Raw genomic sequence first — 54,193 nt, 5'->3', positions numbered from 1 at the left:
CCCCGGTCCCGGATCCCTGTCGCGGAACCCCGATCCCCATCCCCGATCCAGATACTGAGACGGTCACGTCCGGTCCTCAGATGAACCCGGCACCCGCGTCGTCGGCACCCCGTCCCAGGCCATCGGTCATCGCTCCGACGTCTCGTATCGCGGACGATCCCGTCTCATAATTCGACACGACGGTGACATCTCCGCCCGTACCTCCCTACGATCGGACACATGAAGCGACAGGCGGATCTCACGAAGCGGCGGGCAGTAGACCTGTGCCGCGTCGCCGCCATGCTCTGTCGCACCTTCTGAGCGGGACGTCTTCAGCGTTCCGCTTCCCCGGCCCTCGGACCGACGTCAGGGCCGAGCCAGTGCCCCGTACGCGCCCCGCTCCGCGCATCTGCGCGTACACCCCGCGCCCGCACTCCGCACCACCCCGCCGCAGACTGCCCCGGAGGAGAACACATGAGCCGCAGTGACGTCCTGGTAGACGCCGACTGGGTCGAGGCCCACATCGACGACCCGAAGGTCGCCATCGTCGAGGTCGACGAGGACACCTCGGCCTACGAGAAGAACCACATCAGGAACGCGATCCGGATCGACTGGACCAAGGACCTCCAGGACCCGGTCCGCCGTGACTTCGTCGACCAGGCCGGCTTCGAGAAGCTCCTGTCCGAGAAGGGCATCGCGAACGACACGCTCGTCGTCCTGTACGGCGGCAACAACAACTGGTTCGCCTCGTACGCGTACTGGTACTTCAAGCTGTACGGCCACGAGAACGTCAAGCTCCTCGACGGCGGCCGCAAGAAGTGGGAGCTCGACTCCCGCGACCTGGTCGACGCCGTTCCGGCCCGCCCGGCCACCTCGTACAAGGCCAAGCCGCAGGACGAGTCGATCCGCGCCTACCGCGACGACGTCGTGGCGGCCATCGGCAGCCTGAACCTGGTCGACGTGCGGTCGCCCGACGAGTTCAGCGGCAAGCTGCTCGCCCCGGCCCACCTCCCGCAGGAGCAGTCGCAGCGCCCCGGCCACGTGCCGAGCGCCCGCAACATCCCGTGGTCGAAGAACGCCAACGACGACGGCACCTTCAAGTCGGACGACGAGCTCAAGGCCCTCTACGAGGCCGAGAAGGTCGACCTGGCGAAGGACACCATCGCGTACTGCCGCATCGGTGAGCGCTCCGCGCTCACCTGGTTCGTGCTGCACGAGCTGCTCGGCCAGGAGAACGTCAAGAACTACGACGGTTCGTGGACCGAGTACGGCTCCCTCGTCGGCGTGCCGATCGAGCTCGGCGCCGCCAAGTAGTACCGCAGCGCAGTTCCGCGACACGCGTTTGCGCGGGACCGCTCGACCGATCAGCAGGACTTCGACCAGAAGGACAGAACACCATGTGTGGAGCACAGGCCGGCGGCCCCGACGCTTCGACGATCAAGCCCGGTGAGACCACCATCCAGGGCAGCGTGACCCGTGACGGCGAGCCCGTCACCGGCTACGTCCGTCTGCTGGACTCGACCGGCGAGTTCACCGCCGAGGTCCCGACCTCGGCGACCGGGCAGTTCCGCTTCTACGCGGCCGAGGGCACCTGGACGCTTCGCGCCCTGGTCCCGGGCGGCAGCGCCGACCGTACGGTCGTGGCGCAGACCGGTGGCCTCTCCGAGGTCGCGATCGCCGTCTAGTTCCGGCGGACGCGCCGCGCACGCCGCGCGACGCACGCACGCGCGCCGTGCAACGCGCGACGCAGGACCGGCCGAAGGGCCGCACCCCAGGGGGTTGGACGCCACCTGAGCAGGGGTGCGGCCCTTCGCGCCGTCCGGTGGCCGTTACCCGGGCCACCGGCCCGTACCCGCTCCGCGTACGGCCGCGCACACGCTCTGGGCCGCGCACGGAACCGGACCTACGCTGGAGGTATGTACGCCCGGCGCCGTCGCGGCTATTTCCTGATGATGGGCGGATGCATCGTCCTCTTCGTCTCCGCCTGGGCCGTCGTACGCCTCTGGTCGATGCCGGTCGCCATCGGGATGTGCTTCGTCGCCATGGTCATCCCGCCGATCGCGGCGATGGTCGCGAACCGGCGCGGCCCGGAGGACCGTTGGTGGGACGATCCGTCCGGCGACCCGAAGTCCGACGAGTGGTGGGACGAGCTCGACGGCAAGAAGCGCCGCCGGTAGGAGCGCCTTGCGGCGGACGGGGGCCCCTCAGTAGACGAGGGCCTGGGTGTCGTCGGCCATGGCCTCCTGTACGAAGACCTGGGCGCCCGCGATCCGTACGCCCTCCAGCAGGTCCTTCTCGGTGAGGTCGCGCCGCGCCGCGCACTGGGTGCAGAGCGTGATGCGCCCGCCCGCCAGGATCGAGTCGAGCAGGTCGGGGAGCGGCGCGGCGTGCGGCAGCTCGAACTCTGCGGCGCGACCGGGCACGGCGAACCACGAGGACTCCCCGGTCAGCCACAGCGAGACCTCCACACCACTGGCGACGGCCACGGCCGCCACGGTGAAGGCCTGGGAGCAGCGCTCGGCGGATTCGGCCCCTGCGGTCACCTTGATCACAAGCTTCTTCGGCATACGCCGCACTGTAATCGGAGGGCGTGCGACCACCCCCCGGTGGCCGGGGGGTGGTTCATCCACATCCGGCGGGGCGGGAAGGAAGGGGACGGCGCACGTCCCGTTCCAGCGGACGCCGGCACTCCGGAACCAGCCGCCCGGCCGAGGACCTGAACGAGAGGGCCGGTCCCCTACCCATTAGGCTGGGGGACGGCCCTGTACTGCCGTATATCGCTCGTTCCGAGGAGCCCCCGTGCTTGAGGCATTCTTCTCCGCCCTGCTGGTCCTGGTCTGCGTCGGTGTGCTCGCCTTCGCCGGTGTGACCGTGAAGAAGCTGTACCAGGGCCAGCGCTGACCCTCGTCGAACTCCGCCGCTCCCTCACAGATCGTCTGAGACGCCCATGATCTCGATTCCGTCCGACCTCCACCCGGACCTCGTTCCGCTGGCCTTCCTCCTGGGCAACTGGGCGGGCGCGGGGGTTTCCGACTTCCCCGGCGCCGAGAAGTGCAACTTCGGCCAGGAGGTCACCTTCAGCCACGACGGCCGGGACTTCCTGGAGTACGTCTCGCACACCTGGGTGCTCGACGACGAGGGCAACCAGGTCCGGCCGCTGGAGACCGAGTCCGGCTACTGGCGCATCGACAAGGACCGCAAGGTCGAGGTCGTCATGGTCCGCGACCAGGGCATCGTCGAGATCTGGTACGGCGAGCTGGCCGACCAGAAGCCGCAGATCGACCTGGTCACCGACGCGGTGGCCCGGACGGCGGCCTCCGGCCCGTACAGCGGCGGGAAGCGGCTCTACGGGTATGTCAAGAGCGACCTGATGTGGGTCGGCGAGAAGGCGACCCCCGAGGTCGAGCTGCGCCCCTACATGTCGGCGCACCTGAAGAAGGTCGTCACGCCGGAAGAGGTCGCCGAGATGGCGCGGAACCTTGAGGACATGCCGGACGACGGCATCGCGTTCTTCAAGTAGTCCCGGGGGCCGTTCGTTCCGGGGCCGGCGGTACCGGGGCCGGCAGTTCCCGAGTTCGACGGTCCCGGGCCGGCAGTTCCCGAGGCCGTCGGTTCCCGGGGCTGCGGGCAGGTGCCCGTCCCGACCTACACTGGCCGTGTGGTGAGCACCGACTGGAAGACCGATCTTCGGCAGCGTGGCTACCGGCTGACGCCTCAGCGCCAGCTTGTCCTGGAGGCCGTCGACACGCTGGAGCACGCGACGCCCGACGACATCCTCTGCGAGGTGCGCCGGACCGCGTCGGGCGTGAACATCTCCACCGTGTACCGGACCCTTGAGCTCCTGGAGGAGCTCGGGCTGGTCAGCCACGCCCACCTCGGGCACGGCGCCCCGACGTACCACCTGGCCGACCGCCACCACCACATCCACCTGGTCTGCCGGGACTGCGCGGACGTCATCGAGGCGGATGTCGACGTCGTCGCCGAATTCACCGCGAAGCTCAGGGACACCTTCGGCTTCGAGACGGACATGAAGCACTTCGCGATCTTCGGCCGCTGCGACGGCTGCGCGGCGAAGGCGAAGCGGGCGGCGGAACAGAAGCCCGGGAACGCCGACGGGCCCGGCAGGGCCGAGAAGGCCTAGGGCTCAAGGCCGAAGGCGGCTTTGAGCCGCCGGGTCGTAGGCTGGGCGCATGAAGAGCCCCCTGCTGTCCCTGCCCGGCGCCGTCCCCGCCGAGGGCCGCGACGAAGGTGTCGCCGCGCACTACGGCGATCTGTTCCGCGAACAACGAGCCCTGGCCGACGGCAGCGGTCTCGTCGACCTGTCGCACCGGGGTGTCGTCACCGTCAGCGGCGACGACCGGCTGGCCTGGCTGCACCTGCTGCTCACCCAGCACGTCAGCGAGCTCGCCCCCGGCCAGGCCACCGAGGCGCTGATCCTGACCTCGAACGGGCACATCGAGCACGCGATGTACCTGGTCGACGACGGCGAGCGGGTCTGGATGCACGTCGAGCCGGAGACGCAGGGCGAGCTCATCGCCTATCTGGACTCGATGAAGTTCTTCTACCGGGTCGAGGTCGCCGACCGTACCGACGACATCGCCGTCGTCCATCTGCCGGCCGGCTCCATCGCCCCGGCGCCCGAGGGCATCGCCGTACGGGAGACCCCGCACGGCCGGGACCTGTTCCTGCCCCGTGCCGAGCTGGAGGAGTACGCCGCCGCCCACGGCCCGGTCGCGGGCATCCTGGCGTACGAGGCACTGCGCGTCGAGGCGCACCGTCCGCGCGTCGGCTTCGAGACCGACCACCGCACCATCCCGCACGAGCTGGGCTGGATCGGCTCCGCCGTCCACCTCCAGAAGGGCTGCTACCGGGGCCAGGAGACCGTCGCCCGCGTGCAGAACCTGGGCAAGCCCCCGCGCCGGCTGGTCTTCCTGCATCTGGACGGCAGCGAGGTGCACCTGCCCGGACACGGTACGCCGGTGCGGCTGGCGGCCGACGGGGCGGAGGGCCGGCAGCTCGGCTTCATCACCACCTCGGCCCGGCACCACGAGCTGGGGCCGATCGCCCTGGCACTGGTGAAGCGGAACGTGGCGGTGGACGCGGAGCTGATCGCGGGGGACACGGCGGCGGCCCAGGAGACGGTCGTCGAGCCGTAGTTCCCCGAGGCGGGCCGAGCCGTACTGATCCGTGCCGTGCCGTGCCGTGCCGTCCCGCGCGGTCACACCTCGATCAGTACGGTGAACGGCCCGTGGTTCGTGAGCGAGACGCGCATGTCCGCACCGAACCGGCCCGTCTCCACCTGTGCGCCGAGCGCCCGCAGCTGCGCCACGACCTCATCGACCAGCGGTTCGGCGATCTCGCCGGGCGCGGCGGCGTTCCAGGTGGGCCGGCGGCCCTTCCGGGCGTCCCCGTAGAGAGTGAACTGCGAAATCACCAGGAGGGGGGCATTCACATCCGAACAGGACTTCTCGCCCTCCAGGATGCGCACCGACCAGAGCTTGCGGGCGAGCTGCGCCGCCTTCTCGGGTGTGTCCCCGTGGGTGACCCCGACCAGCACACACAGTCCTTCGCCGACGATCTCGCCGACGATTCCGGTCTCCGACGAGCCGTCCGCGGCGCCTGCCACGGAGACGCTCGCGCCGTCCACTCTCTGTACCACTGCACGCATACAGACCAACCTATCTTGGGCTGAACGGGTACAGAGCACCTGCGTGGGCACCCCGCCAAGTGGCACGATGCACGATGTCGGTGTGCCGACGCACCGGTCGAGGGGACGGAACAGCATGAGTACATATGGAGCCGGACAATCTCCCGGGGCCGTACCGGTGCCACGTGCCAGCACCATGCGGCCACCCGTGCAACGGAGCCTGCCGGGGCAGCCCGGACAGTCAGGACAGAGCCCCGCGCCACTGTGCCTGCCCGGTCCGGGCGGCGCGACCGCCGCGTCCGTACCCGAACAGGGCCTGGTGCCACCGGTCGTGGCCGTTCCCGGGGCGGACGGGCCGGCCACCGGGCGGGTACCGGCCGGCTTCGGCGGGCTGCGGCTGCCGGAGCTGCGGACCCTGCGCCGTGACGCGCAGCGCGACGAGGCCGACCTCAGCTACGTACGCCGCCTGGTACAGGGCCGGATCGACATCCTGCGGGCCGAGCTGGCCCGCCGCCGGGACCCGGAGGCGCCGGTGGTGGACCGGCTCTCGGAGATCCTGGCCGACGCCCCCTCGCAGCACCGCACCTCCGCCCGGCACGTCACGCTGACCACGCCGCGCAGCGACGAGTACCGGCGACTGGCCGCGGAGACGCTCGCCGAGGTCGAACTGTCCGATCTGGACGCGCGGACCGACGAGGAACTGCACTCGGCGATGGGACGGCTGGTCCGCTATGAGCAGCAGGTTTCCCGTCGTCGTCACCAGCTCCAGCGCACCGCTGACGATTGCAGCGCGGAGATCGCCCGCAGGTACCGTGACGGGGAAGCACAAGTAGACGACCTGCTCGCCTGAAGCGATCCTTCCGGGCACGGGTCCCGCCCCCGTCCCCGGAAGGCCCACCATGACGTCCACCGGCGCCACCGCTGTCACCGCCACCACCGCTCCCGCCCCGCCCGTGCTGGCCGAGGTCGTCCGGTCCGGTTTCGTCGAGGGCCATCACCGGGGTTCGCTGGTCCTGCTGGCCGCCGACGGCAGTGTGGAGCGGACATGGGGCGATCCGGCCGCGCCGGTCTTCCCGCGCTCGTCCAACAAGCCGATGCAGGCCGCCGCGATCCTGCGGGCCGGGCTCGACCTGTCCGGGGAGCGCCTGGCCCTGGCCGCCGCGAGCCACTCCGGGGAGGACTTCCACCTCGCACTCGTACGCACGGTGCTGGCCGAGCACGGGCTGAGCGCCGACGACCTCCGGACCCCGCCCGACCTGCCGCTGGACCCGGTGGAGGCGGAGGCGTACCTCGCCGCCGGTCATGTCCGCGAGCGGATCACGATGAACTGCTCCGGCAAGCACGCGGCGATGCTGGCGGCCTGTGTGCTCAACGGCTGGGACACCGCGACGTATCTCGACCCCGCGCATCCGCTCCAGCGCCTGGTGCTCCAGGTGGTCGAGGAGGCCTCGGGCGAGAGCGTCCCGGCGGTCGGTACGGACGGCTGCGGGGCGCCGCTGATGGCGATCGGCCTGGTCGGGCTGGCGCGGGCGTTCCGGTCGTTCGTGCTGGCGGAGCCGGGGACGGCGGAGCGCCGGGTCGCGGACGCGATGCGCGCCCACCCGGAGTACGTCGCGGGCACCCGGCGCCCCGACACCTGGCTGATGCGCGAAGTGCCGGGCACGCTCTCGAAGATGGGCGCGGAGGCGGTGCAGGCGGTGGCGCTGGCGGACGGCCGGGCGCTGGCCTTCAAGATCGACGACGGTGCGACGCGGGCGCTCGGCCCGGTGCTGGCCCGCGCGCTCGAACTGCTCGGCGTCGACGCTCCGGTGGTGTCCCGGATCGGCCGGGCGCCGCTGCTGGGCGGGGCCGCGGAGGTCGGCGAAATCCGCGCGACATTCTGACGGGCGTGTGTTTAGCGTGGGCGTATGAGCCTTGAGGTCCGCACTGTCACCGAGTCCGAATACCCCGACTGGCTGCGCGCCGTGTCCACCGGTTTCCTCCGTACGGCGAAGGCGTCCGAGGAGGAGATCGCCGGCCGGCTGGCGCACACCGATCTGTCCCGCGTCCAGGGGGCGTTCGACGCCGGTCGCTGCGTGGCGACGTTCCGCTCGTTCGCCCAGGAACTGACCGTCGTCGGCGGCGCCACGGTGCCGGCCGACGCGGTCAGCGGGGTCACGGTGACGCCCACGCACCGCCGCCGCGGGCTGCTGAGCCGGATGATGGGCGCGGACCTGGCGGCGGCGAAGGAGCGCGGCGAGGTGGTCGCGACCCTGGTGGCGGCCGAGTATCCGATCTACGGGCGGTACGGGTTCGGCCCGGCGACCTGGGCCACCCAGTGGGAGATCGACGTCCCGCGGGCCGGGCTGGACCCCCGCTGGGCGGGTCCGTCCGAGGCGGACGGCGGGGGCGGGATCGAGCTGATCGACGGCGCGGAGGTGCGCAAGCTGGGCCCCGAACTGCATGCCCGCTTCGCCGCCGGCCGGCCCGGCGCCGTCAGCCGGAACGAGCGCTGGTGGGAGGTCAACACGGGCACGGTCACCTCCGCGCACACTGCCTGGACCGAGCCGTTCTACGCGCTCTACCGTTCCGCCGACGGCACCGTCGAGGGCCTTGCCGCCTACACCGCGGACGACAACTGGGGTGATGCGAAGCAGCCGTTGAACAAGGCGACAGTGACGGGAGTGATCGCGGTGACTCCGCGGGCGGAGCGGGCGCTGTGGCACTTCATCTGCTCGATCGACTGGATCACCACGGTCCGCTCGGACTTCCGCGCCCCCGATGACCCGCTGCCCCTGTTCCTCCCGGACCCCCGCGCCGCCCGCGTGGTCACCCACGTGGACTGGCTGTGGGTGCGCGTCCTGGACGTGGCCCGCGCCCTGGAGGCCCGTGGCTACGAGGACGAGGCGGGCCTGGTGCTGGACGTCCAGGACTCCGCGGGCCTGGCCGGGGGACGCTTCCTGCTGGGGGTCTCCACCTCCGGGGCGAGCTGCACCCCCACCACGCGGAGCCCTGATCTGACCCTGGACGTGCGGGAGTTGGGCGCGCTCTACCTGGGTGACGAGTCGGTCCTGCGGCTGGTCGCGCTCGGCCGGGCCGAGGAGAACCGCACCGGCGCCGCCCGGTCGGCGGACCGCGCGCTGCGGACGGCGCGGCGCCCGTGGTGCCCGGACAGCTTCTGAGACGGGACGGCCTCCGGCCCGTGGCTCATCGGGTCCGCAGCCTGAACAGCATCCCCGAGAGGCCGACCGCCACCAGCAGGATGCCCGCCGCCCAGGCCAGCGCGACCCAGGGCGCGTTGCCCACCGGCTGGTTCAGCAGGAGTCCGCGCAGGGACTCGATGGCCGGGGTGATCGGCTGGTGGTCGGCGAAGCCGCGCAGCCAGCCCGGCATCGAGTCGATCGGGACGAACGCGCTGCTCGGGTACGGGAGGAACGACATGAAGAACGTGAACCCGCCCGCCGCCTCCGGGGTCCGGGCGAGCAGGCCGATCGCCGCCGAGATCCAGGACAGCGCCAGGATGTACGCGAGGAGTACGGCGGCCACGGCGAGCCAGCCCGCCCCGGTGGCCGCCGGGCGGAAGCCGATCAGTACGGCGACGCCGAACACCAGGGTGGTGGAGACCAGATTGCGCACGGTGCTCGCCACGACATGTCCGGCCAGCACCGGCGTACCGCCCACGTCCAGTGAGCGGAACCGGTCGATGATGCCGCCCTTCATGTCCTCGCTGACGGCCACCGCCGTGGTGGCGGAGCCGAAGCCGGCGCACAGGAGCAGGACCCCGGGAACGACGTACATGACGTACGGGCCGTGGTCCGCGCCCGTGTCGATCGCGCCGCCGAAGAAGTAGACGAAGATCAGCATCAGCATGATCGGGAGCATCATCGAGGTGATGACGGCGTCGATGTTGCGACGGCTGACGCGCAGGCTGCGCCCGCTCAGGACCGCCGCGTGGGTGAGCGCTCCGGGTGCGTCAGACATGGGCGGGCACCTCCGTGGTGAGGGCCAGGAACACATCGTCGAGGGTGGCGCTGTGCACGCTGAAGCGCGCCACCTCGGTGCCGGCCGGGTCGATCTCGTCGAGCAGGGCGCGGACATGGGCCGCCGTGCCGTCGGTGGGCAGCCCGAGGGTGAGCGTCCCGGGGGAGTGGTGCACGGCGCGGCCGGCCAGCCGGAGGTAGCCCTCGTGGCTGGTGAGGACGAGGTCGAGGCGGTGCCCGGCGACGCGTGACTTGAGGGTGTCGGCGGTGCCGTCGGCGACGATCCGGCCCTTGTCCAGGACGGCGATCCGGTCCGCGAGCTGGTCGGCCTCCTCCAGATACTGCGTGGTGAGCAGGACCGTCGCGCCGCGGGCGGCGAGGTCGCGCACGACCTGCCAGAGCTGTTGACGGCTGCGCGGGTCGAGGCCGGTCGTGGGCTCGTCGAGGAAGAAGACGCCGGGCTCGGGCGATCCGACCAGCCCGGCCGCCAGGTCGAGGCGGCGGCGCATGCCCCCGGAGTACGTACGTGCCTGGCGGCGGGCCGCGTCGGTGAGGTCGAAGCGCGCGAGGAGTTCCTCGGCCCGGTGCCGTGCGGCGGTGCGCGGGAGGCCTGTCAGCCGGGCCATCATGCGCAGGTTCTCCTCGCCGGTCTGCGTCTCGTCGACGGCGGCGAACTGCCCGGTGAGGCTGATGGAGCGGCGTACCCGGGCGCGGTCGGCGACGACGTCGTACCCGGCCACGCGGGCGGTGCCGGAGTCCGCGGTGGTGAGCGTCGCGAGGATGCGCACGGTGGTGGTCTTGCCCGCGCCGTTGGGGCCGAGCAGGGCGAGGACGGTGGAGCGTTCGACACTCAGGTCGATGCCGTCCAGCACCCGTACCGCGGGGTTTCCGTAGGACTTGGTGAGGCCGTGGGCCTCGATGGCGGGCCGCGGGTCGGCGGGTGCGCGGTTTCCGCGGGCGCCGCCGCTTCCGGCGCTCCCGCTGTTCCGGCTGCCTCTGCCTCTGCCGCTGCTTCCGCTGCTTCCGCTGTTCTCGGCGATCATGGCCGATCCCCCTTCTGCGTATGACATACGCGTTACTGTGTAAGCATTACGCAAAACTAGAATGGTGGTCAAGCGGGGGGCAGGGGTTCCGGAAGCGGAAAAAGGGGATTCGGTGGCGGAGAAGAGTGGCGCGCCCGGAGGCAGTGACCTGCCGCCCAGCATCGAGGCCGCCTGGGGGCTGCGCGAGCGTCCGGTCAAGGGCCCCAAGCCCGGCCTGAGCCTGGAGCGGATCGTGGACGCGGCCGTGGCCGTGGCGGCGGACGAGGGGATCGCGGCGGTGTCGATGGGGCGCGTCGCCAAGGACCTGGGCGCATCCACGATGTCGCTCTACCGGTACGTCTCCGCCAAGGACGAGCTGTTCGTCCTCATGCAGGAGGCGGCCATGGGGCTGCCGTCGCCGCTGCCCGCCCTGGAGACCGGGGCGGGCTGGCGCGAGGCGATCGGCCAGTGGGCCTGGTCGCAGCGCGAGATGTTCCACCGGAACCTGTGGATGCTCCGCATCCCGATCGCGGGCCCGCCCGCGAGTCCGCACTCGATCGCCTGGTGGGAGCAGGGCCTCCAGGCGCTGGAGGGCAGCGGGCTGGCGGAGGGCGAGAAGATCTCCGTGATCCTCCTCGTCGGCGGTTTCGTGCGGAACGAGGCGTTGCTGATGAGTGATCTCGCCGCCGCCGTCGAGGCGCGCGGCATTCCCGCCGAGGAGGTCATGGCGGGGTGGGAGCGTACGGTGAAACGGCTCGCCGACCCCGTACGGCATCCGTCGCTGTCCCGGCTGCTGGACGCGGGCGTGATGAGCGAGCCGGACGAGCCCGACCACGAGTTCACCTTCGGCCTCGCGCGGCTGCTGGACGGGGTGGAGGTGCTCGCCCGGCGCGCCGAAGCGAACCGGACCGGGGAGGGACCTTCCGGCGCCGCGGACGACGGTGCGGACGTCAAGTCCGCTTGAGGTCAAGGGCGTAGGCTGCGTGGTCATGGGTGGAGAGAAGGCCGAGAGCGGAGAGCAGGCCGAGGGCGGAGAGGGGCCCGCGACCGGGGCGGTGGCGCGGGAGCCGGCCGGACTGCGGGAGCGCAAGAAGCAGCTGACCTACCAGGCGGTCTCCGACGCCGCGATCGCGTTGTTCCTGGAGCGGGGCTTCGACAAGGTCTCGGTGGCGGAGGTGGCGGCTGCCGCCGACATCTCCAAGCCGACGCTGTTCCGGTACTTCCCCGCCAAGGAGGACCTGGTCCTGCACCGGTTCGCCGACCACGAGGACGAGTCGGCCCGGGTGGTGACGGGCCGGCCGGCCGGGGAGACCCCGCTGGACGCCCTGCGCCGGAACTACCTGGACGGGCTGGAGCGGCGCGACCCGGTGACCGGGCTCTGCGACGTCCCGCAGGTGCTCGCCTACCAACGGCTGCTGTACGGGACGCCGTCCCTGGTGGCCCGGATGTACGCCTACCAGGGGCGCTCCGAGGCGGCGCTCGCCCGTGCGCTGGGCGACGGGACGGCCGAGCGGCTCGCCGCCGGACAGATCGCCGCCGTACTGCGCATCCTGGCCATGGAGAACTGGCGGCGGATCGACGCGGGGGAGAGCGCGGGGCAGGTGTACGGGTCGGCGGTACGGGCGGCCGAGCTGGCGTTCGCGCAGTTGAGGACGGGGCTGGAGTAGCGGCGGGGGCGGTGCCCGGCCTCCCGGGTGGGGTGCCGGGTTCCCGTGCGGGGCGCCCGGCCTCCCGGGTGGGGTGCCGGGTTTCCGTGCGGGGCGCCCGGCCTCCCGGGTGGGGTGCCGGGTTTCCGTGCGGCACGGCCGTGCGGGAGGCCCGTGCGGGAGGGGCCCGAGGGGTCAGCCCGCCAGCAGCGCGGCGGCCAGCTCGTCACGATGGCCGGCCAGCCAGGCCTGATGCCGGTCCCAGCGACCCCAGCCGCCGCCCGCCTCAAGTGCCCCCGCATACACGGGATCCCCGCCCGCCACGCGCCGCTCGACAAAGGCCCGGCACACTCCCGTCGCCTCTTCGATCACACCCGGCAGTGCGGCCCGGTCCGCCCGTCCCAGCCCGTAGCCGTCGGCCAGCAACCGGAGCCGGTGCGCCCGGTCGAGGCCGTCGCGACCCGACATCGGAACCCAGTAGCGGGCCGTCATCGCGACGTCCCACAGCGGCCGGCCGGGAGCGGCCTGGTCGAAGTCGATGAGGGCGGCGGCACGGCCGTCGCGGAACACCACGTTCTCCAGGCACACGTCGTTGTGGCACAGCAGCGCCCCGGCGGCGCCCGCGCCCTGTGGATCGGCCAGTTCGGCGGACCACCCGGCGGCGGCATCGAGGGGGATGCCCGCCGCGGCCGAGTGCATCCGCCGGAGCAGGGCACCCACCGAACGCAGCGCGCCGTCCGTCCACACCCACGGCGGGTGCGGCGGGACCGCGACATCCCCGGGTACGTAGGAGAGGCGTTCGCGGCGGCCGGAGGCGGTGACTCCCAGGGGTACGGGAACCCCGTCGAAGCCCTCGGCGGCCAGTGCCCGGAGGTGGGCGTGCAGGGCGGCGGCGTGCGGCGGGGCGGGCCGCTCCACGATGCCGCCGTGCCGGACGACGGCCCCGGCGTTGACCATCCCGCCCGGCATTACCTCGCCACCCATGTGTCCTCCTCCGCTGTGTCGCCATGCGCCGCCTCCCGCGGGGAGCCGTCCAGCACGGGGCCCAACGCGCGCTCCAGGTCGGCGGGTTCACGGAAGAGTACGCCGGTCATCCCCAGCGCGACGGCGGCAGCGATGTTCTCCTGCCGGTCGTCCACGAACAGACACCGCTCCATCGGTACGCCGGCCCGCGCCGCCGCGATCTCGTAGATGGCCCGGTCCGGTTTGGCCACACCCTCCGCGGCGCTGCTCACGATCGCGTCGGCCAGATCCGTGAGCCCCAACGAGGCCAGGTCGTAGTCCAGTTGGAGCGAGGCGTTGGTGACGAGCACCAGCGGGACACGGGCCCTGGCCCGCCGCAGCAGCGAGACCACCGCCGGGTCCGCCCGGAACGGCGCCCGCGCGAGCGCCCGGCCCAGTTCACGGGCCCACGCGTCGGGCCCGGGGCTCCCCGCCCCGGCGCCGCCCGCCCCCGCAGGCCCGTCGTCCGTCACCGGCCCGTCCGTCACCGGCCCGTCCGTCACCGGCCCGTCCGTCATCGGTTCGCCCGTCACCGGTTCGCCCGTGCCCCGGCCGTGCGCCCGCCGGCCGGCCGGGAGGTCCATCAGCCCCCGGGTGATGGCCTCCACCCACTCGTCCGGGGTGATCCGGCCGAGGAGCAGGGGCAGATCGACCTCGGGGGCGTACGCCACCTTTGTCGTGGTGCCCGCCGCCAGGCCCGCGGCCCGTTCCAGTTCGGTCACCCCCGCCATGTCGTAGAACCGGATCACGTTGTCCAGATCGCACAGCACCGCGTCGAAGGGGGCGTACGCGGGCCCCGCCCCGGGCGGCCGTGCGGGGGGCGATCCCGTTGAGCGGGGCCACATCCCGGGCTCCTTTCAGGTCGTTGGCTCAGGTGCCCGCATCGTAGGGGCTGCCCGTAATCCTTGGCGGGCGCGCGACGACAGGCCGTACTGCCCCCGTTCACCCGGCGCGGTGCCATCCGGCGGTGCGTTCCGGGAGCGGGAACATCGTGCTCAGGCGGGGCAGTCGACGGGCCGCTTCCTCCGTGTGCCGTACGTCCCACGCCGCACCGTCCGGCTCGGGGTTGCAGGGGTGCTCGATGCCCTCGGCGTCCAGCGCCGCCTCCAGCCCGTCCTCCTCGCCCGTCAGCTTCTCGTACGCCCCGGCCGCGACGTGGTCGAGGCCCTCCCACTCGGGCCACTCGTCGTCCGGCCAGGCGCCCAGGGGCCGGCCGGCCAGCCGGCGCAGTTCGGCGATGTCCGCCAGCGCGTCCGGGTCGGCCACCACCTTGTGGAAGTCCTCGCGGCCGAGGCCCACCACCCAGAACTGGAAGTACCAGAAGCTGTCGTCGGAACACGAGCCGCCGAATATCTGCTCGGCGGCCGCCCACATCTCCCAGGTGTCGACCCGCTGCCGGAGGCGGTACAGCTGGATCTGGAACCGCACGATCTCGCGCGACGGCCGTTTCGCGAGCCGCTCGCCGAGCAGTTCCTCGCGTTCGTCACGGCCGGTCGCCCGCCGTCGCGAGTCCTCGATCAGCGTCCAGAAGTCCTCGAAGCTCTCTTCTTCCATGGCCGCACTGTGGCAGCCGGGTATGACAGTGACGCTGGGCGCCGGACGCGGCGCACCGGACGCAGGGCGCCGGGTGGCGGCGCCGGGCGCGGGCGTAACGTGAACGGTATGAGCCTCGAACGCGCCGCCACCCGCACCTCCGTCGCGACGCTGGCCGCTCTGGCCGGGCTGCACGTCGCCTGGGGGCTGGGTTCGTCGTGGCCCCTGCCCGACCGGGAGTCCTTCGCCGACGCGCTGGCCGGCCAGGCGTCCCCGCCCGGCCCGGGGGCGTGTTTCGCGGTCGCGGGGGCGCTGGGTACCGCCGCCCTCCTGGTCGCGGGGCGGCCCCGGCGCACCCCGGCGCTGTCCCGCCTCGGCACGGCCGGTGTCGCGGGCGTACTGGCGCTGCGCGGCGCGGCCGGGCTCTCGGGCCGTACCGACCTGCTGTCCCCGGGTTCGACCTCGGCCCGCTTCCGCCGCCTCGACCGCGTCGCCTACTCGCCGCTGTGCCTGGCACTGGCCGCCGCCACGGCGACGGCCGTCGGGACGCGCGGGACAACGGCGCAGTAGTACCGGGGACATGGCGCGTCGGCTCAGCCGGTGGGGGCGCCGAACCACTCGGGCAGCCGGCCGAGCAGCTCCTGCTGGTCCTCGCCCGCCCACGCCACATGGCCGTCCGGCCGCAGCAGCACCGCGGGCACGTCCAGTTCCTCGCTGACGTCGACGATGTGGTCGACCCGGTCCGCCCAGCCCGCCACCGAGAGCAGTCCGGTCCGGTCGAGCAGCAGTCCCCGGCCGCCGTGCATCTGCCCGTAGAGGTGACCGCGCTTCAGCCGTACGTCCCGCAGCCGCCGGCCGAGCAGTTCGTGCCCCTCACCGAAGTCGTAGCGGACCGCGATGGCGGAGATCTTCTCGATCAGATACCGGTTCACCTCCTCGAACTCCATCAGCTCCGACATCAGCCGGCGCACCGCCCGGGGGCCCGGCCCGGTGGCCAGCAGCTCCGTCTGCGCCCGGGTGTTGTCCAGTACGTCGGCGGCCACCGGGTGCCGTTCGGTGTGGTAGCTGTCCAACAGCCCTTCCGGCGCCCAGCCGTTGACCTCGGCGGCCAGTTTCCAGCCGAGGTTGAACGCGTCCTGGATGCCGAGGTTGAGCCCCTGCCCGCCGGTCGGCGGGTGGATGTGGGCCGCGTCGCCGGCCAGCAGCACCCGGCCGGTCCGGTAGCGCTCGGCCAGCCGGGTGGCGTCGCCGAAGCGGGAGAGCCAGCGCGGTGAGTGCGCGCCGAAGTCGGTGCCCGCGAGCTTCCGCAGCTGCCTCTTGAGCTCCTCCAGGGTCGGCGGGACCGTGCGGTCCTCGGCCAGCCCGTCGGCGGGCACGATCAGGCGGTACGTCCCGTCCCCGAGGGGCATGGTGCCGAACCGCTTCTGTGTCCTGCGGACTTCGGCCACCGTGGCGGCCAGCGTCTCCGGCGACACGGTCAGCTCCACCTCGGCCAGCAGGGTCTCGACCCTGGCGGGCTCACCGGGAAAGCCGACCCCGAGCAGCTTGCGCACCGTGCTGCGACCGCCGTCGCAGCCCACCAGGTAGCGCGAGCGCAGCGCCGTGCCGTCGGCCAGCTCGGCGGTCACCCCGTGCTCGTCCTGGCTCAGGCCGACCAGTTCACAGCCGCGCCGGATCTCGGTGCCCAGCTCGACGGCATGCTCGGTCAGCAGCCGCTCGGTGGTGACCTGCGGGATGCCGAGGACGTACGAATGCGCGGTGTCCAGCCGGTCGGGCCACGAGGTGCCGAGCCCGGCGAAGAAGCCGCCGACCTCGTACTGCCGGCCGAGCGCGAGGAACTTCTCCAGCAGACCGCGCTGGTCCAGCACCTCCACGCTGCGCGCGTGCAGGCCGAGCGCGCGCGAGTGCCGGTTCGGCTCCGCCATCCTGTCCAGCACGAGCGCGTGCACACCGTGCAGCCGCAGCTCGCCGGCCAGCATCAGCCCGGTAGGCCCGCCGCCGACCACGATCACGTCAAACATGAAATCCCCACCCGTTCAATGAACCGCATCGCGCCGGGCGCTCCGCTCCGTGCGAGTCCCGTCGTTGGGACAAAGAACTCGTACTTCGCGAATACCTGATTTCCCCAGGTTCCGGCTTCGGTTGGGGATTCTGCATCATGACCGGGGTCTTGCCGCAAGGCCCCCGGTGCGCTATACGTTGAGAGTGGCAAGGAGTGGGCAACCTCCTTGCCTTTTGTTTTTCCCCCACTCCGCGAGGCGACGGGCGAGCCCGCTGCCCGGCCTCTGCGCGGACGCCGCCGACGGCGTGGACGGCTTCCCTGAGTCGAGCGTCACGCCGGTGGCCGGGTGAGTTTGGCGGCCATGCGTGACGGAGGGCGGCCTGCCCGGTGCGATGGGTGACCTGTCTCAGTAGACGTGGGCCATCGTGAAGCCGTGACCTGGGGTGGTTCAGGTTGAGTGAGACGGCGATGGCTGGTCAGTCTCGCTCAACCTGAGCAGTTGGCGCCTGTGGCTATGTGCCATCGTCCTGGCATTGAACGTGCCAGAGGCGTCTTAGGGCTTCGAGTTCGGTTCGAGGGAAGTGCTCGCCCCAGTTGCCTCGGTAGCCGCTCTCGCCGTAGGTCCGAGACACCTCGTCGAAGCAGCGGACCACAGCCCGGGCGAGTGCATCGATGGGGAGTTGGGACGACCAGATCTCAGTGCCCCTGTTGTCGTGATCGCTGCCGCGACGTAGTTCCAGCAAGCGGATCCAGACATCCGCAGCTTCGCGGTAGAAGATCCACCGGTAAGCGGTCGGCTCGGCTTCAAGCTGGGCGCGAGCTTCCGTCTCGCCCGCGACGAGCCGGGCCACCGCCACCAGGAACTCTTCGGGCGCGTTGCTGATGTAGGACGCGGTCAGGTCCGCTTTCGCCTGGTGGTCCTCAACGACGCAGTCAGCCCACCCATGTGTCCCCAGCGTCCAGGTGATTCGTATGCCGGCTGTCACCGCGGCTCCCCGGCGAGGAAATGCCGGACATCGGCCGCCAGGGAAGCCATCTGCTCACCGGCCTCCAGCCAGGTCGTCACCGAGGCGCTCCAGCCGCCGCCGGCCTGCGGCCATGGCCGCAAGGTCCAGGTCAGTCCGACGTGGCCGCCGGACCGGAAGACGGCTGACATCGCGAGGTCACGGTCGTTGGTCTGCCAGTTCCGTTCGCCGTCCCATCCCCGGTAGTCGGCGGCGAGCCCTTCCAGGAACGGGACCAGATCGCTGTCCCAGATCCAGGCGACGACCTCATTGACTCGAGCGGCCAAGCCTGGAGCCTGTAGCTCGACGGCGTAGTGCACGGAGTCTTCGTCGAAGCTGAACCGGTCGCAGAACCTCACACCGACAGACGAGTTGTCCTGGCAGCGGATCGTCACGCTGGCCTCATCGTCAGTGCCGACGTCTGGGGTGGTCATGGGCGGAACGCCAGGTCAGCAGCCCGTTCGACGTCACTTGGATTCGCCGTCGGTGGGGTGGAGAACGGCTTGGGCGATTTCACGGACGCGATCCATAGTGATGCCGGTCCGCTGTTCGACTGCGAGAGGGTGATCGGTCGGCTCCAGCTCGATGAAGGGACGCTGCCCGATGGGGCGGGTGTGAACGTGGGTCTTCAAGTCGATGGTGCTGGGCGAGTAGAGGAAGAGGTCGGTGGACAGCCAGCCGAAGTACGGCTCCTCGGATTCACGTCCTGGGGTGTCCCAGAGGTCCGCGGCTCGGGCGAAGTTGTCCCGGCTGAGGGAGACCCATGCGGCCCAGGAGAAGACCTCGTCGCTGCCGATGATCGGTATCTCGATCAGACCCTTGACGAAGTAGTGCTGTGCCTGGATGACGCACTGATCCGACGAGAGCAGGCAGTCCGCAGAGTCGGCGAAACGCGGATCCCAGACGTAGGGGGCCGTGGCCGAGTAGTTCATCGGCAGTTCGGCGTGATGGCTGCCGCAGCACGAGCAAGTGAATCCGAGGTCGCTGGTCATGAGCGGAGCCTAATGATCGGCTCCTATGCTGCTCACGTCAGCTCCCCTGCTCCGTTGGCCCCGTGTGCTGCCGGTAGGCCCGCGGCGGCCTCGATGGTGTCTGCGATCACGCGTAGTTGGTGGATGAACCACGGCTTGGCGGTGGTGCGGAGAGAGCTTTCATTGGGGAGCCGCCGGATGAATTCGGCGTGGAAGGCCCGAAAGTCCGCCTCAACGCCGGAGAGTGCCAGGCCGCGCCAGTGCGGCGCTGCGTAGAACACCATGGCTTTGACGATCTCGGGATAGATCGCCGCGTAGCGCTTGGGGTCCCACGGCCGGACAGTGCGAGCAGGGCGGGGCTGGAGCCGGGCGAGTCGCTGTGTGAGGTCGCTGATCCGGTAACCGTGCTGCAGGAGGGTGATCCAGAAGCGGGAGGTCTGTTAGTAGCAGACGTTGATCACGCCGGGACCATAGCGGCGAAGGAGCCGGTAGTGGCGCTTCTGGGCGGCGACGATCTCCGGTAGATCAGCAAGGTCGAACTGGTTGGCGGGGGCTTCGACGGCCCGGCCGATCCAGAGGCGATGCGGGATGCAGACCTGGTCGTGGTGTCTCGACATCCAGACCATGACGCCTTGGCCGGGGGTGCCGGTCCTGCGGGCGACACAGCGCCGGCACGCCCATCGGGTGGTTGCGGCGAAGGGACCTTGCGGGGTGTTCCACGCCTGTGGCTCCCAGCGGGGGATCGCGTACCGGATCGAGGTCTGAGGCTGTCCGCTGAGGACACTGATCCGGCCGACCGGATCCAGACGGGATTCCAGCCAGTGGGAAGGCCGCTGAAGGCGTTGGACGGGCATCGCGTTGGCCGTGGCGAGGCGGTCCAGGAACGAGGCTTCGGTCTCCTGCGGGAAGGGCTTGAGCGGACGCGGCAGCGGACGAAACACGACGGCCTCGAACGGCATGTTCACCCAGCCTTCCTGCCTGCGTCAGGCGGGGAATCCGACTCGCTGTTGTGGTCGATCCGGATGTTTCGCAGGGAGGCTTTGGTGATGCACTCGCTGCCGTCGAGGATGGCGGAAATCGCTGCGGCCCGGATCAGGTGGGAGAGGCTCCCGATCATGCCGCCGGTTCGCTGGTGCAGGTATTTCGAGAGCCCGGCCAGGGTGTCGGCAACGGTGGGCGGCTCAACGCGGTGCCGAGCACGGCGAACCCCTCGGACACCAGGAGATGCCCCAGCAGCACGACACCGGCGGCCTGGGGATCATCGACCAGCCGCACCGAAGTGCCGTGCAGGGCCGCAACCGTGTGCTCCCGCCCGTCAAAGCGAACCCGGTCACCCAGCGACAACAGCTTTGGACGCGTCGGCACCACCACTCACCTCCCGCGCGACTGGGGATGCCGGGCGAACCGTCGTCGCCGCCGACAACAGCCCGGCCTCCAAATCCACCGCCAGCTCCCGACACCACAGCAGGTGGAAGAGCACCGGCAGCACGGCAATCGGATCACCCACCGCACGAGCCCCGGCCAGAAGCCCCCGAGGATGGGCGAACACCGCCCGCAGCCCCGCCACCACAGGTTCGCGCCGTACTCGCGGATGCCGGTAACCCGACAACCAGCGCAGATTCGCCGCCAACACCGGATCGAGCACACCAACCCGCTCGAAATCCCAGCCCACCACGGCGCAGGCCGCGGCCGTGGCCGCGGACTTCACGGCATCCTTGGGCTCGATCCGGTCATCAGGACGCACATCCAGCACCACGGCAGTGCCGTCCCGCCGGCGTACGAAGTAGTCCGGTGTATGACTGATCCAGCCGCATCAGATGGCCAAGCTCCACCCATGACTCGAAGCCCACCAACCCGCCACTGGTAGCAGCCCAGTACCAGCCGGGAGAATTTCGCTGTCCCGGGTACGACGGGAACGCCCGCACCTGCCCGGCAGCCTCGAAACGCGTCGGCCACATCACCCCGAGCGGCCCCCTTGCGCAGCTCACCGCGAGCGTCGATGTACTCCAGCGAGAAGTCCTCAGGCTCCACCAGCCACCCCCACCCGGCGCTGACCACGTACGACGACCGTGGGGAGCGAGGCGCGGCGGTGGCTCGGAAAGAGCGAGACGGATCGGTAAATGGCCCAGGTCGACCGGGACGCAAGTCCAGATGACTCAGATAGACCGAGACTGGCCCGCTTTCAGCGAGACAGGTCACCGGTGCGATGGGCGAGGACGCCACTGCTCCGAGCGAGTGGCAGGCGACACTTTTGCAAGCGTCTGCTTGCAATAGTTAGCAGGCCTGTTGCAGTATCGAACCATGGCATCACTCAACGTCGGCAATCTCGGCGAGTACCTGCGCGACCAACGACGCGCGGCGCAGCTCTCACTGCGGCAGCTCGCCGATGCCGCCGGGGTGTCCAATCCCTACCTCAGCCAGATCGAGCGCGGCCTGCGCAAGCCCAGTGCGGAGGTTCTGCAGCAGGTCGCCAAGGCACTGAGGATCTCCGCCGAGACGTTGTACGTACGGGCCGGAATCCTCGACGAGCGGGAGCGGGAGGAGCTGGAGACGCGGGCGGTGATCCTGGCCGACCCGTCGATCAACGAGCGGCAGAAGAACGTGCTGCTCCAGATCTACGACTCCTTCCGCAAGGAGAACGGGTTCGAGCCCGGGTCCGGGCCCGAGTCCGAGTCCGATGCCGGTACCGACACAGCCACACACCCTCACAGCTAGTTCTGATGATCCGGGAGGACCACAGTCATGGCCATCACCGATGACCTGCGCAAGACCCTCACCGACCCCACCCCCCTCTACTTCGCCGCCGGCACGGCCGACCTGGCCGTGCAGCAGGCGCGCAAGGTCCCGGCGCTGATCGAGCAGCTGCGGGCCGAGGCGCCCGAGCGGATCGAGGCCGTACGCAACACCGACCCCAAGGCCGTGCAGGAGAAGGTGACCACGCAGGCCAGGGAGGCCCAGGCCACCGTGCAGGCGAAGGTCACCGAGGTGTTCGGATCGTTCGACACCGATCTGAAGAAGCTGGGTGAGAGCGCTCAGGACCTGGCGCTGCGCAGCCTGGGCGTGGCCGCCGAGTACGCGGTCAGGGCCCGTGAGACGTACGAGAAGGTCGCCGAGCGCGGCGAGCAGAGTGTGAAGACCTGGCGCGGCGAGACGGCCGACGAGATCATCGAGATCGCCGCCGTCGTGGATGCCGAGCCGAAGGCGAAGGCCGCGGCCGGGCGGGCGGCTGGTCCCGCGCCCGCCACGAAGAGCGAGCCGAAGGCCGCGCCGGCCAAGCCCGCCACCGTCGCCAAGCCCGCTGCCACCGCCAAACCCGCCGCCGTCGCCAAGCCCGCTGCCGCGGCGAAGCCGGTCACGGCCAAGCCCGCCGAGGCCAAGGCCGCGCCCGCCCGGAAGGCGCCCGCCCCGCGCAAGCCCGCGGCGAAGAAGCCCACCCCGCCCGCCGGGAAGTGACCCCGGGCGGTCCACGCGGGGCCGTCGGCCGAGTGGCCGGGGCACGGACCGGGCACCTATACCGGTGGCCGGTTCGTTCTCCGGGTAGCTTGGCCGCAGGGCGCCCATCCACTCACTAGGCGGTAGACACCATGTTGCTCACAGGTTTCGGCACACTGATCGGGCTGCTCTATCTGGCCATGCTGGTGCTGGCCGTGATCGCGCTGTTCTTCGCGGTGACGGCCCGCGAGGACGCCTACCGTGCGGCGGACAAGCAGAAGAAGTCGTTCTGGCTGATCATTCTCGGCATCACCGTGGCCGTGAACCTCTTCGTCCCGATGCTGTTCCTCCAGCTCGCGGGCACGGTCGCGTCGATCGTGTTCATGGTCGACGTACGGCCCGCGCTCAAGGCGGTCTCGGGCGGCGGCCGTCGCGGCGGATCCAGCAGTGACGGCCCGTACGGCCCCTACAACGGCGGGCGCTGAGCGCTCGCCGCGCGAGTGGACGCCGGTACGGGGCGGGAGCGCGGTGCGCTGCCGCCCCGTCGGCGTATCCGCTCCTGGTCGCGGTCGAGCAGCAGTACCGCCACGTCGTCGGTCAGCTCGCCGCCGTTCAGCTCCCGCACCTGCGTGACCGCCGCCTCCAGCAGCTCCTCGCCGGCCAGCCCGAGATCCAGCTGGCCGTTGATCATGGCGACCATGCCTTCCTGACCGAGCCGCTGGGTGCCGGTCGGCCCGACGCGGCCCTCGATCAGCCCGTCCGTGTACATCATCAGGCTCCAGGAGCCGCCCAGTTCGACCTGGCGTCGTGGCCAGCGGGCGCGCGGCAGCAGACCCAGGGCCGGGCCGCCGTCCTCGTACGGGAGCAGCTTCGCGGCCTGTCCGCGGCGGGCGATCAGCGGCGCGGGGTGGCCCGCCAGGCAGAGTCCGGCGCGGCGGCCGTCGGGGGAGATGTCGACGGTGCAGAGCGTCGCGAAGATCTCCTCGCTCTCCCGCTCGTGCTCCAGGACCTGCTGGAGCGTGGAGAGCAGTTCGTCCCCGCACAGTCCCGCCAGCGTCAGCGCCCGCCAGGCGATGCGCAGTTCGACGCCGAGCGCCGCCTCGTCCGGGCCGTGTCCGCAGACGTCGCCGATCATCGCGTGGACCGTGCCGTCGGGCGTGCGGACCGTGTCGTAGAAGTCGCCGCCGAGCAGGGCGCGGCTCCGGCCGGGCCGGTAGCGGGCGGCGAAGCTCAGGTCGGAGCCGTCCAGGAGTGGGGTGGGCAGCAGTCCGCGTTCCAGCCGGGCGTTCTCCTGGGCGCGGAGACGGGACTCGGTCAGCTGGTGCTGGGCGATGTCCGCCCGCTTGCGCTCCACGGCGTACCGGATGGCGCGGCTCAGCAGCCGGGCGTCGAGTTCGTCCCGGAAGAGGTAGTCCTGCGCGCCGACCCGTACCGCCTCGGCGGCCAGCTCCGCGTCGTCCTCGGCCGTGAGCGCGAGGACGGCGTGCCGGGGCGCGATCCGCAGTACGTGGGTGAGCGCCGCCAGCTCGTCCGCGCGCCCGGAGGGGGCTTCCGGCCCCGCCCCGGTGTCGCTGTGGCGTGTCTCGGCGCTCAGGGGCAGGGGCAGGGCCAGGTCCAGCAGGATGCAGTCGACGTCGTCGGTGAGGAGCCGTTCCGCCTCGGTGAGATTGCGGGCGGTACGGATACGGACCCGGGTCCCGGCCGACAGTTCGGGTACGGCGATGGTGCCCGCCGGGTCGTCCTCGATCACCAGAAGGGTGAGGTCGGCGCCATGGGTGGTCTCCGCAGCGGGAACGGCACGTTGCTGCGGTACGGGTACGGGCATCGGTTCGGGTTTCCTTCCCTCCCCCCGAGGGTGCGGCGGGACGACGATCGACGACCCGCCAGACGGGGACCATAGCGGTCCGCGGCAGGCGAGCGGAATGGCGCGCGGGGATCGGCCACTGTCATATGCGCAGCCATAAGCCGCGTCCCGGCACGGATCCGGCGAGATGTGCCGCCCCGGGGCGGGGGCGGAGGCCATGACAAACATCACGCGCCGTGGGGGCGAGGCGTGGCCCCGCTCACGTGGCCGCGCTCACGTGATCCGGTTGACGTGATCCGGTTGACGCGGCCGGCCGATTCGTACGGCGGACACCGGGAACGGCTCCGGGCCGCCGCGTCAGTGCCGCCACTCGTCCGGCGTGCACCCGTAAGTCCGCAGTACTGCCCCGGTCCGGGACCCCTCGTGCCGGGCCCCTCGTGCCCGGACCGCCTGCCCGGACCCCTCGTGCCCGGACCACCTACGCGGCCCCGGACCCCGGCCCCGGACCGCGCGCCCGGTTCCTACTTGTCCGGGCGTACCACTCCGAGGATCCGCATCGAGCCCGCGCCCGCCAGCGTGACGTTCCGGCCGGGGCGCGGGGAGTGCACGATGGCGCCGTCGCCCACGTACATCCCGACGTGGCTGGCGTCGCTGTGGTAGATGATCAGGTCGCCGGGGCGCATGTCCTTGATGTCGATGCGCGGCAGTTGGCGCCACTGTTCCTGCGAGGTCCGCGGTATCGGGCGCTTCGCCGCCGCCCAGGCCTGTGAGGTCAGCCCCGAGCAGTCGTACGAGTCGGGGCCCTCGGCGCCCCAGACGTACGGCTTGCCGATCTCCCGGGTCGCGAAGGCCACCGCCTTCTTGCCGCTCGCGCTCGCCTCGCGGTTGATGTCCTTGAGCGCGCCGGAGGAGAGCCACGCGGTCTGCGCCGTGTACTCGGCCTCCTGCTCCAGCTTGAGGAGCCGGGCCAGTTCCTTCTTCTCCAGCTGCGATTCGAGCTTCTTCGCCGCCTCGATCTGGGCGTTGATCTTCTTCTTGGCCTTGGCCTGCTTGAGCCGGTTGGTTTCGAGCTTCTGCCAGTTGAGGCTCGCGTCCTGGGTGTAGGTCTCCAAGTCCTCCTGGGTCCTGTTCAGTTCCGCCAGGACCTGCTTGGAGGCCTGCTGGCCCTGACGGACCTGGTTGACCCCGTCCAGGAAGAGCTGGGGGTCGTCACTGAGGACCAGTTGCGCACCCGGGGGCAGCCCGCCGTTGCGGTACTGTTCGCGGGCCTGGGCGCCCGCCTGGTTCTTCAGCTCGGCGATCCGTGCCTGGCCGTCGACGATCGCCTTGGCCAGCTTGACGATCTCGCCGGACTGCTTCTCGGTCTGCTCCTCGGCGAGGTTGTACGCGTCCGTCGCCGCCCCGGCCTTGCGGTAGAGCGTGTCGATCTCCTGGCGGACCTCTTCGAGGCTCTTCTTCCCCGGCTTCGCGGGAGCGGTGGGGGAGGGCTCCGGAATCGGCGCGGCCATGGCCTGGACCGGCGCGGTCAGCACGGCCAGCGCGCAGACCAGAGTGATCGCGGCAGCGGCACAGTGGCGTCGGTTCACAAGCTCCCCCTACGGGCGAATGCAATAAAAGTCAGGTATCGCACATATGACTTACCGTCAGTAACTTCTCGGCACCGTCGCGATCGTGCCATGTCACCCCGTAAAGCAACAGAGGCCGACCGCGGCTGACACGTCACACCCCTCTGCCGCACCCCTCTGCCATCCCCCTGTCACACCCCTGCCCCAGTCGGCGCACGTCCCGTAGATACGGGACGAACGATGAGTCGGCGACGTTCCCGGGAGCGGCGATTTACGGCGTGCCGCGCGGTTCAGCCCCCGCCGGGGCGCAGGGCGGTCCACGGCACGGTGATCTCGCCCTGCCGCCACCGGCGTACGCCGTCCGTCGTCGGCCAGTCGGCACGGAGCGCGCGCACGGCCGCGATCCAGCGCTGCCGCGCGCCCAGTGAGGCGTACGGGGCGGCGGAGGCCCAGGCGCGGTCGAAGTCGCGGAGGAAGGCGTGCACCGGCTCGCCCGGAACGTTGCGGTGGATCAGTGCCTTCGGCAGGCGCTCCGCGAGGTCGGAGGGGCGCTCCAGCGAACCGAGCCGGGTCGCGAAGGTCACCGTCCGCGGGCCCTCCGGCCCCAGCGCCACCCACACATGCCGCCGCCCGATCTCGTCGCAGGTGCCCTCGACGAGCAGCCCTTCGGGGGCGAGCCGCGCGCACAGCCGCTCCCAGACCTCGGCGACCTGGTCCTCGTCGTACTGGCGCAGCACGTTCGCCGCCCGGATCAGCTGAGGCCGCTCCGGGAGCGGGATCTCGAAGCCGCCGTGGAGAAAGGTGAGCCCGTCGCGTTCGTACGGCTTCGCCGCGGCGACCCGGTCCGGGTCGATCTCGACACCGGCCACCGAGGTGCGCGGCTCGACGGTGCGCAGGCGCTCCAGCAGCTCGACCGCGGTCCAGGGGGCGGCGCCGTAGCCGAGGTCGACGGCGAGCGGGGAGGCGGCGCGGCGCAGGGCCGGGCCGTGCACCGCGGCGATCCAGCGATCCATACGGCGCAGCCGGTTGGGGTTGGTGGTCCCGCGGGTCGCGGTGCCGATGGGGCGCTGGCGCATGCACCGAGCGTATGTGACGGGCGGGGGCGGGCCGGCGGGCGGACAGCCGGTCGTCCCGGATCGCCTCCGGTCATTCGTACGTAATTATTTGGCAAAGCGGAAATGAAAGGTGAGATTCCGCTGTTCTCGCCCTTCGGAGGGACCGCGTGCCCCTTCTAAGGCATGCCCTGAGCGAGGAGGAACGGACGACGTGAGTCAGTACGTCTCTCGGCTCGGCCCCACCCGTGTGGCGCCGCGCATCAGGTTCCCCGGAGGCTTCCCCGGATCGCACCGCAAGCCGCGCCGCATCGCGATGCTCTCCGTACACACGTCCCCGCTCCACCAGCCGGGTACCGGCGACGCGGGCGGGATGAACGTCTACATCGTGGAGCTGGCCAAGCGCCTCGCCGCGATCGACATCGAGGTCGAGATCTTCACCCGGGCCACCACCGGCTCCCTGCCCCCGGCGGTCGAGCTGGCGCCCGGTGTCCTGGTCCGGCACGTCGACGCGGGGCCGTACGAGGGTCTGGCCAAGGAGGACCTGCCCGCCCAGCTCTGTGCCTTCACGCACGGCGTGATGCAGGCGTGGGCCGGTCAGCGCCCCGGCCACTACGACCTCGTCCACTCCCACTACTGGCTCTCCGGCCAGGTCGGCTGGCTCGCCGCCCAGCGCTGGGGTGTCCCGCTCGTCCACGCCATGCACACCATGGCGAAGGTCAAGAACGCCGCGCTCGCCGTCGGCGACACCCCCGAGCCGGCCGCCCGGGTCATCGGCGAGACCCAGATCGTCCGCGCCTCCGACCGGCTGATCGCCAACACCGCGGAGGAGGCCGACGAGCTCGTCCGCTTCTACGAGGCCGACCCGGCGGCCGTCGCCGTCGTGCACCCCGGGGTCAATCTGGAGCGCTTCCGTCCGGCGGACGGGCGTGCCGCCGCACGCGCCCGCCTCGGTCTGCCGCAGGACGCCCTGATCCCGCTCTTCGCGGGCCGTATCCAGCCGCTCAAGGCCCCTGATGTGCTGCTGCGCGCGGTGGCCGTGCTCCTGGACCGCGAGCCCTCACTGCGCAGCCGGATCGTGGTGCCCGTCGTCGGCGGTCCCAGCGGCAGCGGGCTCGCCAAGCCGGAAGGCCTGCAGAAGCTGGCCGCGCGGCTGGGCGTCGCCGATGTCGTACGGTTCCACCCGCCGGTCGGGCAGGACCAGCTCGCCGACTGGTTCCGGGCCGCGTCCGTGCTGGTCATGCCCTCGTACAGCGAGTCCTTCGGGCTGGTCGCCATCGAGGCCCAGGCGGCCGGCACCCCGGTCGTCGCGGCGGCGGTGGGGGGCCTTCCGGTGGCGGTACGGGACGAGGTCAGCGGTTTTCTGATCCCGGGGCACGATCCGGAGGCGTACGCGCGGGCGATAGGCCGGTTCGCGGACGCGCCCGGACTGGTCGACCGGATGGGTGCGGCGGCCGCCGCGCACGCCCAGTCGTTCGGCTGGGACACGGCGGCTTCGGCGACGGCCGACGTGTACACGGCCGCGATGTGCGACCACCGCCGCCGGGCCCGGACCCACCACGGCTGAGGGCCCGGACCTTTCCCCGGCCGGGACGGATCTTCCCCCCCCCCGGCCGCGACGGACCTTCTCCGGCCGGGGCCCGACCTTCCCTGGCCGGGGCCCGGACCTTCCTGGCCGGGGCTGCCTCCGGTGGCGTACGGGACGCGTGCGCCCGTCGTCCCTGTCGTACGCTCGCCCCATGGCTGACGTACCCGACGAGACAGCAGCGGCGCAGGTCATCGAGGCGACCCTGAACGAGGCCGGGCTCGAATGGGAGAGCCCGGGACCCGGCAGTTACGTGGTGAAACTGCCCGGCACCCGCAAGCTGTCCACCACCTGTTCCCTGCTCGTCGGGGAGCACTCCCTCTCCCTCAACGCGTTCGTCGTCCGGCACCCGGACGAGAACGACGCGGCCGTCCACCGCTGGCTGCTGGAGCGCAATCTGCGCCTCTTCGGCGTGAGTTACGCGATCGACCCGCTCGGCGACATCTATCTGGTCGGCAAGCTCCCCCTCTCCGTGGTCACACCGGAGGAGCTGGACCGGCTGCTGGGTACGGTCCTCGAAGCGGCGGACGGATCGTTCAACACTCTGCTGGAACTGGGCTTCGCCAGTGCGATCCGCAAGGAGTACGCCTGGCGGGTGTCGCGCGGCGAGTCCACGCGGAACCTCGACGCGTTCACCCATCTGATCCAACGCCCGTCCGCCACCTGACGATCTCGGCGGCGACACCGGTGCCGGACCTGGGTGCCGTTCGAGGAGGACGGGCGGCGAGCGGGCCCCACAGCGTCTTCACAAGCCGATCACAGCAGAATCACGATCATGCCGGGTGGGCGGATATTCCGATGTTCGGACAGGTGTCCGATCGTAGGCTGTGGCGTACTGCGACGGCGCGTCCCGGTGGCGTGACGAACCGCCGCACGGGGGCAGTGCCGTTGCTCCATGAGACGGAGAGATGAACCATGCGCGCCACCGCTGTACGCCGTACCGCCCTCGCCGCTTCCGTGGCATCCCTCGCCCTGCTGGCCACGGCATGCGGCGGTTCGTCCGATGCGTCGGGATCGGACGGCAAGGACGGCGGCGCGAGCAGTGCCGTGGCCGGGGACGGCGCCGGGCGGAAGCCCGCCGTGAAGACCCTGACCGCCGCGGAACTGAAGAAGGCGTCCCTGGTCCAGGGCGACGTCAAGGGCAACAAGATCGCCCAGGCGGGCCCCGACGACCAGGTGAAGGCGGACAGCGTCACGGTCGACAAGAAGGAGTGCGAGCCCTTCGCCCACGCCTACCTCGGTGTCGAGCAGGGCGAGCCGGTCGCGCGCACCCAGCGCACCGCCGTCAGCGAGCCCAAGAAGACGGACGAGGGCACCTCGCTCGAAGACCTCGCCGAGATGCCGGAGGGCGACGCGGAGGACGCGTTCGCCGCGGCCTTCGACCTGACGTCCACGCTGGTCTCCCTCTCCTCGTACGAGGGCCAGGGGGCGCCGGAGACCCTGGCCGCCGTGCGTGAGTCCGCGGCCAAGTGCGGCGGCGGGTTCAGCATCACGATGGACGGGGACACACAGAAGATCGCCGGGCTCGCCGAGGAGAAGGTGACCGGCGGGGACGAGGCCATCGGCTGGACGGTGACGAGCGAGAGCGAGGGCAAGCAGGTCCCGTTCAAGCTCGTGGCGATGCGCCGGTCGGGCACGTTCGCGACGTTCGTCTCCTTCAACCTGGCCGCGACGGGCGGCAGGGCAGAGGGCTTCGAGCTGCCGACCGCGATCGTGACCGCTCAGGCGGCGAAGCTCTCCTGACCCGCGGCCAAGGCCGCGCCCGCACCGCTGACCTGATGTCGGTTCAGGGCAGCGGTACGAGCCGGACGACGGTGACGGTCAGCACGGAACCGGAGACGTAGTAGAGGACGATGGCGCCGAAGACCGTTGCCTCGCGACGGTCGTGCTCGCTCTTGACGGCGGACGACCCGTGCCCGTACGGATCGCTCCCCAGGGTGCGGGCCATCTCGTCCCGGAAGGTCTCGCCGTCCCGCATTTTGGCCAGGGTGTCGTCGGCGGGCGGTGCGTAGGAGATGCGGAAGCTCAAGCTACGCTCCGCCTCTCGGCCTCGTCCTGCGCCAGCCGGTCCAGAATCCGTTCGGCCTCGGGATCGGGTACGGCCTCCAGCATCCAGTGCCGCATCACGGCCTGGATCTCGTGCACACCCGCCTCGTTGATGGCGCGGTCGAACTCCTCGCGTCTCTCCTCGGGCAGGGTGGCCCGGATGTCCGGAATGCTGTTGGGCACCTCGACTTCGGTACCGCCGACGAAGGTCTTCAGGGACTCGCCCATGACTGATCTCCCCGATCTCCTTGCCCTTGACGCCCGGTTGGCCCGCTCCGGCGCTCGCCGAGCGCGGGAGTCGGGGACACGCTATCGGGTGGCGGTGACACCCGGTCGAACGGCGAGGGAACGTGCCCGGCTGTCAGAGGGTGCCCGTACATTTCCGGTATGGCTGAGAAACCTAGCGACCTCTGGCGCCGACAACTGACCGAGGAGGCGGCCGGACTGGCGGCCGGCACCCTCACTCCGGAACATGCCTTCGCGACCCAGCTGTTCCCCGACTCCCTCGTGGTCGCGACGGACGAGACGCTCGACTCCTTCGAGGCCGGGATACGCGCACTGAGCACGCCCTCGGACGACGAGATCCTCGCCGAGGTCGAGCGCGTGGTCCTGGCGCTGAACGCGGTCAACGAGGCCCACGACGGGGTGGGTTACGAGACGGGCGAGCGCGAGCTGCTCTGCGAGTACATCGACGCGACCCTCACGGAGAACGGTGTCGATGTGACGGCACTGGCCGAACGCAACGGAATGGACCGGTACGAGATCACGGACGAGTGGCGGGAGTGGTAGACGGGGCGGCGCCGCCGCGGCCGGGAGGACCGGCCGCGGCGGCGCCGTAGAAAGGGCCCCTGTCCTGTGACTACTTGACGTCCACGAAGTCGCCGGCGGAGGTCACGGCCGGGGTGGTCGAGGTGCCCGCGAACCTGTAGCGGAAGTACCCGTCCGCGGACGCGGTGACCGTCGTCTTCAGGGAGCCCGTCGAGGACGACGTGACCGTCTTGACGTCGGTGTATTTGGTCGAGGTCTTCTTGCGGTACTGCAACGTCACCTTCTGCTTGGTGTAGCCCTTGTAGGTGTGGGTGTCCCAGTTGGCCCGGGACAGCAGACCGGTGACGGTGAGGGTCTTGCCCTTCTTGACGGGCTCGGGCGAGGCGTTCGCGGTGAGCCGCGAGTTGCGCTGCACCTTGAACGTGGTGGCCGCGTCCCGGTGGATGTAGTTGGCGTCGTTGGCGGAGACCAGCGTGCCGAGCTTCCAGGTGGCCGCCGCGCTGTTGCCGACGAACCCGGTCGAAGCCCGCGGGTCGAACGTCAGCGTGCCCGTGCAGGTCGAGGTGGTGGCGCTCACCCTGACGCACGTGATCTCGTCGTCCCAGATCTGGGCGTAGTTGGGCGTCGGACCGTAGGCACTGATGTACGTGGTCTCGGCGATGCCCGAATTGTCCGAGGCGGTCACCGAGACCTTGGCGGACACCACCTTGGTGGTGCCGACCACGACCGGCTTGCCGCCGTTGATGACGACCTTGTCGAGCGTGATGTCACCGCTGCCGCCGTCCGCCGCCTGGGCGGAGGTGGCACCGATCGCGCCGGCGACCAGCGCGACGGTGGTGCCGAACAGGGCGATACGAGTGGTTGTGCGCATGAACGTCCCCCCACGGGATTCCTTGGCCGATCAAGGGGAGCGTACGGCGTTGGCCAAAGGTTCACCACGCGGTTCTTCGGCGCCGCCCGCGCGCAGCGGCTCACCCACTCCGGTCCGCCGGACGCCCGGAGCGCACAAAGGCCCCTTGGTCCCGCACCGCCGGTGCGGGACCAAGGGGCCTGATCGCGGTCCCTACTTCTTCTTGCCCTGGTTCTTCACGGCCTCGATGGCGGCCTTCGCCGCGTCCGGGTCGAGGTACGTGCCGCCCGGCTTCAGCGGGCGGAAGTCGGCGTCCAGCTCGTAGGCGAGCGGGATGCCGGTCGGGATGTTGAGGCCCGAGATGTCCTCGTCGGAGATGCCGTCCAGGTGCTTGACCAGGCCGCGGAGGCTGTTGCCGTGGGCGGCGACCAGGACGGTCTTGCCGTCGAGCAGGTCCGGGACGATGCCGTCGTACCAGTACGGCAGCATGCGGACGACGACGTCCTTGAGGCACTCGGTGCGCGGGCGCAGCTCCGGCGGGATCGTCGCGTAGCGCGGGTCGTCGCTCTGCGAGAACTCGGTGCCGTCCTCAAGGGCCGGAGGCGGGGTGTCGTACGAGCGGCGCCAGAGCATGAACTGCTCCTCGCCGAACTCGGCGAGCGTCTGCGCCTTGTCCTTGCCCTGGAGGGCGCCGTAGTGGCGCTCGTTCAGGCGCCAGGAGCGGTGTACCGGGATCCAGTGACGGTCCGCCGACTCCAGGGCCAGCTGGGCGGTGCGGATCGCGCGGCGCTGGAGCGAGGTGTGCAGGACATCGGGGAGCAGACCGGCGTCCTTGAGCAGCTCACCGCCGCGGACTGCCTCCTTCTCGCCCTTCTCGGTGAGGTTGACGTCCACCCAACCGGTGAACAGGTTCTTCGCGTTCCATTCGCTCTCGCCGTGGCGGAGGAGGATCAGCTTGTACGGTGCGTCGGCCATGAGTCCGAGCGTAATCGAACCCCCGCGGCCTCCGCGCGTCCGGCCACAGGGCGGACAGCGGGCGCGGACCGGGGTGGCGGGGCGCGCGGGACGCGGGGCCGGGTGGCCGTGGCCGTGGCGGCCGGGCGGTGTGACGTTTGACGGTCGGCGTCAATCGAGTGGCGACCGGGAACCCGCTGTTCGTAATGTTCGGATTGCTTCCGGGACTCTTACCGGCGGCCCCTGTTCCGTACGTTCCCGGGGGGAACCCGCATGTCTGTCGCCGGTCTCAGAAGAGCCGCACACGAGACCGTGTCCGGGCTCCCCAGGGAGTTCTGGTGGCTGTGGACCAGCACCCTGGTCAACCGGCTCGGGGCGTTCGTCGCCACGTTCATGGCGCTCTATCTGACGATGGACCGCGGCTATTCGGCCTCGTACGCCGGGCTTGTCGCCGCGCTGCACGGGCTCGGCGGGGTCGTCTCCTCGCTCGGCGCCGGAGTGATGACGGACCGCCTCGGGCGGCGTCCCACCATGCTGATCGCCCAGACCTCGACCGCGGTGTCCGTGGCGGTGCTCGGATTCATGGAGCACCCGTTCGCGATCGCCGCCGTCGCGTTCGTGGTCGGCATGGCGAGCAACGCCTCGCGCCCCGCCGTGCAGGCGATGATGGCCGACATCGTCCGGCCCGAGGACCGGGTGCGGGCCTTCTCGCTCAACTACTGGGCCATCAACCTCGGCTTCGCCGTCTCCTCCGCCGGGGCCGGGTTCATCGCGGAGTACAGCTACCTCGCGGGCTTCATCGGCGAGGCCGCGATGACCCTGTTCTGCGCCGTCGTGGTGTTCCTGAAGGTGCCGGAGTCCCGGCCGGAGCAGGTACCGGCGGCCGACGGGGCGAAGCCGGGGAAGGACGACGGCGTGCGGATCGGGACCGTCCTGCGCGACGGGCGGTTCATGGGTGTCGTCGGGCTGTCGTTCCTCGTCTCGCTGATCTTCCAGCAGGGGTACGTGGGCCTGCCCGTGGCGATGGGCGCGGACGGGCTCTCCAGCTCCGACTTCGGTACGGCCATCGCCGTCAACGGTGTGCTGATCGTCGTGCTCCAGATCCCCGTCACCCGCTTCATCGAGCACCGCGACCCGCGCCGTCTGCTGATCATCTCCGCGCTGCTGGCGGGGTACGGATTCGGGCTGACCGCCTTCGCCGGCTCGGTCGGGGTGTACGCGGTGACGGTGTGTGTCTGGACCCTCGCCGAAATCGTCAACGCCCCGATCCAGACCGGCCTGATCGTGCAGCTGTCACCGGCCCAGGGGCGCGGCCGCTACCAGGGCATGTACACGATGTCGTGGGCGGTGGCCGCCCTCATCGCCCCGCTGATGTCGGGTGTCGTGATCGACCACTACGGCGCCGCCTGGCTGTGGGGAACCTGCGCGGTGCTGGGCACGGTGGCCGCCTTCGGTTACTGGCTGCTGATGCGGAACCTTCCGGGGGCGCCGGGCGCGGTTCCCCCGGTGCCGGTGCCCGCGGGGGAGACCTCGGGCGGGACCGCGCCCGCCGGAGCGGTGGCCGCAGGTTCGGTGCCCGCCGATCCGGCGCCTGCGGGGGGTACGGGGGCGGAGGCCGCACCCGCCGGGGGAGCGGCCAAGGACCTGGCGGCCGGGCAGGCGGTCCGAGGGCGGTCCTGAACCCCGGCCGTCAGGTCCCGGGCCCGCCTCGGAAGGCGCGGCACCGGTCGGAGCACGGCACGGGCCGGGGCGCGGCACCGGTCGGAGTGCGATACCGGTCGGAATGCGATACCGGTCGGGTGCGGCACGGTCCGGAGTGCGGCACCGGTCGGGTGGTGCGGCACCGGTCGGAGCACGGCACAGGCTCAGAAGCGCAGCACCGGCTTGACCGTCGAGCCGTCGCGGGAGTCGGCGGCGGCCTGGTCGATGTCCTCCAGCCGGTACTCCTTCACCAGCTTCTCCAGCGGCATCCGGCCCGCCCGTACATACGCCACCAGGGCCGGGATGAACCCCGTGATGTCGCTGTCCCCCTCGACGATCCCGTGCACCCTGCGGCCCTCCAGCAATGTCTGGACCGGCGCGGTGAAGTCCGCGCCGATACGGGCGCCGATCAGGCCGAGCGTGCCGCGCGGGGCCAGTGCCTCCACGGCCCGCGCCTGGACCGCGGGGACCCCGGTCGTCTCCACCGCGACCTGTACCCCGCCGGGGCTGATCGCGCGGAGGGCGGCGACCACATCGGTCCCCGCACTGTCGATGGTGTGGGTGGCACCGAGTTCGCGGGCCAGTTCCAGGCGGGACGGGACGATGTCGATCGCCACGACACGGGCCGCCGGGGTCAGCACCGCCGCCATCAGCGCCGCGAGGCCGACCGCTCCGCTTCCGAAGACCGCGACGGTGCTGCCGGGGCCGGGGCGCAGCTCGTTGAGCACGGCACCCGCACCCGTCTGGATGCCGCAGCCGAGCGGGGCGAGCGCGGCCAGTTCGTCGTCGCTGTCCACCTCCACCACGACGACGTTGCGCTCTTGGGCGAGCGCGTAGCCGCCGAGCGAGGACTGCCCGAAGAAGGCTCCGGCCAGCGGTTCGCCCTCGGTGGTGGCCAGGCCGGAGGTGCCGTCGGCGCGGACGGCGCCGGCCGGGTTCATGTTCAGTTCGCCGAAACGGTGGCAGTACGCCGGGTGCCCGGCCAGGCAGTTCACGCAGGCGCCACAGGAGTTGAACGTGAGCAGGACCCGGTCACCCGGCTTCACCCGGGTCACGGCGGAGCCGACCCGCTCGACGACCCCCGCGCCCTCGTGGCCGAGCACGATGGGCCGGGCACCGGGGGCGGCGCCCCAGAACTCCTTCACCGAGGCGTCGGTGTGGCACAGGCCGGAGGCGACCATGCGGACGAGAACCTCACCGGCCTGCGGGCCGTCGACGACGATCTCCCGGATCTCGTACCCGTCCTGTCCGGGGACCGCGACGGCGGCCTTCGTGATGATGCTCATGGCCATGACATCCTTCCCGCGCGGCTGGTCCGGCGGGGAGGGACCGACCGGGCAGACATGGAGATGCCCTGTATCGGGCGATCGTGGTGATGTGTGCCGCTGTGCCGTTCACCGTACGCGGGCCGGCGGAAGCGGAGGCGGAGGCGGAAGCGGAGGCACGGAACGCCGGGCGGAGGGGCGGCGGACGGCGGCGGCGGGGCGGCGGACTGCGACGGAGGGTCGGTGGACGCCGGCGGAGGGGCGCGCGTCCCGTGCCGCAGCCGGTACGCACGGCGGTACCGCGCGGCGGAAGAGGTTCCGCCGCGCGGTACCGGTTGACGCGCGGGCTCAGCCGGAGCAGCCGCCGCACTGGCACGGGCCGCCGGACTGGCAGCCGCATCCGCACCCCGAGCCGCAGCCGCAGGCGCCGAGCACGGTCAGGCGCACCACATCGGTCGGTGTCTCCTGCTGGGGTTCGGTCGTGGGGGAATCGGCCATGGTTCCTCCTCAGGGCGTACGGCGGGGGCGGCACACGGTCAGGAGCGCCGCCGGAGACGTACGCCAGATGCGCACGCCGGGGACGTACGGCATGAGGTGCCGCCCCCACCCCATTGCATGCCCACCCCGGCAGGCGCATCAACGGCGCATACGCGCAGGAACAAACGTGCGACCACGGCGCGCCGGAGGCGCCCCCGATTCCCGATGGCCCCCGACCCGCCGCACGCGCCCCGTGCTCCTGCCGTACCCCGTTGGGCCGCTCCCGCCGTACCCCGTCGCCTCCCCCCCCCGTACACCCGCAAGGACCCGCAAGGACCCGCAAGGACCCGCAAGGACCTAAACGCCGTCCACCGGGGCCGCCGCCTGGATCTCGTCCGCGTGCTCGCCCGTCACCAGGTAGACGACGCGCTTGGCGACCGACACCGCGTGGTCGGCGAAACGCTCGTAGTAGCGGCCGAGCAGCGTCACGTCGACGGCCGTCTCGATGCCGTGCTTCCAGCGGTCGTCCATCAGGTGCTGGAACAGGGTGCGGTGCAGCAGGTCCATCTCGTCGTCGTCCTGCTCCAGCTGGAGCGCCAGGTCGACGTCCTTGGTGATGATGACCTCGGCCGCCTTGGCCATCAGCCGCTGTGCCAGCTGGCCCATCTCCAGGATCGTGGCGTGCAGGTCGTGCGGTACCGCGGACTGCGGGAAGCGCAGCCGGGCCAGCTTGGCGACGTGCTGGGCGAGGTCGCCCGAGCGCTCCAGGTCCGCGCTCATCCGCAGCGAGGTGACCACGATCCGCAGATCCGTGGCCACGGGCTGCTGGCGGGCGAGCAGGGCGATGGCACGTGCCTCCAGGTCGTGCTGGAGGTCGTCGACCTTCTGGTCGGCGGCGATCACGCTCTCCGCGAGCTTGAGGTCGGCGTCGAGCATGGACGTGGTGGCCCGCCCGATGGCCGACCCGACGAGCCGGGCCATCTCGACCAGGCCTTCGCCGATGGAATCGAGTTCCTCGTGGTAAGCGTCACGCATTGAAGTCTCTCCAGTTTCTTGGACCGTCCTGGGGCCGGGCTCTGGGCCGTCCCCCACGCTCCCACGGTGCGTGCGCAACGCGTCCGGATCCGGCCCCCGAAGTGAACCGGTACTTGCTCCTCGGTGAACTCTGGGCGACGAGTGTTCGAGATGGCACCCGGATGGCTGGGAGAGTGTCGGCGCACCCGCATAACCTTGAAGCATGGACGTGAACGCGGCGGTCGCCGCAGCGGCAGCGATCGCCGGGCTGTGCACCGGTGTGATCGCCATGCTGGCGTTCCGCTGGAGCGAGCGCGACCTGAAACGGCCCACGCGTACGTCCCTGCGGCCCGACGGCAACGCCGCACTGCCCCCGGGAGTGGACACGGTCCTCTCCGTGCTCAGTTCTTCCGCCGTCGTGCTCGACGAGAGCGACAGCGTGGTCAAGGCCAGCTCCGCGGCGTATGCGCTGGGCCTGGTCAGGGGCGGACGCCTGGCCGTCGAGGCGATGCTCCACATGGCCAGGGACACCCGGCGCGACGGGGAGATACGACAGGTCGAGCTGGATCTGCCCCGGCGCGGTACGGGCCGGGGCGAGGCGCTCGCCGTCTCCGCCCGGGTCGCCCCGCTGGGCTCCCGGCTGGTGCTGCTCCTGGTGGAGGACCTCACCGAGGCCCGCCGCATAGAGGCGGTACGGCGCGACTTCGTCGCCAACGTCAGCCATGAGCTCAAGACGCCGACCGGGGCGCTCTCGCTGCTCTCCGAGGCGGTCATGGACGCCTCCGACGACCCGGAGGCGGTGGAGCGGTTCGCCGGCCGGATGCAGATCGAGGCGACCCGGCTGACCAACCTCGTGCAGGAGCTGATCGACCTCTCCCGGGTGCAGAACGACGACCCGCTGGAGGACGCCGAACCGGTCCGGGTGGACGAGCTCGTCGCCGAGGCCATCGACCGCTGCCGCCAGCAGGCGGGCACGAAGCAGATCACCATGGCCTCGGGTGGCACCGCGGATCTCTTCATATGGGGGAACCGCGGCCAGCTCGCCGCGGCGCTCGGCAATCTCGTCGAGAACGCCGTCAACTACAGCCCCGCCCGTACGCGCGTCGGCATCGCTGCCCGCCGCATCGCCGCGCCCGGCGGGGACCTCATCGAGATAGCCGTGACCGACCAGGGCATCGGCATCTCGGAGAAGGACCGCGAGAGGGTCTTCGAGCGGTTCTACCGCGTCGACCCGGCCCGCTCGCGGGCCACCGGTGGCACCGGTCTCGGCCTCGCCATCGTCAAGCACGTGGCCGCCTCGCACGGCGGGGAGGTCACCGTCTGGAGCTCCGAGGGACAGGGCTCCACCTTCACCCTGCGACTGCCCGAATCGGGCGTCGTACGGGAGCGCACCACCGGCGGGCCGCTTATCGTCAACGGTGACGACGAGGGCTCGTACGAGACCGACACCTTTGAACCATTTCCCGCCCCGGAGGCTCTTCCGTGACCCGAGTGCTTGTCGTCGAGGATGAGGAATCCTTCAGCGACGCCCTGTCCTACATGCTGCGCAAGGAAGGCTTCGAGGTGGCCGTGGCGGCCACCGGCCCCGACGGTCTCGACGAGTTCGAGCGCAACGGCGCCGATCTCGTCCTGCTCGACCTGATGCTGCCGGGCCTGCCCGGCACCGAGGTCTGCCGCCAGCTGCGCGGCCGTTCCAATGTCCCGGTGATCATGGTCACCGCCAAGGACAGCGAGATCGACAAGGTCGTCGGGCTGGAAATAGGAGCCGACGACTATGTGACCAAGCCCTTCTCCTCGCGGGAGCTGGTCGCCCGCATCCGCGCGGTGCTGCGCCGCCGCGGTGAGCCGGAGGAGGTCACTCCGGCCGCTCTGGAGGCCGGCCCGGTCCGGATGGACGTGGACCGCCACGTCGTCACGGTCTCCGGCGGCAAGGTCGACCTTCCGCTCAAGGAGTTCGACCTCCTGGAGATGCTGCTGCGCAACGCGGGCCGCGTGCTGACCCGTATGCAGCTGATCGACCGGGTCTGGGGCGCGGACTACGTGGGTGACACCAAGACCCTCGACGTCCATGTGAAGCGCCTCCGCGCCAAGATCGAGCCCGACCCGGGGGCGCCGCGCTACCTGGTGACGGTGCGGGGCCTGGGGTACAAGTTCGAGCCGTAAACCGGCATCCGGCAGCGCGCATCCGGCAGCGCCCGTCCGGCGTCGCGCATCCGGCATCCGGCATCCGGCATCCGGCACGCGCGATGCACGACCCGCGTGGTGCGTGTGGTGCGTGACGTCTGCTGTGTGACGCGTGACATGCGAAGGGGGCGCCTCCCGGCCGGGAGGCGCCCCCTTCGCATATGTGTGCCGGTGGTCCGGCCGCCCGCGGACCTACGAGGCGGTGGCGGAGTCCGACGGAGTGCCGGAGGTCGGCGTGCCGGACGGGTTGTCCGAGGGCTCGCCCGGGGTCTGCGAGCTCTCGCCGGACGGCGTCGGGGACGTCTGCGTCGGCTTCGGCGAGGGCAGCTCGGGCAGCGAGCTCGGGCCGAACTCCTCGAAGAAACTGGTCGCCGGTACGACGGTGGCGCCGAGCCCGATGTCGCCGGTGCGGCTCAGCTTGAAGACGACCTGCTGGACGTTGCCGTTGCGGGTGGCCTCGCGGCCGTTCTCGATCACGGCGGCGGCGTTGCCCTTGCCGCCGATGATGACCCGGCCACCCGCCGGAATGATGATCGGGCCCTTGCCCTCGGCGGCGTGCAGCTTCACCTGGGCGTTGGAGCCCGGCAGCGTGATGGTCTCCAGGATCTCGCGCTTGTCGCCGTCGTTGAACAGCGTCGCCGAGACCACGGCAGGGCCTTCGGCGTCGTGCTCGGGCTGCGTGATGACGTTCGCGTTCTGGATCTTGATGTTGTCGACCGAGGTGGCCGCGTTGTCCGGCCTGACCTGGAGCGTCTGAGCGTCGTTGCCCGCGCTGCACGCGGACATCGAGGCGATCGAGAACACGATGGCAGTGGCGGCGAGAGCGCCGTGTCGAAGGCTGCGGCTCACGGCGGCGGCAACTCCTTGAACGTGTCGGACTGCGGGCTTCGGACTCTGCGGACCCCAGCGCGGGCGGTGTAAAGCCGCCCTAAGTGTGTGTCAGCGAACTCAGGCTACCGAGCCGCCGCTTCCCTCCCGCACCCGACCCGCCCCCTGGGCCCCGTCCGAACGGAAACCCGCTCGCCCGGGTCGTCCACGACCGGCTGCCCGCGTGCCCGCCCGTGCCGTTCACGACCGCCCGCCCGCCGGGCCCGCCCGTGCCGTCCGCCCTGCCGTTCGACCGCGTCGCCGGCATGCCCGCGTGGGCCGCTCCGTGCGACCTGCGGGAGCGGCCACGGGGACACTCGGGGCCGTTCCGGAGGCCCCGCGGGGATTCGCCGGGATTCGCGGGCCGTTCACATTACGGGGGTGATCAATTTCCCGGGCCTTGGCGTATTCCTTACACATAATCCGCGCGAGGGGCCGCCGTTGATCAAATTCATTGACGATCACCCCTTAGGTCCGGACGGGTGATCGATCTCCGAACGGAGTACGTAAAGTTCACTACCCGGAACCCGGCAAAACGGGACGTTCAACCCGTTCGGAGGGGGTCTCGGCGGGTGTGACGCGTGTGTTTCGCGTCGGCTGCACAGTGGCTCCGACCTGCGAATACCGCGTTCCGGAAGGCTTCCGCAGCACGTTCGTGTTGCTGTTGTCAAGCCCCGAGATATGCCCTGACCTGCGAAAACGCCATTCAGGAGATGCGGTTCTCGTGTTACTCTGGATAGCCACGGAAGGGGTACCTGTCACATGACGTTCAAGGTTGGCGACACCGTGGTCTATCCCCATCACGGGGCCGCGCTGATCGAGGCTATCGAAACTCGCCAGATCAAAGGCGTGGACAAGACCTACTTGGTGCTCAAGGTCGCCCAGGGCGACTTGACGGTTCGTGTGCCGGCGGACAATGCGGAGTTCGTGGGTGTGCGCGACGTGGTCGGGCAGGACGGGCTGGACCGGGTCTTCGAGGTGCTGCGCGCACCGTACGCCGAAGAGCCGACGAACTGGTCCCGTCGCTACAAGGCAAATCTCGAGAAGCTCGCCTCCGGCGATGTCATCAAGGTCGCCGAAGTGGTGCGCGACCTGTGGCGTCGCGAGCGTGAGCGCGGACTCTCCGCAGGTGAAAAGCGCATGCTCGCCAAGGCCCGCCAGATCCTGGTGAGCGAGCTCGCACTCGCGGAGAACACCAACGAGGACAAGGCCGAGGCTCTGCTCGACGAGGTCCTCGCGTCCTGAACCGGGTCGGGTCCGTCCTGAAGCGGAACGGATCACACCGGTCGTAAGAATGTGCAGCGGCGCCCGCTGACCAGCCGAATCAACGGCTTGTCGTCGGGCGCTGCGGCATGTTCCGACGCGGTTACCCATGCGTATTCCACGTGGGTAACCGGACGTATTCGGGAGCTGCGCGGTCCGTGGACACCTGCCGTTCACGAGTGCAGTCATGGGCGGCTGATCCTGGACCGGTGCGCCTTCTCTTTTTGGCCAAACTGCTACGGCGCAATTCGGCCATGTCGGAGGCAAAGACTGTGCTGGTACGCCCCCGTCAGTTGTTCCCGGCTACCGTCCCCCAGTAGCCGATCCCGAGCCGCACGGCGACTGACTCGACCGGGTGTCACGGAAGGGGCCCGGTTCAAGTCAGGTCGTCACGCCCGGCTCGCTGGGGCCATACCCATGTCGGCCGTGGAAACAAACCTGCCGAAGCTTCGGAGTACAACCGATGTCATCCATGTCACCGCCGCCCGATGAATCGCGCCAGCACCGCACCGCCGCGGTGATCCCCGCGGCCGGCCGGGGTGTGCGGCTCGGCCCGGGGGCGCCCAAGGCGCTCCGCGCGCTCAGCGGTACGCCCATGCTGATTCACGCGGTCCGCGCGATGGCCGCCTCCCGGGCCGTCTCCCTGGTCGTGGTCGTCGCGCCACCGGACGGAGCGCCCGAGGTCAAGAATCTGCTCGACGAGCACGCCCTGCCCGAGCGCACCGACTATCTGGTGGTGCCGGGCGGCGAGACCCGGCAGCAGTCCGTGGCACTCGGCCTCGCCGCGCTGCCCGAGGACATCTCCATCGTCCTGGTCCATGACGCGGCCCGCCCCCTGGTGCCGGTCGACACGGTGGACTCGGTCGTCGAGGCCGTACGCGACGGGGCGCCCGCCGTCGTCCCCGCGCTCCCGCTCGCCGACACCGTCAAGGAGGTCGAGCCCGGGAGGCCGGGGGAGCCGGAGCCGGTGCTCTCGACCCCCGTACGCGCCAGGCTGCGTGCCGTGCAGACGCCGCAGGGCTTCGACCGGGACACCCTGGTGCGGGCGCACGCGGCGGTCGCCGTCGACGGTGAGGGGGCGACCGACGACGCGGGCATGGTGGAACAGCTCGGGGCGCCGGTCGTCGTCGTTCCCGGGCACGAAGAGGCATTCAAGGTGACCCGGCCGCTCGATCTGGTGCTGGCCGAGGCGGTACTCGCACGCCGGAGGGCGAACGATGGTTTCTGAGAACACCGGGGGCGCGCCCGCGGCCCCCGTCATTCCGCTCGTCGGGATCGGTACGGACATCCACGCCTTCGAAGAGGGCCGCGAGCTGTGGTGCGCGGGCCTGAAGTGGGAGGGCGAGGGCCCCGGTCTCGCCGGGCACTCCGACGCCGACGTGGTCGCGCACGCCGCGTGCAACGCGCTCTTCTCGGCCGCCGGTCTCGGCGACCTCGGGCAGCACTTCGGTACGGGGCGGCCCGAGTGGTCCGGCGCCTCCGGCGTCACTCTGCTCACGGAGGCGGCCCGGATCGTGCGGTCCGAGGGCTTCGAGATCGGCAACGTGGCCGTCCAGGTCGTCGGCGTACGACCGAAGATCGGCAAACGGCGCGAGGAGGCGCAGAAGGTGCTGTCCGCCGCCGTGGGCGCGCCCCTCTCGCTCTCCGCCGCGACTTCCGACGGGCTCGGCTTCACCGGGCGGGGCGAGGGCATCGCGGGGATCGCGACGGCGCTGGTCTACCGCGTGGGCTGAGCGGTAGGCAGGCGGACGGGCGGGGCGGCCCCGGGCAGCCGGGCGGGCGTAAGGCCGGACGGGCCGACGGGCAGCCGGGCGGGCGCAGGGCCGGACGGGCGTGGGGCCTGGCGCGTACAGGACCCCGCCCCCGCACCGCCCCCGCGCGGCATCCTCCCGGCATCGGCATCGGCACCGGCACGCCCTCGCCCCGACCCCCGGCCCCGCCCCGCGCCGCCCCGCCCCGCCCCCGGGTCCCGCCCCCCCCCGCACCCGTCTGACCTGCCGATCCTCCCCGGCCCCGCCCTTGTTGCACATCGCTTGCACGTACGCTGGTACGGCAGACGGTGTCGGCATGCGGTGCCGGCAGACGGTGCCGACAGGCGAGGTGCCGTACGAGGTGAGAGTGAGGGGCCGGTGGTGAGCGCGACCACGGTGATGACCGGTACGCCGACGACGGAAGCGGACGGTTACGTGCTGCGGACCGCCGCGGCGGAGGACGTCGACGGGGCCAGGGCCGTGATGCTCGACACCGTGTACGGCGATCTCAGGTCCGGTTACGTACCCCGCTGGCACGGCGACATCATCGATCCGGCCGCCGCCTATCTGGAGCCCGCCCGCTGCACCCTGCTGGTCGTCGAGCACGACGGCGAGATCGTCGCCACGGGTGCCGTGCGCGACCGCGGGCCGCAGGCTCCGCCCAATCCGCAGTGGGTCGCGGACCGCTTCCCGTCCGGGTCCACAGCCCAGCTCTGCCGGATCTACGTGCGCCCCGAGCACCGCAGGCACGGGCTGGCCCGGCGGCTGGTGCGCGAGCTGGCGCGGTTCGCGGCGCGGGCGGGCGGCTACACCTCGCTCTACCTGCACACCGATCCGGCCGTTCCCGGTGCCGAGCCGTTCTGGCGCTCGCTCGCCCACGAGGTGTGCGACGAGCGCGAGCTGCCCGGCGGCGGCCAGGGCATCGTCCACTTCGAGCTGCCGATGCCCGTGCTGTCCCCGGCGCACTCCGAGGACAGCACCCCCGCACGTTAGATGACAATCGTTTTCATATAAGGTCGCTGCCATGCCCACGTCCCGACGCCGTCGCTCCACGCTGCCGCTTGCCCTGTCCGCGGCAGCCCTCCTCGTCCCGCTCGCCACCGCCTGCTCCGGCAGCTCGTCGGAGGGCTCCGGCGCGTCCGGGGGCGGGCAACGGCTCCGGGTCGTCATGGCCTTCCCGCCCGCCCAGGCCATGTCGCCGTACGGGGACGACGCGGTCACCCTCAGCCGGCTCGCGGTCATCGAGGGGCTCACCACCCTCGACAGGAACGGAGAGGCGAAGCCCGCGCTGGCCGCCTCCTGGAAGCAGGACGGCGCCGACGCGTGGACGTTCACGCTCCGCGACGCCGAGTTCCAGGACGGCGACAAGGTCGACGCGGACGCCGTGGCCCGCTCCCTGAACGCCGCCCAGGCCGCCTCGCCCAAGCCCCGGGTCCTCAGCGACACCCGGATCACCGCCACCTCCCCGGACGCGCGCACCGTACGGATCACGACGAAGACCCCCGACCCGCTGCTGCCCCAGAGGCTGGCCAACCCGTCCCTGACGATCCTGTCCGCGGGCGCCTACCGCGACGGGAAGGTGAACCCCGCAGGGCACGCCACCGGCCCCTTCACCCTCGCCTCGGTCAACGGCGCGGTCAGCGCCACGCTGGAGCGCAACGACACCTACTGGGGGGACCGGGCCGAGTCCCCAGGCGTCGACGTGACGTTCGTCGCCGACGGGACCGCCCGCGCCAACGCGCTGCGTACGAAGGCGGTGGACGTCGCCGAGTACGTACCGATCTCGCAGGCCTCGCTCCTCGGGGAACCGCTCGTCCACGAGTTCCCCTCCGCCCGCACCAACGGCCTCTCGCTCAACACCTCGCGCGGCGTCTTCGCCGACCCTGCGATGCGTGCCGCCGCCCGCGAGTCCATCGACTCCGAGGCCCTGGTCAAGGGCGTCTACGAGGGCCGCGCCGACACCGCGCGGGGGCTGCTCGGCCCCGGCGTCCCGTGGGCCGCGGCCGACCGCACCGCACCCGTGGACCGGGTGAAGGCCGCCACGGCGGCCGAGGTCGCGAAGACCGGCGAGATCGTCCTCGCCACGTACACCAACCGGCCCGAGCTCCCCGAGGTCGCCACGATCGTCCAGCAGCAGCTGGAGAAGCGCGGTTTCACCGTCAAGCAGGTCGTCCGCGACTACGCCCGGCTGGAGGCCGACGCGCTCGCCGGGAAGTACGACGCGTTCATCCAGGCCCGCAACACCCTGCTCGACACCGCCGACCCGGTCTCGTACCTCGCCTCCGACTTCACCTGCGACGGCAGCTTCAACATCTCCCAGCTCTGCGACGGGCGCGTCGACGCCGACGTGGACAAGGCCGCCTCCCTGGCCGGCACCGACGCCCGCCACCGGGCCGAGATGACCGCCGAGGCCCGCATCCTGGGCGCCGACGCCCTCGTCCCGCTCGTCCACGAACGCTTCGTCCAGGGCTACGACGACAGCCGTGTCGAAGGCGTCGCGCTGGACCCGATGGAACGCACCCTCATCACCGCCGACACCCGCGTCGGGTGACCGGGTGAAGTACCTCGCGGGGCGGCTCGGCACCCTTCTGGCCGTCGTCGCGGTCATCGGGCTGCTGCCCCGGCTCACCGGTACCGATCCGGCCCTGACGATCCTGCACGCCCGGTACGCCGACCGGCCGCCCACCCCCGAGACGCTCGACGCGATCCGGGCCGAGACCGGGCTCGACGGCGGCCCCCTGCACGTACTCGGCGGCTGGCTCGACGGGCTGTTCCACGGCGACCTCGGCGAGTCCTGGGTCTCCGGGCAGCCCGTCGCCCCCGACGTGACGTCCGCGCTCGGCGTCTCCCTCACCCTGATGGGCGTCTCGCTCGCCGTCGCCGTGGTCCTCGCCCTCGCCCTGAGCGCGGGCACCCTGCGGCGCGGGGCGGCGCGCCGGATCGGCCGGGACCGGGCGGGGGCGGGCGCGGCGGTGCTCGCGGCGCTGCCGGAGTTCCTGATCGCCGCGGTCCTGGCCACCGTCGTCGCCGTACAGCTCGGCTGGTTCCCGGCGCTCGGCTGGGGCGCCCCGGACCAGGTCGTCCTGCCCGCCCTCGCCATGGGCATCCCGGCGGGCGCGCTCCTGGGGCGGCTGCTGGACGACGCGCTGCCCGCCGCGTTCGCCGAACCGTGGGCCCGTGCCGCGACCGCGGCCGGTCTGCCCGGACGCCGCATCGCCCGGCACGCCCTGCGCCGTACGCTGCCGGGGCTGCTGCCCCAGCTCGGCCTGACTGTCGTGGGGCTCACCGGCGGGGCCGTCGCCGTGGAGACCCTGTACGCGATTCCGGGCCTCGGCGGTACGGCCCTGGCCGCCGCCCTCGCCCAGGACCTGCCGGTCCTCCAGGCCTGCGTCCTGCTGCTGCTCCTGCTGGGCGTCGCGGCCGGGCTGGCCGCCCGTCTCGCCTCCCGCGCCGCCCTCGGCCCGGCCCTGTCCGACGGCGCCCTCCCCGCGCTCGTCCGGCCTGCGCTGCCCGCGGGCCGGGCCGTCACGGTGGCCGCCGCAGTGCTGGCCGTGCTCCTCGTCGCGGTGACCGTCGCCGGACTGCTGCGCGATCCTCTCCACGTCGATGCCGCCGTCCGCCTCGCCGCGCCGTCCGCCGCCCATCCACTGGGCACCGACGCGCTCGGCCGCGACGTGCTCGCCCGCCTCGGCCACGGCGCCGCCCGTACCGTCCTGACGGCGGTCGCCATCGGCGCCGTCACTCTCCTGCTGGGCCTGGTCCTCGGCGCGCTGCGCGCCGGAGCGCTCACCGAGACGGCCAACGCGCTGCCCGCGGTCCTGACCGGTCTCGTGGTCGCGGGCATCGCGGGCCCCGGGCCCTGGGGCGCCGCCGCGGCCGTGGCCGCCGTCGCCTGGGCCCCGCTCGCCGCCCATACCAGCGCTCTGTACGCCCAGGAGCGCGCCGCCCCGCACGTCGCCGCGGCCGTCGCTCTCGGAGCCGGCCGATGGCATCGGCTGCGCCGCCACGTCCTGCCGGGCGTCCTGCCCCCGGTCGTCCGGCACGCGGTCCTGCGCGTCCCGGCCGTCGCGCTGGCCCTCGCCTCCCTCGGCTTCCTCGGCCTGGGCACCCAGGCCCCCGCGCCGGAGTGGGGCCGGATGCTGTCCGAGAACATGCCGTACGCGGAACGGGCCCCCTGGTCGGTCCTCGCCCCCGCCGCCGCCCTCGCCCTGCTCGGTGCCCTCGCGGTACTGACCTCGGCGGCGGTACGGGGCCGGGGTCCGGCGGTTCCCGAATGACGGGCGCGGGGGACACAGGTGCACGGGCCGCGGGGCACACCGGGCCACGGGCCGAGGCGCAGGCTTGCGCACGCGTAGAAGTGAGCGCCGACAGGGCGCACGCCCGAACGCACGACGAGGCGCACGACACGGCGCACAACGAGGCGCACGCCCGAACGCACGACGCGCCCCCGGTCCGGAACGGGAGACGCGCCCGCCACACGCCCTACCTCCGCCTCCTCACCGGCACCCAGTTCGCCTTCAACATCGGCTTCTACGCCGTCCTGCCCTACCTCGCCACCCACCTGGGCAGCGGCCTCGGCATGGCCGGCTGGCTCGTCGGGCTCGTCCTCGGCCTGCGTACCTTCAGCCAGCAGGGACTGTTCGTCGTCGGCGGCGCGCTCACCGACCGCTACGGCCCCCGCCCCGTGGTCCTGGCCGGCTGTGTCCTGCGCATCGCCGGATTCGGCTGGCTCGCGTTCGCCGGGTCCACGGCCACCGTCATCGCCGCGGTGCTCCTCATCGGCTTCGCCGCCGCGCTCTTCTCGCCCGCCGTCGAGTCCGAGACCGCCCGCGAGGCGGTCCGGCACGAGGCCGCCACCGGCGTCCCGCGCGCCCGGGTGCTCGCGGTGTTCTCCGCCGCCGGGCAGGCCGGAGCCTTCCTCGGGCCCCTGCTCGGCTCGCTGCTCCTGCTGCTCGGCGGCGGCTTCCGGGCGGCCTGCCTGGCCGGGGCGCTCGTCTTCGTCGCCGTACTCGCCGGACACGCCCGGCTCATGCCTCGCCGGGCCCGCGTCACCCGGACGGCCGAACCCCGCCGGACCTGGTGGGCGGTGCTCGGCCACCGTCCGTTCGCCGTCCTGTGCCTCGCGTACAGCAGCTATCTGGTCGCGTACAACCAGCTCTATCTCTCCCTGCCCGCCGAGGTGGAGCGCGCGACCGGCTCACAGGCGGCCCTCGGCTGTCTCTTCGCGCTCTCCTCGCTCCTCGTCGTCGCCGCCCAGCTGCCGCTGACCCGCTGGTCGGCGCACCGGATCGCGCCGCGCACCGCGCTGGTCGCCGGGCTGGTGACCGTCGCCGCCGGTTTCGCCGCCGTGCCGCTGGCCCCGGGCGGGCCCGGCGGACTGCTGCCGGGCGCCGTCCTGGTCGTCCTGCTCACCCTCGGCCAGATGCTGCTGGTGCCCGCCGCCCGCGGCCTGGTGCCCGACCTCGTCGACGACCGGCGGCTCGGCCTCGCCACCGGGGCGTTGTCCTCCGTCTCCGGGCTCGCGGTCCTCGGCGGCAGCGCGGCCACCGGAGCCCTCCTCGGCGCGCCCGGACCGGTCCTGTGGACGGTGCTCGCCGCCGTCCCCCTGAGCGGCGCCGCCCTGGCATTCACCCTTCCGGCGGGCCGGAACGGGAAGCAGCGGGACCCCGCCGTGGTTGGCGGGTAGGAGCGGAACCGACAGCCAGCCCATCAGGAGGACGCACGCCATGACCGCCGAACTCTCCGAGGACCTCAAGAACCTGCTCGACACGCCCGTCTTCGTCACCATCGCCACCATCCAGCCCGACGGCAGCCCGCAGCTCTCGCCGGTGTGGGTGAAGCGGGACGGTGACGACGTCCTGATCTCGACGACCCTGGACCGCCGCAAGGAGAAGAACCTGCGCCGCGACCCGCGCGTCACCGTGATCGTGCAGCCCGCCGACAACCCGTACGCGTACGCGGAGATCCGCGGCACCGCGACCGTGACCACCGACGGCGGCCAGGAGCTGATCAACGAGCTCGCGCAGAAGTACACCGGCAAGAAGTACGCGGAGTTCAACCCGAGCTCCGTCGACGACGCCCCGCGCGTGGTCGTGCGGATCACCCCGCGCAAGGTCGTCGGGGGCATCTGAGCCCAGCTCCGGCGGCCCCTCGGCCCGCTCCGGCGGCGGCCCGTCGGCCCGCTCCGGCGGCGGCCCGTCGGCCCGCTCCGACGGGGCCCGGCGGCCCTCGGGGACCCTGCTCGGCCGTCCGCGGGGGCCGGCGCCGCACATCCCAATATCAGAAAGTTGTCCCCGCGATCCCCAAGGGGTCGCGGGGCACTGGTGCGGGCCTACTACCCTTGAGGCGTGACTATTCGCCTGCATGACACCAGCGCCCGGCAGATCCGTGACTTCGTCCCGCTCACAGCGGGCTGTGTCTCGATCTACCTCTGTGGCGCCACGGTCCAGGCGGCCCCCCACATCGGGCACATCCGATCGGGGCTGAACTTCGACATCATGCGCCGCTGGTTCACCTACCGCGGCTACGACGTCACGTTCATCCGGAACGTCACCGACATCGACGACAAGATCATCAACAAGTCGGCCGAGCAGGGCCGCCCCTGGTGGTCGATCGGCTACGAGAACGAGCGCGCGTTCAACGACGGCTACGACGCGCTCGGCTGCCTCCCGCCCACGTACGAACCGCGTGCCACCGGCCACATCACCGAGATGATCGAGATGATGAGCGGCCTGATCGAGCGCGGTCACGCCTACGCGGCCGACGGCAACGTCTACTTCGACGTCCGCTCCTTCCCCGGTTACCTGGAGCTGTCCAACCAGGACCTGGACGACCTGCGCCAGCCCACCGGCGAGGGCGAGACCGGCAAGCGCGACCAGCGCGACTTCGCCATGTGGAAGGCGAGCAAGCCGGGCGAGCCCAGCTGGCCCACCCCGTGGGGCCGCGGCCGTCCCGGCTGGCACCTGGAGTGCTCCGCGATGGCGCACAAGTACCTCGGCACCGCCTTCGACATCCACGGCGGCGGCATCGACCTGATCTTCCCGCACCACGAGAACGAGATCGCCCAGGCCAAGGCCTTCGGCGACGAGTTCGCCAAGTACTGGGTGCACAACGGCTGGGTCACCATGTCCGGCGAGAAGATGTCGAAGTCGCTGGGCAACTCCGTGCTGGTCAGCGAGATGGTCAAGGCCTGGCGCCCCATCGTGCTGCGCTACTACCTCGGCACCCCGCACTACCGGTCGATGATCGAGTACAGCGAGGAGGCACTGCGCGAGGCCGAGTCCGCGTTCGCGCGGATCGAGGGCTTCGTCCAGCGGGTCACCGAGAAGGCGGGGGAGACCGTGCCGGCCGCCACCGAGGTGCCGCCCGCGTTCGCCGAGGCGATGGACGACGACCTGGGCGTGCCGCAGGCGCTCGCGATCGTCCACACCACGGTCCGGCAGGGCAATTCCGCCCTCGCCGCCGACGACAAGGAAGCCGCCGTCGCCCGCCTCGCCGAGGTCCGGGCCATGCTCGGTGTGCTCGGCCTCGACCCGCTCGACCCGCACTGGGCGGGGGAGGCGGACCGCGGCGAGGACCTGCACGGTGTCGTCGACACGCTCGTACGCCTCGTCCTCGACCAGCGCCAGTCGGCGCGCGCCCGCAAGGACTGGGCCGCCGCCGACGCCATCCGCGACCAGCTCAACCAGTCCGGTCTCGTCATCGAGGACAGCCCCAGCGGCCCCCGGTGGACGCTCGGACCGCGCTGAGCACCCCCTCTCGGCACCGGCCTGACCGGCGCAAATGTGCCGCCCGGCCGTCCGGGCGGCACACTTTCATTACGTACGTACTTCTGAAGCAACGAAACAGGTAGGTCATGGCCGGGAACAGCCAGCGCAGGAACCGCCGCACGTCCAACAAGAAGGGCATGCAGGTCGGCAGCGGTGGCCAGCGACGCCGTGGTCTCGAAGGCAAGGGACCGACGCCGCCCGCCTCCGCCCGCAAGGGACACAAGAAGAACCGGGTGGCCAACGCCCAGGCCAAGCAGGCCGCCGCCCGCCGCCCCGCGCCCCGGCGCGGTGGCGTCAAGGGCACCTCGGAGATGGTGGTCGGCCGCAACCCGGTCTACGAGGCCCTGCGCGACGGCGTCCCCGCGGTCACCCTGTACGTCCAGCAGTACATCGACAACGACGAGCGGGTCCGCGACTGCCTCAAGCTCGCGGGCGAGCGCGGCAACATCAACCTGATGGAGGCCCCGCGCCCCGAGCTGGACCGGATGACGAACGGCCTGAACCACCAGGGCCTCGTCCTCCAGGTCCCGCCGTACGAGTACGCGCACCCGGAGGACCTCACCAAGGCCGCGTACGACAACAACGAGGACCCGCTGATCGTGGCCCTCGACGGCGTCACCGACCCGCGCAACCTCGGCGCGATCGTCCGCTCCGTCTCCGCGTTCGGCGGCCACGGCGTGGTCGTCCCCGAGCGCCGCGCGGCCGGCATGACCGCCGGTGCGTGGAAGTCCTCGGCGGGCACGGCGGCCCGTACGCCGGTCTCCCGCGTCACCAATCTGACCCGCGCCCTGGAGGGATACCAGAAGGCGGGCCTCACCGTCGTGGGTCTGGCGGCGGACGGCGAGCACACGGTCGAGGACCTGGAGCAGCTGGCCGGTCCGGTCGTCATCGTGATCGGCAGCGAGGGCAAGGGCCTGGGCCGCCTCGTCGGCGAGACGTGCGACTACCGGGTCCGGATCTCGATGCCGGGCGGCGCCGAGTCGCTGAACGCCGGTGTCGCGGCGGGCATCGTGCTGTACGAGGTGGCGCGCCGCCGGGCGTGAGCCCACCGCGTCGCCTGGCTCCGGCCCCGGCCCCGGTCCCGTTCGTGTCACGGGGCCGGGGCCGGGGCGGACGCGGGGACCCCGGCCGGTGTGCCGAACTCGATCCGGACCCGGCATCCGGACCCGGCACCCGGGCCCGGACTCGCGCGCCGCGTCGGGCCTGACGCGCCGAACACAGTTCCTAGATGCCCGAGTTTGGCCCGATCTTGACGGGTCTCGGACACATCGGGCCTGTCAAGGCAGTGTCCTAACCACACATCACTCGGTTAGATGAGTGTGGACACCAGAACGCCTCGGTTCGACGAGCAACCCGCCCTGAGCATGACCAAGGTGGACAGCGACCCCGCGCAGGTCATCGTCAACCACGCAAGCTTCCGGGTGCAGCTCGCCCCGGGCCAGCGCGCACGGCTGCGCGGTGCCCCCGTGGGCACGGCCCGCATCCCCGCCATGAGCGGCTCCGGCGGCCGTCGGCGGGCGCCCGTCGTCTGGAGCGGGAGGTCCGCCCCGGGTGACCCGGGTGCGACCGGTCTCCTCCAGGCCGTACGCAATTCCACCGCCGGTCAGCTCGACGGCGGACTGGGCGGGGAGTTCGGGGACGGCCGCGCGGCGACGCAGGTCATCCCGCGCCTCGACGAGACCCAGCCCAACCCCGTACTGACCGCGCCGCCGCGGCCCGGACACGGCAACGGACCGCTGCTCCCGCCGATGCGGCAGGCCGTCGGGGCGTTCGATCCGGTCGACGACGGGCCGGGCGGGCCGGGTGGGCCCGGGAGTTACGACGAGGAGTACGACGACAGTCCCGCCGCCCGGGACCGCCGCCACGGCAACGACCCGGTCCGGCACGCCTATTACCCCGGCCGCCGGATGAATCTGGGCGTCGTGCTGCTCCCGATGCGCGTCCTGCTCGGGTTCATCTCCATCTACGCCGGCATGGGCAAGCTCTGCGACCCCGTCTACTTCGACGGCGGCGAGCGCGGCTCCATGGTCAAGTGGCTGAACTCGCTGCACCCCTGGGCCCTGGCCGAGCCTCTCCGCGACTTCGCCCTCTCGCACCCCGTCGGTGCCGGCCTGACCGTCGCCTTCCTCCAGGTGGTCGTCGGTGTCCTCACCGTCCTCGGCCTCTGGCAGCGTGTCTCCGCCGTCGTCGGAGCGCTGCTCTCCGCCGCCCTGCTGGTCACGGTCAGCTGGCGCACGGTCGCCGTCTACGACGCGCCCGACATCATCATGCTGGCCGCGTGGAGCCCGCTGATCATCGCGGGCGCGCCCGTCTACTCCGTCGACGCGCGCCTCGCCGGGGAGGCCTGGCGCAGGCTCGGCCCGCGCTCGGAGATCTGGGACCTGCGCCGTCGTGTGCTGCGGCGCGGCACGGTCGTCGCCACGGTGGTCGTCGGCCTTACCCTGCTGATCGGCTCGATGCTCGGCGGCGCCGTGCGCTCCACCGAGGTCGTCACCGTCCCGGGCCCCCACGACAACCCGACCAACCAGCTCCCCGGCATGCCGCTGCCCGGCGAGTCCACCGGCGGGCGGAAGGCCTCCCGCACCCCTGACGAGCGGCGCCCCCAGCCCTCCCGTTCCGGCGCCGCCTCGACGCCGTCCAGCAAGGAGTCCACTCCCGGCGCGGACACCGTCCGCGAATCGGGGAACGCGGCCGGGGCTGGCACCCAGCCCAGCCAGACCCAGGGCACCGGTCAGCAGCCCCCGCAGCAGACGACCCCGCAGCAGCCCCCGTCCAGCAGCGCGGGCCCGACGTCCTCCGGTTCCACCGGAACGGGCGGCGGCTCCACCGGCGGCGGTTCGGACAGCGGCGGCTCGTCCGGCGGCGACGGCGGCGGTGGCTCGTCCGGCGGCGCCGGCCGGAACCCGATCGGCGGCCTGCTCGGCTGACGGGCGGGACTGCCCACCGGCAGAACGGCGGACAGTGCCAGAGCGAGGGGGGGGGGGCCCCCCACCCGGCCCCCCCCCCCCCCCCGCCCCCCGGCCCCCCCCGCCCCCCCCCCGCGCCCCCCCCGGGCGGCCCCCGGGGCCGGCAGCGGCCCGC

At 71.7% G+C, this 54,193-nt stretch carries 59 protein-coding genes; 34 read left to right on the top strand and 25 right to left on the bottom strand.

Annotated elements, in window-relative coordinates:
- Positions 1–219: 219 nt before the first annotated feature.
- The 4 genes from ABT170_RS29740 (at position 220) to ABT170_RS29725 (ending at position 2,156) form a co-directional block, all read left to right on the top strand.
- Positions 220–300 carry a putative leader peptide gene (locus ABT170_RS29740; RefSeq protein WP_350310325.1) on the top strand — a complete coding sequence of 27 codons (81 nt, stop codon included), beginning with the start codon at positions 220–222 and terminating at the stop codon, positions 298–300.
- A gap of 153 nt (positions 301–453) precedes the next feature.
- Positions 454–1,293 carry a sulfurtransferase gene (locus tag ABT170_RS29735; RefSeq protein ID WP_329942177.1) on the top strand — a complete coding sequence of 280 codons (840 nt, stop codon included), beginning with the start codon at positions 454–456 and terminating at the stop codon, positions 1,291–1,293.
- 83 nt (positions 1,294–1,376) lie between these two features.
- On the top strand, positions 1,377–1,664 hold the full coding sequence (locus tag ABT170_RS29730) for a DUF1416 domain-containing protein (RefSeq protein WP_003968135.1): 288 nt from the start codon (positions 1,377–1,379) through the stop codon (positions 1,662–1,664).
- 231 nt (positions 1,665–1,895) lie between these two features.
- Entirely contained in the window at positions 1,896–2,156 is a 261-nt protein-coding gene (locus ABT170_RS29725) for a DUF3099 domain-containing protein (protein WP_329942176.1), read from the top strand.
- Between the two features lie 27 nt (positions 2,157–2,183).
- Here the strand turns inward: ABT170_RS29725 and ABT170_RS29720 are convergent, their stop codons facing one another.
- The gene (locus ABT170_RS29720) at positions 2,184–2,546 is read right to left on the bottom strand and encodes a DsrE family protein (protein WP_329942175.1); all 363 of its coding nucleotides are present in this window, start codon (positions 2,544–2,546) and stop codon (positions 2,184–2,186) included.
- 380 nt (positions 2,547–2,926) lie between these two features.
- Between ABT170_RS29720 and ABT170_RS29715 the strand changes: the two genes are divergently transcribed.
- From ABT170_RS29715 to ygfZ, 3 genes are all read left to right on the top strand, one after another.
- Complete coding sequence (locus tag ABT170_RS29715) at positions 2,927–3,499, top strand: heme-binding beta-barrel domain-containing protein (RefSeq protein WP_266932238.1); 573 nt, start codon at positions 2,927–2,929, stop codon at positions 3,497–3,499.
- Between the two features lie 138 nt (positions 3,500–3,637).
- Entirely contained in the window at positions 3,638–4,120 is a 483-nt protein-coding gene (locus tag ABT170_RS29710) for a Fur family transcriptional regulator (RefSeq protein ID WP_329942174.1), read from the top strand.
- A gap of 49 nt (positions 4,121–4,169) precedes the next feature.
- Positions 4,170–5,135 (top strand): CAF17-like 4Fe-4S cluster assembly/insertion protein YgfZ, encoded by a 966-nt coding sequence (ygfZ, locus tag ABT170_RS29705; RefSeq protein ID WP_351872452.1) that lies wholly within the window; start codon positions 4,170–4,172, stop codon positions 5,133–5,135.
- A 62-nt stretch (positions 5,136–5,197) separates the two neighbouring features.
- Here the strand turns inward: ygfZ and dtd are convergent, their stop codons facing one another.
- Complete coding sequence (gene dtd / locus ABT170_RS29700) at positions 5,198–5,647, bottom strand: D-aminoacyl-tRNA deacylase (RefSeq protein WP_329942172.1); 450 nt, start codon at positions 5,645–5,647, stop codon at positions 5,198–5,200.
- 115 nt (positions 5,648–5,762) lie between these two features.
- On the opposite strand from dtd, the gene ABT170_RS29695 reads away from it, so the two are divergent.
- Genes ABT170_RS29695 through ABT170_RS29685 form a run of 3 tightly spaced genes read left to right on the top strand, consistent with a single transcriptional unit; the run spans position 5,763 to position 8,787 of the window.
- Positions 5,763–6,476, top strand: coding sequence for an RsiG family protein (locus tag ABT170_RS29695; RefSeq protein ID WP_329942171.1), 714 nt, complete (start codon positions 5,763–5,765; stop codon positions 6,474–6,476).
- A gap of 49 nt (positions 6,477–6,525) precedes the next feature.
- Positions 6,526–7,509, top strand: coding sequence for an asparaginase (locus ABT170_RS29690; RefSeq protein WP_329942170.1), 984 nt, complete (start codon positions 6,526–6,528; stop codon positions 7,507–7,509).
- A 24-nt stretch (positions 7,510–7,533) separates the two neighbouring features.
- A complete protein-coding gene (locus tag ABT170_RS29685) occupies positions 7,534–8,787 on the top strand; it encodes a GNAT family N-acetyltransferase (RefSeq protein ID WP_351872447.1) in 1,254 nt (417 codons plus the stop codon).
- A gap of 25 nt (positions 8,788–8,812) precedes the next feature.
- On the opposite strand, the gene ABT170_RS29680 is transcribed toward ABT170_RS29685, so the two are convergent.
- Together ABT170_RS29680 and ABT170_RS29675 are read right to left on the bottom strand one after the other, a co-directional pair.
- Positions 8,813–9,586, bottom strand: a complete 774-nt coding sequence (locus ABT170_RS29680; RefSeq protein ID WP_351872444.1) for an ABC transporter permease — start codon at positions 9,584–9,586, stop codon at positions 8,813–8,815.
- Positions 9,579–10,655 carry an ATP-binding cassette domain-containing protein gene (locus ABT170_RS29675; protein ID WP_329942167.1) on the bottom strand — a complete coding sequence of 359 codons (1,077 nt, stop codon included), beginning with the start codon at positions 10,653–10,655 and terminating at the stop codon, positions 9,579–9,581. Before ABT170_RS29675 ends, ABT170_RS29680 begins: the two co-directional genes overlap by 8 nt.
- Before the next feature lie 85 nt (positions 10,656–10,740).
- Between ABT170_RS29675 and ABT170_RS29670 the strand changes: the two genes are divergently transcribed.
- Together ABT170_RS29670 and ABT170_RS29665 are read left to right on the top strand one after the other, a co-directional pair.
- Positions 10,741–11,571, top strand: coding sequence for a TetR/AcrR family transcriptional regulator C-terminal domain-containing protein (locus ABT170_RS29670; protein WP_351872441.1), 831 nt, complete (start codon positions 10,741–10,743; stop codon positions 11,569–11,571).
- A gap of 19 nt (positions 11,572–11,590) precedes the next feature.
- Positions 11,591–12,274, top strand: a complete 684-nt coding sequence (locus ABT170_RS29665) for a TetR family transcriptional regulator (RefSeq protein WP_443034260.1) — start codon at positions 11,591–11,593, stop codon at positions 12,272–12,274.
- Between the two features lie 174 nt (positions 12,275–12,448).
- Here the strand turns inward: ABT170_RS29665 and ABT170_RS29660 are convergent, their stop codons facing one another.
- The 3 genes from ABT170_RS29660 to ABT170_RS29650 all read right to left on the bottom strand — a co-directional run bounded on the left by ABT170_RS29660 (position 12,449) and on the right by ABT170_RS29650 (position 14,809).
- Positions 12,449–13,237 carry a phosphotransferase enzyme family protein gene (locus ABT170_RS29660; RefSeq protein WP_351872438.1) on the bottom strand — a complete coding sequence of 263 codons (789 nt, stop codon included), beginning with the start codon at positions 13,235–13,237 and terminating at the stop codon, positions 12,449–12,451.
- Complete coding sequence (locus ABT170_RS29655) at positions 13,222–14,100, bottom strand: HAD-IA family hydrolase (protein ID WP_351872435.1); 879 nt, start codon at positions 14,098–14,100, stop codon at positions 13,222–13,224. Before ABT170_RS29655 ends, ABT170_RS29660 begins: the two co-directional genes overlap by 16 nt.
- A 97-nt stretch (positions 14,101–14,197) precedes the next feature.
- Positions 14,198–14,809 carry a DUF4240 domain-containing protein gene (locus ABT170_RS29650; RefSeq protein WP_351872433.1) on the bottom strand — a complete coding sequence of 204 codons (612 nt, stop codon included), beginning with the start codon at positions 14,807–14,809 and terminating at the stop codon, positions 14,198–14,200.
- A gap of 108 nt (positions 14,810–14,917) precedes the next feature.
- Here ABT170_RS29650 and ABT170_RS29645 point away from each other — a divergent pair, with 108 nt between their 5' ends.
- Positions 14,918–15,358 (top strand): DUF3995 domain-containing protein, encoded by a 441-nt coding sequence (locus ABT170_RS29645; protein WP_351872430.1) that lies wholly within the window; start codon positions 14,918–14,920, stop codon positions 15,356–15,358.
- A 23-nt stretch (positions 15,359–15,381) separates the two neighbouring features.
- Here ABT170_RS29645 and rox read toward each other — a convergent pair whose 3' ends face one another.
- From rox to ABT170_RS29605, 7 genes are all read right to left on the bottom strand, one after another.
- Positions 15,382–16,809: a rifampin monooxygenase gene (gene rox, locus ABT170_RS29640; RefSeq protein WP_351872427.1), complete on the bottom strand. Its 1,428-nt coding sequence runs from the start codon at positions 16,807–16,809 to the stop codon at positions 15,382–15,384.
- A gap of 493 nt (positions 16,810–17,302) precedes the next feature.
- A complete protein-coding gene (locus tag ABT170_RS29635) occupies positions 17,303–17,776 on the bottom strand; it encodes a hypothetical protein (protein ID WP_351872424.1) in 474 nt (157 codons plus the stop codon).
- Entirely contained in the window at positions 17,773–18,228 is a 456-nt protein-coding gene (locus ABT170_RS29630) for a DUF6228 family protein (protein ID WP_351872422.1), read from the bottom strand. The genes ABT170_RS29635 and ABT170_RS29630 overlap by 4 nt, the downstream gene beginning before the upstream one ends.
- A gap of 33 nt (positions 18,229–18,261) precedes the next feature.
- Positions 18,262–18,726, bottom strand: a complete 465-nt coding sequence (locus ABT170_RS29625; protein WP_351872577.1) for a DUF2199 domain-containing protein — start codon at positions 18,724–18,726, stop codon at positions 18,262–18,264.
- Between the two features lie 92 nt (positions 18,727–18,818).
- Entirely contained in the window at positions 18,819–19,049 is a 231-nt protein-coding gene (locus ABT170_RS29620) for a hypothetical protein (protein ID WP_351872419.1), read from the bottom strand.
- A 156-nt stretch (positions 19,050–19,205) separates the two neighbouring features.
- Positions 19,206–19,730, bottom strand: coding sequence for a hypothetical protein (locus tag ABT170_RS29615; protein ID WP_351872416.1), 525 nt, complete (start codon positions 19,728–19,730; stop codon positions 19,206–19,208).
- Between the two features lie 365 nt (positions 19,731–20,095).
- A complete protein-coding gene (locus ABT170_RS29605; protein WP_351872413.1) occupies positions 20,096–20,521 on the bottom strand; it encodes a TnsA-like heteromeric transposase endonuclease subunit in 426 nt (141 codons plus the stop codon).
- Positions 20,522–21,066: 545 nt separating this feature from the next.
- Between ABT170_RS29605 and ABT170_RS29600 the strand changes: the two genes are divergently transcribed.
- The 3 genes from ABT170_RS29600 (at position 21,067) to ABT170_RS29590 (ending at position 22,682) form a co-directional block, all read left to right on the top strand.
- Positions 21,067–21,480 carry a helix-turn-helix domain-containing protein gene (locus ABT170_RS29600; RefSeq protein ID WP_329942160.1) on the top strand — a complete coding sequence of 138 codons (414 nt, stop codon included), beginning with the start codon at positions 21,067–21,069 and terminating at the stop codon, positions 21,478–21,480.
- Positions 21,481–21,507: 27 nt separating this feature from the next.
- Complete coding sequence (locus tag ABT170_RS29595; protein ID WP_329942159.1) at positions 21,508–22,218, top strand: hypothetical protein; 711 nt, start codon at positions 21,508–21,510, stop codon at positions 22,216–22,218.
- A gap of 131 nt (positions 22,219–22,349) precedes the next feature.
- Positions 22,350–22,682: a DUF2516 family protein gene (locus ABT170_RS29590; protein ID WP_329942158.1), complete on the top strand. Its 333-nt coding sequence runs from the start codon at positions 22,350–22,352 to the stop codon at positions 22,680–22,682.
- Here the strand turns inward: ABT170_RS29590 and ABT170_RS29585 are convergent.
- The 3 genes from ABT170_RS29585 to ABT170_RS29575 all read right to left on the bottom strand — a co-directional run bounded on the left by ABT170_RS29585 (position 22,664) and on the right by ABT170_RS29575 (position 26,642).
- A complete protein-coding gene (locus ABT170_RS29585; RefSeq protein WP_329942157.1) occupies positions 22,664–24,022 on the bottom strand; it encodes a PP2C family protein-serine/threonine phosphatase in 1,359 nt (452 codons plus the stop codon). The genes ABT170_RS29590 and ABT170_RS29585 overlap by 19 nt on opposite strands.
- A 500-nt stretch (positions 24,023–24,522) precedes the next feature.
- Complete coding sequence (locus tag ABT170_RS29580) at positions 24,523–25,587, bottom strand: C40 family peptidase (RefSeq protein ID WP_329942156.1); 1,065 nt, start codon at positions 25,585–25,587, stop codon at positions 24,523–24,525.
- Positions 25,588–25,856: 269 nt separating this feature from the next.
- Positions 25,857–26,642, bottom strand: coding sequence for a class I SAM-dependent methyltransferase (locus ABT170_RS29575; RefSeq protein WP_329942155.1), 786 nt, complete (start codon positions 26,640–26,642; stop codon positions 25,857–25,859).
- 190 nt (positions 26,643–26,832) lie between these two features.
- Between ABT170_RS29575 and mshA the strand changes: the two genes are divergently transcribed.
- The 3 genes from mshA (at position 26,833) to ABT170_RS29560 (ending at position 29,946) form a co-directional block, all read left to right on the top strand.
- Entirely contained in the window at positions 26,833–28,185 is a 1,353-nt protein-coding gene (mshA, locus tag ABT170_RS29570) for a D-inositol-3-phosphate glycosyltransferase (RefSeq protein WP_329942154.1), read from the top strand.
- Between the two features lie 172 nt (positions 28,186–28,357).
- Positions 28,358–28,870, top strand: a complete 513-nt coding sequence (locus tag ABT170_RS29565) for a type III secretion system chaperone family protein (protein ID WP_329942153.1) — start codon at positions 28,358–28,360, stop codon at positions 28,868–28,870.
- Positions 28,871–29,118: 248 nt separating this feature from the next.
- On the top strand, positions 29,119–29,946 hold the full coding sequence (locus ABT170_RS29560; RefSeq protein ID WP_329942152.1) for a hypothetical protein: 828 nt from the start codon (positions 29,119–29,121) through the stop codon (positions 29,944–29,946).
- A gap of 43 nt (positions 29,947–29,989) precedes the next feature.
- On the opposite strand, the gene ABT170_RS29555 is transcribed toward ABT170_RS29560, so the two are convergent.
- Together ABT170_RS29555 and ABT170_RS29550 are read right to left on the bottom strand one after the other, a co-directional pair.
- Entirely contained in the window at positions 29,990–30,232 is a 243-nt protein-coding gene (locus tag ABT170_RS29555; protein WP_329942151.1) for a hypothetical protein, read from the bottom strand.
- On the bottom strand, positions 30,229–30,477 hold the full coding sequence (locus ABT170_RS29550; protein WP_266932187.1) for a hypothetical protein: 249 nt from the start codon (positions 30,475–30,477) through the stop codon (positions 30,229–30,231). Before ABT170_RS29550 ends, ABT170_RS29555 begins: the two co-directional genes overlap by 4 nt.
- Positions 30,478–30,636: 159 nt before the next feature.
- On the opposite strand from ABT170_RS29550, the gene ABT170_RS29545 reads away from it, so the two are divergent.
- Positions 30,637–31,038 carry a hypothetical protein gene (locus tag ABT170_RS29545; RefSeq protein WP_351872404.1) on the top strand — a complete coding sequence of 134 codons (402 nt, stop codon included), beginning with the start codon at positions 30,637–30,639 and terminating at the stop codon, positions 31,036–31,038.
- A gap of 70 nt (positions 31,039–31,108) precedes the next feature.
- Here ABT170_RS29545 and ABT170_RS29540 read toward each other — a convergent pair whose 3' ends face one another.
- Positions 31,109–31,888 (bottom strand): calcium-binding protein, encoded by a 780-nt coding sequence (locus ABT170_RS29540; protein ID WP_329942149.1) that lies wholly within the window; start codon positions 31,886–31,888, stop codon positions 31,109–31,111.
- 192 nt (positions 31,889–32,080) lie between these two features.
- Positions 32,081–32,842: a phosphoglyceromutase gene (locus ABT170_RS29535; RefSeq protein WP_266932183.1), complete on the bottom strand. Its 762-nt coding sequence runs from the start codon at positions 32,840–32,842 to the stop codon at positions 32,081–32,083.
- Positions 32,843–33,094: 252 nt separating this feature from the next.
- Between ABT170_RS29535 and ABT170_RS29530 the strand changes: the two genes are divergently transcribed.
- Positions 33,095–34,501 (top strand): MDR family MFS transporter, encoded by a 1,407-nt coding sequence (locus ABT170_RS29530; RefSeq protein ID WP_351872399.1) that lies wholly within the window; start codon positions 33,095–33,097, stop codon positions 34,499–34,501.
- A gap of 185 nt (positions 34,502–34,686) precedes the next feature.
- On the opposite strand, the gene ABT170_RS29525 is transcribed toward ABT170_RS29530, so the two are convergent.
- The 3 genes from ABT170_RS29525 to phoU form a co-directional block, all read right to left on the bottom strand.
- The gene (locus ABT170_RS29525) at positions 34,687–35,808 is read right to left on the bottom strand and encodes an NAD(P)-dependent alcohol dehydrogenase (protein WP_351872396.1); all 1,122 of its coding nucleotides are present in this window, start codon (positions 35,806–35,808) and stop codon (positions 34,687–34,689) included.
- A gap of 327 nt (positions 35,809–36,135) precedes the next feature.
- On the bottom strand, positions 36,136–36,285 hold the full coding sequence (locus ABT170_RS29520) for a hypothetical protein (protein WP_266932180.1): 150 nt from the start codon (positions 36,283–36,285) through the stop codon (positions 36,136–36,138).
- Positions 36,286–36,621: 336 nt separating this feature from the next.
- Positions 36,622–37,299 (bottom strand): phosphate signaling complex protein PhoU, encoded by a 678-nt coding sequence (gene phoU / locus ABT170_RS29515; protein ID WP_266932178.1) that lies wholly within the window; start codon positions 37,297–37,299, stop codon positions 36,622–36,624.
- A 202-nt stretch (positions 37,300–37,501) separates the two neighbouring features.
- Between phoU and phoR the strand changes: the two genes are divergently transcribed.
- Together phoR and phoP are read left to right on the top strand one after the other, a co-directional pair.
- Positions 37,502–38,764, top strand: a complete 1,263-nt coding sequence (phoR, locus tag ABT170_RS29510) for a two-component system sensor histidine kinase PhoR (protein WP_329942146.1) — start codon at positions 37,502–37,504, stop codon at positions 38,762–38,764.
- Between the two features lie 5 nt (positions 38,765–38,769).
- The gene (gene phoP, locus ABT170_RS29505) at positions 38,770–39,441 is read left to right on the top strand and encodes a two-component system response regulator PhoP (protein WP_465270246.1); all 672 of its coding nucleotides are present in this window, start codon (positions 38,770–38,772) and stop codon (positions 39,439–39,441) included.
- Between the two features lie 213 nt (positions 39,442–39,654).
- Here the strand turns inward: phoP and ABT170_RS29500 are convergent, their stop codons facing one another.
- Positions 39,655–40,311 carry a DUF461 domain-containing protein gene (locus tag ABT170_RS29500; protein ID WP_329942145.1) on the bottom strand — a complete coding sequence of 219 codons (657 nt, stop codon included), beginning with the start codon at positions 40,309–40,311 and terminating at the stop codon, positions 39,655–39,657.
- A 780-nt stretch (positions 40,312–41,091) separates the two neighbouring features.
- On the opposite strand from ABT170_RS29500, the gene ABT170_RS29495 reads away from it, so the two are divergent.
- From ABT170_RS29495 to ABT170_RS29445, 11 genes are all read left to right on the top strand, one after another.
- Positions 41,092–41,574 carry a CarD family transcriptional regulator gene (locus tag ABT170_RS29495; protein ID WP_003953493.1) on the top strand — a complete coding sequence of 161 codons (483 nt, stop codon included), beginning with the start codon at positions 41,092–41,094 and terminating at the stop codon, positions 41,572–41,574.
- Positions 41,575–42,055: 481 nt separating this feature from the next.
- A complete protein-coding gene (gene ispD / locus ABT170_RS29490; RefSeq protein WP_329942143.1) occupies positions 42,056–42,820 on the top strand; it encodes a 2-C-methyl-D-erythritol 4-phosphate cytidylyltransferase in 765 nt (254 codons plus the stop codon).
- Complete coding sequence (gene ispF, locus ABT170_RS29485; protein ID WP_266932171.1) at positions 42,810–43,325, top strand: 2-C-methyl-D-erythritol 2,4-cyclodiphosphate synthase; 516 nt, start codon at positions 42,810–42,812, stop codon at positions 43,323–43,325. Before ispD ends, ispF begins: the two co-directional genes overlap by 11 nt.
- Positions 43,326–43,742: 417 nt before the next feature.
- Entirely contained in the window at positions 43,743–44,336 is a 594-nt protein-coding gene (locus ABT170_RS29480) for a GNAT family N-acetyltransferase (protein ID WP_351872574.1), read from the top strand.
- 31 nt (positions 44,337–44,367) lie between these two features.
- Positions 44,368–45,894 (top strand): ABC transporter substrate-binding protein, encoded by a 1,527-nt coding sequence (locus ABT170_RS29475; RefSeq protein WP_351872389.1) that lies wholly within the window; start codon positions 44,368–44,370, stop codon positions 45,892–45,894.
- 4 nt (positions 45,895–45,898) lie between these two features.
- Complete coding sequence (locus ABT170_RS29470; RefSeq protein WP_351872386.1) at positions 45,899–47,620, top strand: ABC transporter permease subunit; 1,722 nt, start codon at positions 45,899–45,901, stop codon at positions 47,618–47,620.
- Between the two features lie 245 nt (positions 47,621–47,865).
- The gene (locus ABT170_RS29465) at positions 47,866–49,029 is read left to right on the top strand and encodes an MFS transporter (RefSeq protein WP_351872571.1); all 1,164 of its coding nucleotides are present in this window, start codon (positions 47,866–47,868) and stop codon (positions 49,027–49,029) included.
- A gap of 40 nt (positions 49,030–49,069) precedes the next feature.
- Positions 49,070–49,474, top strand: a complete 405-nt coding sequence (locus ABT170_RS29460) for a PPOX class F420-dependent oxidoreductase (RefSeq protein WP_329942139.1) — start codon at positions 49,070–49,072, stop codon at positions 49,472–49,474.
- Between the two features lie 216 nt (positions 49,475–49,690).
- Positions 49,691–51,091 carry a cysteine--tRNA ligase gene (gene cysS / locus ABT170_RS29455; protein WP_351872383.1) on the top strand — a complete coding sequence of 467 codons (1,401 nt, stop codon included), beginning with the start codon at positions 49,691–49,693 and terminating at the stop codon, positions 51,089–51,091.
- Between the two features lie 107 nt (positions 51,092–51,198).
- Positions 51,199–52,155: a 23S rRNA (guanosine(2251)-2'-O)-methyltransferase RlmB gene (gene rlmB / locus ABT170_RS29450; protein WP_266932164.1), complete on the top strand. Its 957-nt coding sequence runs from the start codon at positions 51,199–51,201 to the stop codon at positions 52,153–52,155.
- Positions 52,156–52,425: 270 nt separating this feature from the next.
- Positions 52,426–54,039 carry a DoxX family membrane protein gene (locus ABT170_RS29445; protein ID WP_329942137.1) on the top strand — a complete coding sequence of 538 codons (1,614 nt, stop codon included), beginning with the start codon at positions 52,426–52,428 and terminating at the stop codon, positions 54,037–54,039.
- Positions 54,040–54,193: the final 154 nt, after the last annotated feature.

The sequence above is a fragment of the Streptomyces sp. NPDC001787 genome, from assembly GCF_040297465.1.
GTDB lineage: Bacteria > Actinomycetota > Actinomycetes > Streptomycetales > Streptomycetaceae > Streptomyces.
The sequence above is the reverse complement of the archived record's forward strand: the minus strand, read 5'-3'. Positions and strand labels throughout refer to the sequence as shown.

Excerpts from the sequence above, each read along its gene's own strand:
- ABT170_RS29740 (WP_350310325.1), top strand. The coding sequence starts at position 220 with ATGAAGCGACAGGCGGATCTCACGAAGCGGCGGGCAGTAGACCTGTGC.
- ABT170_RS29735 (WP_329942177.1), top strand. The coding sequence starts at position 454 with ATGAGCCGCAGTGACGTCCTGGTAGACGCCGACTGGGTCGAGGCCCAC.
- ABT170_RS29730 (WP_003968135.1), top strand. The coding sequence starts at position 1,377 with ATGTGTGGAGCACAGGCCGGCGGCCCCGACGCTTCGACGATCAAGCCC.
- ABT170_RS29725 (WP_329942176.1), top strand. The coding sequence starts at position 1,896 with ATGTACGCCCGGCGCCGTCGCGGCTATTTCCTGATGATGGGCGGATGC.
- ABT170_RS29720 (WP_329942175.1), bottom strand. The coding sequence starts at position 2,546 with ATGCCGAAGAAGCTTGTGATCAAGGTGACCGCAGGGGCCGAATCCGCC.
- ABT170_RS29715 (WP_266932238.1), top strand. The coding sequence starts at position 2,927 with ATGATCTCGATTCCGTCCGACCTCCACCCGGACCTCGTTCCGCTGGCC.
- ygfZ (WP_351872452.1), top strand. The coding sequence starts at position 4,170 with ATGAAGAGCCCCCTGCTGTCCCTGCCCGGCGCCGTCCCCGCCGAGGGC.
- dtd (WP_329942172.1), bottom strand. The coding sequence starts at position 5,647 with ATGCGTGCAGTGGTACAGAGAGTGGACGGCGCGAGCGTCTCCGTGGCA.
- ABT170_RS29695 (WP_329942171.1), top strand. The coding sequence starts at position 5,763 with ATGAGTACATATGGAGCCGGACAATCTCCCGGGGCCGTACCGGTGCCA.
- ABT170_RS29690 (WP_329942170.1), top strand. The coding sequence starts at position 6,526 with ATGACGTCCACCGGCGCCACCGCTGTCACCGCCACCACCGCTCCCGCC.
- ABT170_RS29685 (WP_351872447.1), top strand. The coding sequence starts at position 7,534 with ATGAGCCTTGAGGTCCGCACTGTCACCGAGTCCGAATACCCCGACTGG.
- ABT170_RS29680 (WP_351872444.1), bottom strand. The coding sequence starts at position 9,586 with ATGTCTGACGCACCCGGAGCGCTCACCCACGCGGCGGTCCTGAGCGGG.
- ABT170_RS29675 (WP_329942167.1), bottom strand. The coding sequence starts at position 10,655 with ATGTCATACGCAGAAGGGGGATCGGCCATGATCGCCGAGAACAGCGGA.
- ABT170_RS29660 (WP_351872438.1), bottom strand. The coding sequence starts at position 13,237 with ATGGGTGGCGAGGTAATGCCGGGCGGGATGGTCAACGCCGGGGCCGTC.
- ABT170_RS29655 (WP_351872435.1), bottom strand. The coding sequence starts at position 14,100 with ATGTGGCCCCGCTCAACGGGATCGCCCCCCGCACGGCCGCCCGGGGCG.
- ABT170_RS29650 (WP_351872433.1), bottom strand. The coding sequence starts at position 14,809 with ATGGAAGAAGAGAGCTTCGAGGACTTCTGGACGCTGATCGAGGACTCG.
- ABT170_RS29645 (WP_351872430.1), top strand. The coding sequence starts at position 14,918 with ATGAGCCTCGAACGCGCCGCCACCCGCACCTCCGTCGCGACGCTGGCC.
- rox (WP_351872427.1), bottom strand. The coding sequence starts at position 16,809 with ATGTTTGACGTGATCGTGGTCGGCGGCGGGCCTACCGGGCTGATGCTG.
- ABT170_RS29630 (WP_351872422.1), bottom strand. The coding sequence starts at position 18,228 with ATGACCACCCCAGACGTCGGCACTGACGATGAGGCCAGCGTGACGATC.
- ABT170_RS29625 (WP_351872577.1), bottom strand. The coding sequence starts at position 18,726 with ATGAACTACTCGGCCACGGCCCCCTACGTCTGGGATCCGCGTTTCGCC.
- ABT170_RS29620 (WP_351872419.1), bottom strand. The coding sequence starts at position 19,049 with ATGGTGTTCTACGCAGCGCCGCACTGGCGCGGCCTGGCACTCTCCGGC.
- ABT170_RS29600 (WP_329942160.1), top strand. The coding sequence starts at position 21,067 with ATGGCATCACTCAACGTCGGCAATCTCGGCGAGTACCTGCGCGACCAA.
- ABT170_RS29595 (WP_329942159.1), top strand. The coding sequence starts at position 21,508 with ATGGCCATCACCGATGACCTGCGCAAGACCCTCACCGACCCCACCCCC.
- ABT170_RS29590 (WP_329942158.1), top strand. The coding sequence starts at position 22,350 with ATGTTGCTCACAGGTTTCGGCACACTGATCGGGCTGCTCTATCTGGCC.
- ABT170_RS29585 (WP_329942157.1), bottom strand. The coding sequence starts at position 24,022 with ATGCCCGTACCCGTACCGCAGCAACGTGCCGTTCCCGCTGCGGAGACC.
- ABT170_RS29575 (WP_329942155.1), bottom strand. The coding sequence starts at position 26,642 with ATGCGCCAGCGCCCCATCGGCACCGCGACCCGCGGGACCACCAACCCC.
- ABT170_RS29565 (WP_329942153.1), top strand. The coding sequence starts at position 28,358 with ATGGCTGACGTACCCGACGAGACAGCAGCGGCGCAGGTCATCGAGGCG.
- ABT170_RS29560 (WP_329942152.1), top strand. The coding sequence starts at position 29,119 with ATGCGCGCCACCGCTGTACGCCGTACCGCCCTCGCCGCTTCCGTGGCA.
- ABT170_RS29550 (WP_266932187.1), bottom strand. The coding sequence starts at position 30,477 with ATGGGCGAGTCCCTGAAGACCTTCGTCGGCGGTACCGAAGTCGAGGTG.
- ABT170_RS29545 (WP_351872404.1), top strand. The coding sequence starts at position 30,637 with ATGGCTGAGAAACCTAGCGACCTCTGGCGCCGACAACTGACCGAGGAG.
- ABT170_RS29540 (WP_329942149.1), bottom strand. The coding sequence starts at position 31,888 with ATGCGCACAACCACTCGTATCGCCCTGTTCGGCACCACCGTCGCGCTG.
- ABT170_RS29535 (WP_266932183.1), bottom strand. The coding sequence starts at position 32,842 with ATGGCCGACGCACCGTACAAGCTGATCCTCCTCCGCCACGGCGAGAGC.
- ABT170_RS29530 (WP_351872399.1), top strand. The coding sequence starts at position 33,095 with ATGTCTGTCGCCGGTCTCAGAAGAGCCGCACACGAGACCGTGTCCGGG.
- ABT170_RS29525 (WP_351872396.1), bottom strand. The coding sequence starts at position 35,808 with ATGAGCATCATCACGAAGGCCGCCGTCGCGGTCCCCGGACAGGACGGG.
- ABT170_RS29520 (WP_266932180.1), bottom strand. The coding sequence starts at position 36,285 with ATGGCCGATTCCCCCACGACCGAACCCCAGCAGGAGACACCGACCGAT.
- phoU (WP_266932178.1), bottom strand. The coding sequence starts at position 37,299 with ATGCGTGACGCTTACCACGAGGAACTCGATTCCATCGGCGAAGGCCTG.
- phoR (WP_329942146.1), top strand. The coding sequence starts at position 37,502 with ATGGACGTGAACGCGGCGGTCGCCGCAGCGGCAGCGATCGCCGGGCTG.
- ABT170_RS29495 (WP_003953493.1), top strand. The coding sequence starts at position 41,092 with ATGACGTTCAAGGTTGGCGACACCGTGGTCTATCCCCATCACGGGGCC.
- ispD (WP_329942143.1), top strand. The coding sequence starts at position 42,056 with ATGTCATCCATGTCACCGCCGCCCGATGAATCGCGCCAGCACCGCACC.
- ispF (WP_266932171.1), top strand. The coding sequence starts at position 42,810 with ATGGTTTCTGAGAACACCGGGGGCGCGCCCGCGGCCCCCGTCATTCCG.
- ABT170_RS29480 (WP_351872574.1), top strand. The coding sequence starts at position 43,743 with ATGACCGGTACGCCGACGACGGAAGCGGACGGTTACGTGCTGCGGACC.
- ABT170_RS29475 (WP_351872389.1), top strand. The coding sequence starts at position 44,368 with ATGCCCACGTCCCGACGCCGTCGCTCCACGCTGCCGCTTGCCCTGTCC.
- ABT170_RS29460 (WP_329942139.1), top strand. The coding sequence starts at position 49,070 with ATGACCGCCGAACTCTCCGAGGACCTCAAGAACCTGCTCGACACGCCC.
- rlmB (WP_266932164.1), top strand. The coding sequence starts at position 51,199 with ATGGCCGGGAACAGCCAGCGCAGGAACCGCCGCACGTCCAACAAGAAG.
- ABT170_RS29445 (WP_329942137.1), top strand. The coding sequence starts at position 52,426 with ATGAGTGTGGACACCAGAACGCCTCGGTTCGACGAGCAACCCGCCCTG.